Source organism: Marinobacter sp. UBA5687 (assembly GCF_002420325.1).
Taxonomy (GTDB): Bacteria; Pseudomonadota; Gammaproteobacteria; order Pseudomonadales; family Oleiphilaceae; genus Marinobacter; species Marinobacter nauticus.
The window spans coordinates 19609-71400 of record NZ_DIHV01000125.1; the positions used below are offsets into that span (position 1 = coordinate 19609).

Sequence of the window (51792 nt, forward strand, 5' to 3'; positions counted from 1 at the left end):
AGCTTGATGTCGAAATTTCGAAAGCTGGAATGGGCGGGGATAAAATCCAGGTTGGGATAAACGTCTTCGTGAATAAAGCGGGCAATGGGCGATTTCCCCTCCAGCAGTTTGGAGAGTTTCCGGCCCTTCACGGGCTCTGCTCCGGCAAGGTAGAAACTGGATGCCCCCTGTGGGTCCAGATCCCAGAGCAAGGTCCTCAGATTGTCCCGGCTGGCCAGATAAGCGGTGTTGACCGCAGCGGCGGTCTTTCCAACCCCGCCCTTGGGGCTGTAAAAGGCGATGATTCTCATCCTGTGCGGCTCCTGCCGTGTTCCATGTCAGTAAACACTACAGGATAACAGCGACCCAGCGGCCATTCATGAAGCTTTTATGACAACCGGCCAGCGACGATTGGCAAGAACTGTCCGGGATAGGAGGGCACGAAAGGCTTTCGTAAAACCACTTTCACGCGGCTTTGCGAAAGCCCTCCGACCGAACCGTCTTGTCCCGGCTGCGCTTGTATTTGGTTTTGTCCTCAACCACACGCATCTGGTATTTTGGTGTTCTCAATTCCCGTTGCACAGCACTATGCTGCGTGGCTTTCGCCCGTTTTCTGGCCATCTCCCAGTCTCCTCTTCTGGCCGGTGTTTTGTGGCGGTTAGTATAACATCTTCGGATTCAGCAAGAGCGTAAGCAATGACACTCACTGTCTGGCTGACCTTTCTGGTCGCAGCTGTTTTTATCAGTATTTCGCCTGGTGCCGGCGCGGTGAATTCCATGAGCAGCGGGCTTCGCTACGGGGTGCGTAAATCTCTGCCCACCATTGCCGGTCAGCAATTCGGTTACGGCGCACAGATCGTGCTGGTAGGCGCCGGGCTGGGCGCAATCGTCGCCTCCTCCAATACTGCTTTGGCAGTGATCAAATGGATTGGCGTGGTTTACCTTATCTGGCTCGGCATCCAGAAATGGAGGGAGCCACCTATTGAAGCATCCCGGGCGGACCTCTCCGGATTCAGTCCAAGACAGCAGTTCTGGAACGGAGCTCTGGTAAACCTCACCAACCCGAAGGCCACCATCTTCCTGATTGCCCTGTTCCCCCAGTTTCTGGTGGCGGGCGCGCCCCATGGTCCTCAGTTGGCAACCATGGGGGCTACGCTGATCTTTGTCGATATCCTGGTGATGGTAGGCTATGCCATTCTCGCCAGCCAGCTGTTCCGGTTCATGACCACCCCTGCGCGCCAGCGGCAAATGAACCGGGTTTTTGGTGGCCTGTTCGTGACCGCAGCGGTGGCCCTGGCCAGTTTCAAGAGAGCCTGAATTGCCACTGGCTGATAGGTAGTTCTGTGTAATTGTGCGGCCATTGCGATTGCCGTCAAATACTCCGACATCAACCTGGGAGCCAACAACGTGCTGATTGCATCTCTCGCCATTCTTGCCGGCCTTGCCCTTCTGGTCTGGAGTGCCGACCGGTTTGTTGAAGGATCGGCCGCTACGGCTGGCCATTTCGGAATGCCACCTTTACTGATTGGCATGGTGGTGGTTGGCTTTGGTACCTCGGCACCGGAGATGGTGGTTTCCGCGCTGGCGGCCTCTCAGGGCAACCCCGGCCTGGCGCTGGGTAATGCCTATGGTTCCAACATCACCAACATCGGCCTGATTCTCGGTATCACCGCCGTGATTGCCCCCATTGCCGTACACTCTCAGGTGATGCGCAAGGAATTGCCGATTCTGGCCCAGGTTACCCTGGCGGCGGCCTGGCTGCTGTTTGACGGCGAACTCAGCCGGCTGGATGCGACCGGCCTGCTGGTGCTGTTTGCGCTGGTGCTGGGCTGGAGTATCTGGTCTGGCATGAGAAAAACTGATGATGTCTTCGCCACCGAAATGGATGCCGAGCTTGCCACTCATCCCATGCCCATTCGCAACGCGATGCTCTGGCTGGTCGTGGGGCTGGTTCTGCTGATTATCAGCTCCCGTATTCTGGTCTGGGGCGCAGTCGATCTTGCCACCCGCTTTGGCGTCAGTGACCTCGTGATCGGCCTGACCATTGTGGCTATTGGCACATCTCTGCCGGAACTGGCCTCTTCTATCATTGCGGCCCGCAAGGGCGAGCATGATCTGGCTTTGGGTAATATTCTGGGCTCCAACCTGTTCAACACCCTGGCCGTGGTCGGTATTGCCGGCTCCATTGCCCCCATGGCGGTGGCCAATGAAGTCTTGATCAGGGATATTCCAGTGATGGTGGGCCTGACCCTCGCCCTGTTTGTGCTAGGCTATGGATTTCGCGGGCCCGGGCGTATCAATCGTGTGGAAGGTGTTGGGCTGCTGGCCATCTTCGTGGGCTATACGGCCTACCTGCTAAGCACCACCTTTTAAGAGAGCAGTCCCGGGGTCAGCAACCATTCACTGACTCCCGGATACTGCTCCAGATCCAGGACAAACTCCTGACCACGTGCCGCGCACTTTAAGCGGCAGTATTCCCCGGAATCCTCCAGGCGCCAGCGTTCCGGATTGTGATGATAACTGAGGGGTGACTTACCAGGTTGGGGCATGAAGCCAGCCGGTAAGCGCCAGTCCGTGACCATTGAGGCTCCGGGTGCGGTCAGCCGGTGCTGATCTGACAAAGCCTCCACGGCTCCGGCGGCTGGCAAATCCTCACGCAAGCCTGGAATCTGAAGCCTGTCGCCGCTGACATAGAGACTGTTCTGTGCTGATCGCTCGCCATGCAGGTGCGGATGATAGCGCGCCCAATCCGGTACCGGCGACGCGTCGCCCAGAGGCCAGACGTCGGCCACCTGCAACCAGCCCCAGACAGCATGAAACGGTCGGCTATCGGGCACAAAGCGCCATCGTCTCCGATAACGTTCCACCGGCCGGAACAGCGCAAAAAAGAGAAAAAGATCACCAGGCCCAATGTCATGATTGGCCAGGTGCGCCTGGGCCGAACTGTGCTGGCCAAGCACCGGGCGCCAGCCTGGCAGCCGGGGATAGGCACTTTCGATAACATCGGGATCCAGATGCGCACCACGTCTGGAAAACGCCTGCTGCCCGGTAAGCTGCGACACCAGCGAACCAATGCTTTCTCCGTGGCGCCGGACCTGGCTATAGCGAATGGGCGACTGGTCATCCGGAATGGGCAGTGCCAGGCAACTGCCGTCCGGGAAGACCGGATTGGGACAGCCACCAGCGGAACTGTCGAAGCCTTTTCTGCTGAGGATCAGTTTCATAGCCGAGCATTATTGACCAAAGCGGCGCAAACAAAAAAGGCCCGTCGGCGTTTGCCGGCAGGCCTTAAGGTTCTGCTGCGCGAGAGTTACCGCACCGCGTTCACCACTTCATCCACTTGCAGCCGTACGCTCTGCAAGCCGCCACCGGACAGGTACCAGAGGCCTGGGTTAAGCACCACAACTTCGGTAGACACACCAGCCTCGGCCAACGAAGCTTTCAACGTCTCCGGCGCCAGCGGTTCATCTCCGATCGCGGCACTGCGATCAACCACCAGCAGGTTATCCGGCGCCATTTGCGCCAGAACATCGGCTGTTACCGGATAGAAGGTACGCTCGCCACGCACGACGGGCTGCACACTGTCTGGCACAGCCGCAGGTGTCAACGCCAGTAGCTCGTAGACCAATGCTTCCTGCCGAAGTGAAAAGTTCCCGTTATTATGGGTCACCACGGTAACGGTACCTGCGTCGGCCAAGGTCGCCTTTTGCGCCTCAACGTGCTGCCAGAGCGCGTCCAGCTCTACCCCAGCCACCTCTTCAAGGCCGTAGTAGCCAGCCAGGCTGAGCACCCGGTCATTCACCGCGACCTGAAGATCATTCCCCTCCAGCGTGACATCACGTACTGGAGCCTCCTTCGCAAAGGACGTAAGGGCTTCCGCGCCCTGGCGCCCGGTCATCAGTACCAATCCTGGTTTCAGGTCAGTGGCCAATGCCAAATCGGGGGTCTTCAGACCGCCTGCGTCCGGCAGCCTTGCACCCAGGTCCGCCAGATAATCCGGCAGGCTCTGGTGTGGAATGGCCACAACCTTTTCTTCCAGACCCAGCTCCAGCAAGGTGTCCAGTGCACCGTGATCGTAGCTGATCACCGTGGGGCCGGTTACTTCCGTCGTGGTCGCGCACCCGGTCAGGGTTATGCCGGCCAGAGCAAAAGCCATAATTCGTTTCATTGAAGTCATGGTTACTATCCTCAGAAGTCGACCGCCAGGCCAAGGTTCAGGCGACGGCCATCCAGCACCACGCCATAGTCATCATTGGTGATTTCTTTATCAGCCAGGTTGTACAGACCCGCGGTCACCCGGGCAGAATCGGTCAGTTGGTAAAGCAGGCCAGCATCCATCAGCGTGTAACCCGGCGTGCCATCTGACATGCTACGGCGGCCAAGGTAATCGCTGGTTTCGCCACGGTAGTTGGCCTGGAACCAAAGATTCAGGCGGTTATTCGCTTGCCAGTCCAGGTTGGCGTTAGCCATGTGCTCAGGAATTTTGTTCAGCGGTTCGCCTTTGTACTCCCCGGTCTTCTGTTCAGAGTCGGTGTAGGTGTAGCTGGAATTCAGAGTGACCGCGTCGGTGAGCCGGTAATCCAGCGTCAGTTCGACGCCTCGCATTTCGGCTTCGTCGATGTTGGCCCGGGTACTCAGGAACAGGTAGTCGTTGCCCTGAAAGCTGCAGGTCCAGGTGGCCGGGTCATCGCGATCCCCATTGGGAGACTCACAAAGCCGGTCTTCGGCAATCTTGTCTTTGAAATCGGTCTGGAACAGCATCACGCTGGCGTTCAGCCCCATGGCCCGGCTATCAAACACCATTCCCGCCTCGTAGCTGATACTGGATTCCGGATCCAGTTCCGGGTTGCCGATGATCAATGCCCGTGGATGCGGCGCAGGTGAGCCACCGCCGCCAGTGCCACGGCCGAAGCCTTCGGTCACATCGGCCAGACCCGGCTGACGATATCCCGTAGACACCCCACCCTTGAGGGTCAGCTCTGGCGTCAGATCGTAAAGTGCGTAAACCCTTGGTGAAAACTCACCGCCAAACAGCTCGTCGTCGTTGTAACGCAGCCCTGTGGTCACCGACAACTGCTCGGTCAGCCCCCACTCCACTTCCGAGTACACCGCAGCGATCCAGCGATCAACACTGCGGACGGCGCCTGGAATATTGGATGTCAGCAAACCGTTGGTTTCGTCGGTCAGCTTTTCCTTTTTGTACTGGCCACCCACCGTCAGCACATGGTCGCCCCAGAACCGTGTAGCCTGGGTATCCAGCATCGATACTTTCTCTTTCTTGGTCTGATCCTGTACCCGCTCGGACAGGTCATGCTGGATAAAGCTCCGGGTCAACCAATCGCCATAGTTGCCGGCGTGAGACAGCACGTATACATCTTTGTCATAGATGTAGTTTGAGCCGGTTTCATCCTCTGCCACACTCTTGCCGGGTGTGCTGGTCTCTTCCAGACGGGAGCTGTCGTAACTCAGGGCAAATTCGTTGCGACTATCCGGAGTCAGAATCAGCTTGGCACCACCCTGCTTGCGCTTGCTTTCCGGGGTACTGCGTGCGGAGTCATCGGCACCGGCAAAATCGCTCTCATCATCCCCTCCCCAGGCAGCATTCACTTCCGCACTGAGCAGGTCCTCCACCAATGCGCCGCCGGCAAACAGGCTGGTCTGCCGGCTGTCGTTGCTGACATCGTTCAGAGATTTGGTGTACTCGGATGAGATAGTGCCCGCCCACTCACCACGGTTTTTGCGGGTGATGATGTTGATGACGCCGCCCATGGCTTCAGAACCGTACAGCGACGACATCGGGCCACGGATGACTTCAACCCGCTCGATCATGGAGATGGGCGGCAGAGCAATCTGCTTGCCACCGTCCTGGCCGTTGGTGTTTACCGAACGCCCCGCTGAGACCGGCCGGCCGTCGACCAGATAAAGCGTGTAACTGTCATCCATCCCCCGAATGCTTATATCCTGCGCACCACCGCCACCGGTTACGTACACTCCCGGGATGTTATTCACCGCATCGACAATACTCTTGTAGGACTTCTTCGCCAGCTCCTCGCCAGAGATCACCGAAATACTGGCCGGCGCATCCGAGATGCTCTGCTCAAAGCCAGCGGCAGTCACCACAATTTCACCCAGCTCAACGGGCTCGGCCTGGGCCAGACTTGCGGTGGTGGCACTGGCCAGGGCAATCGCTGACGCCAGCAAAGGAAAACGACGGCGCATGAATAACTCCTTGTGTTGTGCAACGTTCACGATGTATCAGTTTTCGCATTTGCGAATCATTATCAGTGGCGTGAACATTAACACAACGCAAGGGTTCAGGTGTTGGAATGATGCGTTCCGCTTTTCGGAACAGCCTGTGTGGCAGTTCCAGCACCCCCCGTCCATTCCTCCGGGATACAGCTTCGTAAATGAGCAATAAAGGCCCGCACCCGACGGGGAAGAACACCATGAGGATAAAGCAAGGTTACTGGTAGGTCGGGTCCATACCAGTCCGGTAAACAGGACTGAAAGCTACCGGGGTGAGCCGTCAGCCGGCGCTCTACCAGCCAGGCCGGCATCAACCCCAGGCCGCGGCCCGCTGCAATGGCGTCACCCTGTACATTGAACTGATCCACGGTAAACCGGCGATCCGGTAGCGACAGCGGAAAATTGCCCTGGCGGGAGTGATGCAGTATCACCCCGGTGTCTGCCATACCCAGCAGATCCACCCAGGGATGATGGGCAAGCTCTCCCGGTGAAGCCGGCTTGCCGTGCTGCCGGAAATAGGCCGGGCTACCGAAAATACCCTGTTTGAGCACACCGAGCACCTCGTGGCGCAGCGCTGTCTCACCGGCCTCGCCCAGCCAGATACACACACCGTCCTCGACCGCTTCCGGCAGGTTCCTCTGGGTGTGAATCGCAACACGAAGGTCGTCATGGTCAGCCATAAAGGACTCAACCACCCCGGAAAACCAGCCACGCACAAAAGATTCGTGACAACGCAATTCCAGCTTGCCGGTTACCTCGGCTTTGAGTTCGTCCAGTGCCTCCCGCCCCTGCACCACCAACTCGAGAATGTCGTTGCAATAGCGGTAGAACACACGCCCGGCATCGTTCGGCACGATCTTCCGGGATTGCCTCAACAGCAGTGGCTGCCCCACATTCTCCTCCAGTTGCCGAATCCGGCGGCTGAGAGTGGACTTGGGTAGTCCCAGATCCAGGGTACTGGCGGTCAGGCTGCCAGTACGCACCACGGACACAAAGGCCTCCAGCTCCTGCAAGTCATACATGATTTGGTTCCATTATTTGCAACTGACCGTTCCAATTTATCACTTTAAAACCTTAACGAGAACCATTATCATTATTTTCCATTAAAATTTGCAAGCTATCTAACACCCCGCTGCCGGAGCGCACTGACCATGACATGCCGCACTCACCCCCCTAAACAGACGCTTCTCCGTTCCATTGCCGTACTGGCTCTCTCCGCCATGGGCGTGGGTGCCAGTCTCGCGGATACCCGGTCTGTGGAAACGGCCTATGGCCCGGTAACGGTCAACGGCCAGCCAGAGCGAGTAGTCACACTGTATGAGGGTGCCCTGGACACGACACTGGCCGTAGATGCCAACCCAGTGGGCGCAGTGATTACCCGTGGCGGCAGCGACGTTGCCGATTACATCAAGTCCCGGGCGGGTGATATCGCTATTGTGGGCGCTCCGGCCGAAACCAATATTGAAGCGGTTATCTCCGTCCGGCCCGATCTGATTCTGGCGGCGCCACGCACCAATGAGCAGCAATACCAGTTGCTGTCGCGGATTGCGCCGGTGATCGTGTCAGATGTTCCCATGTTCCAATCAGACAGCTGGGAACGGGAAACCCGCCTGTTCGCCAAAGCCCTGGGGCGGGAAGAAGCCGCTGAGCAGGTGATTGCCCAAGTCGAATCACGCATTGCCGAAGTTGCCGCCCTTGTGGAGGCCCGCATCCCGGAAGCCCAGCGAGATGCCACCCTGGTTCGCTGGATGCCCCAGGGCCCCCTGGTGATGGCGGAAGGCCTGTTCTCGGCCTCGATTCTTCAGGCAGTAGGCTTCCGGATAGATGACAATGATCTGGTTAAAGAAGGTCGCCCCCATAGCGAACCACTGAGCCTGGAGAACCTGTCCAGCATGGATCAAAGCTGGGTATTCCTGGCGACACTGAATGCAGATGGCGATAAAGCACTGGAGGCAGCCCGCCAATCCCCGGCCTTTGCCCGCCTGGATGCGGTTGAACACGACCGGGTGATCACCGTCAGCGGGCAACTCTGGACCAGCGCTACCGGACCTCTGGCGGTACTGGCCATTCTTGATGACATCGAAGCTGCGGTCACGGCCATTCAGCCCTGAAGCGCCCAATGTTAAACGCTCTATCCCCGACTAGCGTGGTTGCGTCTCGCGCTTTTTTCCCGCCGCTTCTGGCTGCGGGATTTTTATTGTTGCTGGTGGTACTGGCCAGCCTGCTCTATGGCGCCGGCCCGGTGTCTGCCAGCGATGCCATTGCGGCGCTGATGGCCAATGGCACTGAGGAAGCCTGGTTTGTGGTCACCGAACTTCGGCTACCCCGCACCATCATTGCCCTGGTCACCGGCCTCGCACTGGGCCTGGCTGGTGCCCTGCTCCAGTCCATGACCCGCAATCCGCTCGCCGAGCCTGGCTTGCTGGGCGTCAGCGCTGGCAGTGGCTTTGCAGTGGCCCTGGCCATCCTCTTGGGAGCCACCACAGCCACACTCACCACTCTGGTCGCCCAGCTCGGGGCGCTGGCCGGCTGCGCCCTGGTGATCGCCGCCACCCGGGTGCAGGGGCTGGGCAATGATCCTGTGCGCCTGGTATTGGCCGGGGCCACCCTGACCGGACTGCTGCTGGCGCTGACCTCCATGTTGATGTTGATAGACCAGCGAGCCGCCGATGAGATTCGCTTCTGGATTACCGGCAGCGTGGCCGGCAAACCCTTATCCATACTTTGGGCAACGCTTCCTTCCATCACACTCGCGCTGGTTCTGATGGCTACCGTGGCACGACCACTGGCAGCCATGGCCCTGGGCGAAAAGGCGGCCGTTGGGCTGGGACATCACCCGGGGCGAATCCGTTTCCTGATCACCCTCACGGTTGCTCTTCTGGTGGGCTCGGCAACGGCCCTGGCCGGGCCGCTGATCTTTGTGGGGCTGGTGGTGCCGTTTATTGCCCGGGCCTTTTCTGGCCCGGATATCCGCAAGACCCTCTGGCTGTGTGTGCCTGTTGGCCCTGCCGTGGTATTGGGTGCCGACGTGGTTTCCCGGTTGATTGCCGCGCCCGCCGAAATGCCTCTGGGGGTGGTTACCGCTCTGATTGGCGCTCCGGTGCTGCTGGCCATTGTCCGGGCCGGCCGGATGCCTTCGCTATGACCGCAGGATTCGCCATGCCGGACAAACGTAACGCTCTGGTTAATACCGCCCTGCTCGGGCTGTTAGTCCTGGCAACCATCATCTCGCTGGCCACCGGTACCGTGCAGGTTTCCCTGTTCGATACCCTCAGGGCATTAGCCGGTAACGCAGACCCAATAACCGATTTCGTGATCAACGAGCTTCGTCTGAGCCGGGTAATTGCGGGACTACTGAGTGGCGCGGCGCTGGCCATGGCCGGATGCCTGATGCAGACCCTGGCCCGTAACCGTCTGGCGACACCGGGCATTATCGGCATCGATAACGCGGCTACCGCCTTTGCCGTCGCGTCGGTAGTGGGTGTGGGGCTATCGCTGGCGCCATCAGCCATGGCTCTGGCCGGAGCGGCAGCCGCCACGGCGATCGCCTTTGGTCTGGCGGGCGCCAATGGTACCCGCGGCTATCGCTTTATCGTCGCCGGAATTGGCATTGGCGCCATCGCGGGCGCTGTTACCCAGGTAATGCTCAGTCGGGTGGCGATTGATGCCGCCAATGCGGCCTATCCCTGGACCGTGGGCAGTCTGAATGCCCGTTCCGGCCAGAGTGTGCTGGTACTCGGAATGGGCCTTGCGGCCGGCTACCTGGTTCTTATGAGTCTCAGCCGGGCCCTCAATACCTTGCAGTTCACGGATGCGGTGGCCATTGCCCTGGGCACCCGACTGAAAGCCACCCGCATAATCGGCCTGGGTTTGTCGGTGATGCTCACGGGCCTGGCAGTATCGGTCTGCGGGCCGGTTGGCCTGATTGCCCTGCTGGCGCCGGAGCTTGCCCGGGCCCTGTGCCGCCCGGGCAAGGTTCCGCTCACGGCTGCGGCCCTGGCGGGCGCCAGCTTCATGCTGATTGCCGACCTGTTAGGCCGCACGCTGTTTGCGCCGCTGGAAATTCCGGTAGGCATCATTACCGCCATCGTCGGCAGCCCTTACCTGCTCTGGATACTGCTGAGACCTTCGCCACGGAGCCTGACATGAGCCAACCCCAAACCGCGACCCTTGCCGCCGACGACATCACCCTGGCGCACCGTCAGTTTGTGGTAGCGGAGAATCTGAGCCTTCATCTGCCAACGGCCCAGGTCACCGCCATCGTGGGCCCCAACGGCTGCGGAAAATCCACCTTGCTGAATGGTCTGGCCCGGATTCATACGCCCAAGGGCGGCTCGGTGCTTCTTGACGGCAAGGATATCCATCGCCTGCCGTCCAAAGAAGTCGCCCGGAAACTGGCCCTGCTACCCCAGGACAACACCGCCCCGGAAGGTCTCACCGTTGCCGACCTGGTACGCTTTGGCCGCCAGCCTCATCAGGGCTGGATGACACAGTGGTCGAAAGAAGACCAACGGGCCTTCGATCAGGCGATACAGGCCGCCGATGTTGCCGGATTGGCTGACCGTGCACTGGACACCCTCTCTGGCGGGCAACGACAGCGGGCCTGGATTGCCATGGCGGTGGCCCAGCAAACGCCGCTGTTGCTGCTGGATGAGCCCACGTCGGCTCTGGATCTGGGTCACCAGATTGAGGTGTTTGAGTTAATCCGGGCGCTGAGCGGACAAGGCAAGACCATCGCCATGGTGGTGCACGACCTGGCCAGTGCCTGTCGCTATGCGGACCATATGGTGGCCATGAAAAATGGAACCATTATTGAGGAGGGCGCTCCGGCGGAGATTGTCTCACCGGAGCTGGTGCAGGAACTCTACGGCGTCAGCTGCGATCTGATTCACGACCCGGCCACCGGTAGCCCGTTACTGGTCAACGTGCGCCGCAATCCCTGAGCGGTATCAGGCCTGGGCTTCGGCCCTGGCCTTTTCCCGGGCAATAGCGGCTGGCGCTCCGGCCGCCAGCACCACCGCACCAGCCGAGCAGGCCAGCATGCTCAGCACGATGGGCAGCAGCGCATCACCTCCGAAGGCCGATGACAGCGCACTGATCCCTCCGGCCAGGGTGAATTGAGAGGCGCCCAGCATAGCGGCGGCGGTTCCGCCCAGATGCGGAAAGAACTCCAGCGCATTGGCCATGTTGTTAGGCACGATCCCGCCCTGACAGCCAATGGCGCCAATGATGAACAACGCCACCGCCCAGAACGGGCCGTCCAGAATTACCACGGTAACCAGCCCGACCAGCATCAGGAACTGCAGCATGACCTGTACCCGCAACAGGATTACCGATGGGAAACGTCGCAACAGCGGCCGGTTGACCAGATTCAGCACCGCCATCAATCCGATATTGGCCGCGAACAGCATGGAGAAACTGGCGTTCGACAGACCGAACCACTCCTGGTAGATAAACGACGAGTGGGTAATGAACAGCAGCATGGTGCTGAAGCACATCACCTGAATACCGATAAAGCGCATGGTTGTGCTGTGGCGAAGCACCAGCAGGTAGTTGGTCACCAGAGTTTTCACCGGCGTCGTGGCCTGGGGCCTGGGTTTCAACCTGGGAAACAGGGCAATTTGCAGCACGACCGCCAGCAAGAGCGCGTAGCCGGCCAGAAATACGAAGATCCAGTGCCAATCGCCGAGCGCGAGCATCAACGCACCGAGTGAAGGTGCCGCAGCCGGGGCAATAAACATGATCAGGCCAATCAGGCCGAACAGGCGCGCGGCTTCCTGTCCGCCCACCTGGTCCCGGACAATCGCCGGCACCGAGACCGCACAGAAAGCACCGCCGATGCCCTGCACGATCCGCCAGCCCACCAACTCCGCCAGGGTATCAGCACCAGCAATCATCATCGCGGCAATGGCGAAAATGGTCAGTCCAACGAAAAGTATCAGCTTGCGACCATAGCGATCCGACAAAGGCCCGCCCACCAGCTGGGCGAGACCAAGGGTGGCGACATAGGCACTCAGAGTCAGGCCCACATCCGCGTGGGGAATACCAAATCCGTCGGCAATATCGGGGAACGCTGGCAAATACGCATCCAGAGCCAGAGGCCCCAGGGCGACGGTCATACCAAGTAATAACGCGAGCTGAAAATGAGACAAGGGCTACCTCCGCTGACTAGGTAGATAGCTAACAATAATCAAGGAGAAACCACAATGCGCGGTTTCCGAAGCCCGGGCAGAACTCAGCTACTCAGGCCTAATCGAGCACGCACTCCCGGCTATAAAGCTGACTGAGCTTGCGTCGTTTCTGGCGCAGGCCATTGCCTCGATCATTGCTGTAGCCGGCTCGCAACTGGCCCTGAATCCGGTCCAGCTGCTTCCGATATTTCTCGCACTGTGCCGCCTGCTTTTTCGCCTCTCTGGCCTGGGCGTAGCGATCCGTGCTGCCGGGGGCCAGCAGGCGACTCACCTCGGCCCGGCTTTGCCGCACTCGGTCAGCCTGGCGGATGTTTTCGCCCATGGGGACGGTCACCGGTGGTTTCACCGAAACACTGGAATGTCGCAGCTGCCTGGGAGGCGTATCGGAAAAGTGAATGGACCCGTTGGCATCGGTCCAACGGTAGATTTCGGCAGTGACGGGCGCTGCCGCGGCAACGAAAAGCAGGCTCAGGGCCAGTCTCCTTGGCATGGGATCACATCCTGTGAAAGAGTTATCGCAACATTCCCGCTGCCATCACGGCAGCGGGACAGGCGCTGGGGACTATACCGAAAACCAGCGCCACTTTCAGGAACGGGTCAGCGGTCCAGCAACTCGATCCAGTGGTTCACCGGCACGTCTGCTTTGCTCTCCAGGTGCAACTGGCAGCCAATGTTGGCCGTGACAATCCGCACCGGGTTCTCCACCGTCAACGCCTTGAGCTTGTTATCCAGCAGCTTCTGGCTCATCTCCGGCTGGGTAATGGAATAGGTACCCGCCGAGCCACAGCACAGGTGCTTGTCTTTGGTGGCCGCCAGGTCGATTCCCGCTTTGGTGAGCACCTGCTCCACTACTCCATTCTGTTTCATGGCGTGCTGCAGGGTACACGGACAGTGGAACGCCACCTTGCCAGCCTGGGCACTGGCCTTCAGAGGCTCCAGGTCTTCCTTCAACAGGAACGCCCCGAGATCAGTGCACAGCTCGCTGACCTTCCTTGCCTTGTTGGCGTAGACCGGATCATCTTTCAGCAGATGGCCGTAATCCTGGACCATGGCACCACAACCTGACGCGGTCATGATGATGGCCTCGGCTCCGGCTTCAATGGCGGGCCACCAGGCATCGATGTTGCGGCGCATCTGTTCCAGACCGCGCTCATGTTCGGAAAGATGGTAGTTCACCGCGCCACAGCATCCGGCCTCGGGGGCTTCCACCATGGTCACGCCGAGCTTGTCCAGCACCCGGGCGGCGGCAGCGTTGGTATTGGGCGCAGCCGACGGCTGAACACAGCCGGCCAGGGCCAGAACCACACGGCTGTGGCTCGACGAGGGCCAGGGGCTTGCGTGCCGGCGGGGCGGCACCTTGGTGCGCAGTTTTTCCGGCAGGACCGGCCGGAAGGCCTGGCCCAGACGCAGCATCAACCCGAACAGCCGGCGATCCGGCAGGAAGCGGGTCAGCGCCCAGCGCAGCCATTTTTCCTGCGGCTTACGCGGCAGCTCTTTCTCCATCAAACCACGGCTGATATCCACCAGACGGCCATATTTCACGCCGGAGGGACAGGTGGTTTCACAGCTTCGACACGTCAGGCAGCGGTCGAGATGTTCACGGGTTTTCTCGGTCACTTCGCCGCCTTCCAGGAACATCTTCATCAGATAGATGCGGCCACGGGGCCCGTCCCGCTCGTCGTTCAGTTCCTGGTAGGTTGGGCAGGTTGCGGTGCAGAAACCGCAATGCACACAGGCCCTGAGGATCTCCTCCGCTTCCTGACCTTCGGGATCATTGGCAAATTGTTGAACCAGATTCGTTTGCATAATTACAACCAGCTATAGAGACGGCCAGGATTGAAAATGCCGTCGGGATCGAACGAGTGTTTCACGCGGCGCTGGATGGTTTTCAACGCCTCGGGTTGGCTTTGCATCACTTCGGCAGTGCGATCACCACCCCGGAACAGGCTGACCTGACCACCGGCAGCGCGAGCCAGTGGCTCCAGATCGCTGAGTGAGGCCTGGCCGCGATACCATCGCTGGGAGCCAACCCAGTCGATCATCCAGGGGCCGTCCAGCTTCGGCGTTCTGGCGGTGGAATCCAGGGAGAACCGCCAGAGAGGTGCTTCCGGATCGTCAAAGAAGCCGTGCCGCATGTCCTGAACCTCTCGCCAGAACTGGTCACCCTCAGCCATAACCTCGCCACCCCACTTCTCGGCGGTCGCCTCAACCGCTGATTTTGCACCGGCCAGGCGCAGGTACACCTTGCCATCGACCCAGCAGGCACCGGTGATGGGTTTGGGCTCACCGGCACGGCGGTTCATGTATTCCACCACCTCGTCCATGGCCATCTCCCGCACCAGGGTAACGGTGGCCGCCGGCTTCGGCATGACTTTCAGACTGATTTCGGTGATCACCCCGAGCGTTCCCATGGCGCCGGCCTGCAAACGGGAAACGTCATATCCCGCCACGTTTTTCATCACCTGGCCACCAAAACGCAGGTGTTCGCCCTTGCCGTTCAGCAGGCGAATACCCAGCACCTGATCCCTCACCGATCCCGCCCAGGGTCTGGCCGGGCCGGACAGGTTGCAGGCCATTGTGCCGCCGATGGTGGATGCGCGGCCAAAATGCGGCGGCTCAAAGTGCAGACACTGGCCCTGCTCCGCCAGCACCGCTTCAATTTCTTTCAGGGTGGTACCGGCACGTACCGTCAGCACCAGCTCTACCGGATGGTATTCCACCACACCAGTGTGCTCGGCCAGGCTCAGAATGCTGGCATCAGCATCGCTCTGGCGCCCCATAAAGGACTTGCTGCCGCCGCCGACAATGTTGAGTTTCTGCCCGTTACTGCGGGCCTTGAGCACCTGCTCCTGTATCGTTTGGATCTGATCAGCCATGGGCAGTGTCCGCCTCTTCGTGCTTGTGTTGCTTGTGCTCGATGGAGCGGTATTCCTGACAGAATTTCAGGGTGGGCACCCCTTTGCCCGGGTTCAGAATTCCGGTGGGGTCGAAGGCCGCTTTCACATCGTGGAACTGCTGCAGCTCGTCATCATTGAACTGCACCGCCATCTGGCGAATTTTCTCCACGCCCACGCCATGCTCACCGGTGATGCAGCCACCCACCTCCACACAGAGTTCCAGGATCTTGCTGCCGAACGCCTCGGTGCGCTCAAATTCGCCTGGCACGTTGGCATCAAACAGGATCAGCGGGTGCAGGTTGCCATCGCCCGCATGAAACACGTTCGCCACCCGCAGGCCGAACTCTTCTGACATCTTTTCCATTTCCAGCAATACCTTGGCCAGATAGCGACGCGGAATGGTGCCATCCATGCAGTAATAATCCGGCGAGATCCGCCCCACCGCCGGGAAGGCCGACTTGCGCCCTTTCCACAGCAGAGCCCGCTCTTCCTCGCTCTGTGAGGTGCGAATGGAGGTCGCGCCCAGCTTACCGAACAGCGCTTCGGCCTCTGCGATGTGTTCGTGCACTTCCTCTTCGGTGCCGTCCACTTCACACAGCAGCAGGGCCTTGGCATCCCGGGGATACCCGGCACCGCAGAAGTCATCGGCCGCGACAATGGCATGACCATCCATCATTTCCAGGCCACCGGGGATGATGCCGTGGGAAATCACGCCACCCACCGCGTCGCCCGCTTTCTCGATGCTGTCGAAGCCCGCCATGATCACCTGTGCCACTTCCGGCCTGGGCAGCAGTTTCACCTTCACCTCGGTGACCACGCCCAGCAGTCCTTCAGAGCCGGTGAGCAGCGCCAGCAGATCCATACCGTAGCTGTCCAGGCCATCGCTGCCGACCGTTACCCGGTCACCCTCGGCGGTGATCATTTCCACACTGAGGATGTTGTGCACGGTCAGGCCGTACTTCAGGCAGTGCACGCCACCGGAGTTTTCGGCCACGTTGCCGCCAATGGTGCAGGCGATCTGAGAGGAAGGATCCGGCCCGTAATAAAGGCCGTACTGTGCAGCCTCTTCGCTGATCGCCAGGTTACGGACACCCGGCTGCAGGCGTGCGGTGCGACCAATCGGATCAATGTTCAGAATTTGGTTAAACTTGGCCAGCGAGAGCACTACCCCTTCCTTATGCGGCATGGCACCGGCACACAAACCGGTACCGGCACCACGGGCCACCACCGGCACACCGTTTTCGTGGCAAATGCGCATGACCCGCTGCACCTGTTCCACGGTTTCCGGGAGCACCACCAGCATGGGCATTTCCCGGTACATGGCCAGGCCATCGCACTCATAAGGTTTCAGGGTTTCGTCATCGGTGATGACGAAGTCCGGGTCAATAAAGGCCCGGAACTGCTCCGCCAGCCGGGATTTGCTGATACGGGATTGAGTATTCATAAGAGACACCGGTTACTGGCGTTTGCTTTCAAAATGGTCGATGCCAGCCTGGGCACAGTCCATGTCCTGTTGTGGCGTGCCCGAGCTGAGACCGATACCGCCGACCACTTCACCGTCTACCATCACCGGCAGGCCACCGCCTACCGTGCTCAGGCGACCGCCCACTTCAGTATGTATACCGAAGGCGAGGTTGCCCGGCACGTTGGCGGCATTGTAGTCGTGGGTCGCTTTGCGCGCGGCCGCAGCGGTAAATGCCTTGTCCTGTGCGATGGTAACACTGGTCACTTTGCCCCCGTCCATACGCTCAAAGGCGATCAGCGTGCCGGACTCGTCCACCACTGCGATGCACATGGGCACGCCGATTTCACGGGCCTTGGCCGCCGCACCCTCAATCAGGATGCGTGCATCAGACAGGTCGAGACGATGAATGGTCAACATAACGATTTACTCCTCTTGGTTAGCCATAAGCGAGATTGGGCAGCCAGGTAGTGATGGCCGGGAACACAATGCACAGGAATACGCCCAGGGCCTGGATGGCCAGGAACACCAGGGATGACTTGAAGATGGTGCCCATGGAAATTTCCGGCGGGCACACGCCGCGGATATAGAACAGCGCATAGCCGAAGGGCGGGCTCAGGAACGACATCTGCATATTCACCAGATACAACACCCCGAACCACAGCACCACGTCGTCACCAGACACGCCCGGCAGGCCGAACAGACCCGGGAACTCCAGGGCTTCCACAATGGGGATAAAGATAGGCACCGCCAGCAGCAGGATGCCGACCCAGTCCAGGAACATGCCCAGTACCACCAGCAAGACCATCAGCAGGAACAGGATGCCGTAGGCCGGCAGGCCGGTGCCCAGAATGGATTCGGTAATAAAGTCCTGACCACCCTGGAGAATGTAGAAACCTACAAACACCGAGGCACCAAACATGATCCATAGCACCATGGCGGAAGCCTTGGCGGTGGTGACCGAAGCATCCCGCAGAGTCGCGATGGTGAACACCTTGTGTTTCATCGCCACAAGAATGGCGCCAAAGGAGCCGATGCCGGCCGCCTCAACTGGTGTGGCAATGCCGCCAAAGAGCAGGCCAAGCACCAGGAACACCAGAATGAGAGGCGCAATCAGGTCTTTCAGAAGCAGCAGCTTGTCTTTCAGGCCGATGCGTTCCTCCTTGGGAATCGGAGGCCCTAGTTCGGGGTTCAGCTTCGCCCGGATCCAGACATAGAACACATACAGGCTGGATAGCAGAACGCCAGGAATCACCGACCCCAGATACAGTTCACCCACCGATTGCTGGGCAACCACGGCATAGAGGATCGCCAGAATCGAGGGCGGAATGAGAATACCCAGGGTACCGCCCGCCATGATGGAGCCGAGGGCGATCTTGTGGTCGTAACCCCGTTTGAGCATGGCCGGCAGGGCAATGATCCCCATGGTCACGACCGCCGCACCGATAACCCCGACCATCGCTGCTAGAATGGTCGAGGCCACAATGGTGGCAATGGCCAGGCCGCCGCCAACACCACCCATCCACTTGTAGACGACATTGAACATTTCTTCGATGAGGCCGGCCCGTTCCAGCATCGCCGCCATGAAGATGAACAGCGGAATAGCGGCCAGATCGGAGTTGGTCATCATCGGGAAGATGCGGCTGGGGATGATGTTCAGCATCAGCGAGTCGCCCACCAGATAAATGAAGGCAACCCCAAGACCACCGGTAACAAACGCCAGTGGCAGACCCATCATCAAAGCCACCAACAGGGAGCCGAACATCAGGTAGGTGAGCGGTCCGATGTTCACATCGGCCAGGCTTCCGGCCAGCTTGAACAGGAATTTCTCATCGCTGAACGGGTCGTAGAACAGAATGTTGACGAACTCGACAAACATCACAAAGGCCAGCGCAGCGGTGGCCAGAATCATCAGCCAGGTGCCAAGCTTGCCTTTGAGGTTGCCCTGGCCCGGATTGTTCACTGTAGTGGTAGTCATGCGTGTTGCTCCCGGCCAAGCTTGACGAACAGGGCAATGTCCTTGATCAGTTTGGACAGGCCCGCCAAGGTAAGTAGAACAGCCCCCAGCAGCATCATGGCCTTGACCGGCCAGTACTGGATGCCCCAGGTCTCGACGGTACGTTCATCCATCGAGTAGGAGTTCTGGAAAAAGGTCCAGGAGGTAATCACCAGCGCCAACGCAAACATGAAGAAGAACATGGAGGTGAAGATATCCATGCCAATCCGGCCCCGCACAGGCAACAGGTTATAGATCACATCGACCCGCACATGGGCGCCATGCAGCAGGGCAAACGCGCCCGCCAGCAGGTACTGCATACCGAACAGCAGAAAGCTGGCCTCATGCACCCAGATGGTCGGCATATTGAAGATGTAGCGCATAACCACTTCAAAAAAGTAGAAAACAACGGCGTTTACGGTCCAGAAGGAAATAAACACGCCAGATTTTTCGCTGATCCAGTCGATAATCCGGGTAAACCAGTTCGCGTAATCCGACTCGATGGTTTTCGACATTTCGGCTTCGATCTGCTGAAGCTTCTCGTTTGCCAGGGCATTCTTGTCAATCGCCTGCACGCCACGGCTACTGGACCAACGGTCCCACGCCATCATCAGCAGCGGCATTACCGCCAGCCAACCCCAGTAGAACCAGTGCGGCAGCACAAAGCCAAAGTTGCTCAGATCAGACATACTGTCCTCACGTCAGTGACAACGCGGGGAAGGGAGAGAGCGCCCTGAACCAAGGCTTCCCTGCCCTTCCCCGCTTTTTTGATTGTTGTTGGTAGTGCCGGTTTACTTGCCAGCCGCCTTGAGGTCTTCCTCGGTGACGTAGCCCACGGTGTCGTTCATCATGTACTCGAGCTGCATATCGAAGATGGCCTTGGCATCCTCGTTCTTGTTCGCCCAGTTGTACCAGATGGGAATTGCCGCGCGACGGAACTCCTGCAGATCCTGCTGGCTCAGACGCGTGACGGTGTCTCCATCCGCCTTGAACTTCTCCATGGCTTCGATGTTGCGCTTCTGGATGGTCAGGTAGTGCTTCTGGGAGTAATTGCGCACCTCTTCCTCAACCAGCTGCTGCAGCTTGGGATCCAGGGCGTTCCAGGCACGCAGGTTCACCGTCAGGTCCATCAGATCCACCGGCTGGTAAATAGACATCACCCCTGGAGGCCCGAACAGGATGTAATCGGTCACCTGCGAGAAGCCCAGCTCATAGTTCACCGCCGGGCCCACGTAGTCCGCCGCATCGATGGTGCCCTTTTCCAGAGCCGGGAAGATGTCGGAACCCGGCAGGCTGACAGTGGATACCCCGAACTGCTGGAATACCTCAGCCACCATGCCGCCAGGCACCCGGATCTTCATGCCCTTGAGATCCGCCAGGCTGTTCACCGGCTTCTTGGAATGAATGATGTTGGCGTCGTGCTGAATCGGGCCCACGTAGAACAGCCCGTACTTTTTGTAGATCTCCCGGGTTTTCTCCAGCATGCCCAGGGAATAGAACATGGTGTCCCACTGGTGAGGCTGGTCCGGGCCGGCCGGGTAAGAGGACAGGAACACCGAGGCCGGGATCTTGCCTGACCAGTACAGGGTAAACGGGTTCATCCCCTGCAGTACGCCATTACGTACCGCATCAAACAGCGCGTTGTTGTCGGCCGCGACCGCCTTTGCGGGGTACGGCCTGAAAATAAGTTCTCCGCCGGATTTTTCCTTGATGCTGTTGCACCATTCCTCGAACAGGTCATAGCCAACCGTGCCCGCATCCCACACCGACTGAATTTTCCAGGTAGTCGCGGCCTGGGCCTGACCGGCGCCCAGTGTCAGCGCGCCTGCCAGGGCTGCACCAACCGCCATTTTTTTGAGAAAACTCCGGCGTGGTGGGTTTGCGTCTGAATCACAATGCTTGTCGTTGTTATCATTGATGTTCATCGAAACATCTCCGTTCACTTTGTTGTTATGCAGAGGTAATCCAACACCAGCAAATGCCAGCATTAAAAAGATATTCGTAGGCAGGTGCGGTTTAGTCCAGAGAATTGCCAACTGGTCAGACCAGTTTTTAATTGCGGCAAAATGGACGAATTCGGTGCTATAGGCCATAGTTAGCGGTCTGGAGGGCAACACTCGAGAAGGACTTCCTGATCACTTGAACAACAGCAACTGGTCTGACCAGCAAGACCCGTCAGGTAGAAAACATGGGGATATCGCAGGAAATTTCCTTCAGGCTAGAGCGGCTGATTCTCGACGGCGGCCTGGCACCGGGGCAGAAGATACCCTCGGAGCGCCAGCTTTCGACCAGACTGGGGGTTTCCCGGGCCATCATTCGTGAAGCATTGCATGAACTCCAGGGGCGGGGCGTCATCGAAACCCAGCATGGACGGGGATCTTTTGTTGCCAGCATTGTCCCGAACACAGACGATCTGGAAGACAACAGCCCGTTGATGCACCTGTTTGCCGGCCACCCCCGCACCCTTTATGACCTGCTGGAAGTGCGCGAACAGCTGGAAGGCCAGGCGGCCGAACTTGCAGCCCAGCGCGCCACCCGAGGTGATCTACACCGGATTACCAAAGCCTACCGTGCCCTGGAAGACACCGACCCGCTCAGCAACGCCAAACCCGACCACGGTTTTCACCAGGCTATAATTGAAGCATCTCATAACCCGGTACTGGTACATGTGCTCAATGGTCTGAAAAACATGATGCTGCTGACCGTGCATGCCTCCGTTGCCAACCTGAATCCAAGGGCGGAGATGCGCCAGTTAATCATGAAGCAGCACAAGCAGATCTATCAGGCCATTATGGCGGGCAAGGCCACAACCGCCCGCAAGGTGGCCATGGCCCACGTACGTTTTGTTCAGGATTCATTGAGAAGCCTGGAAAACCAGGGGGCAGAGGTCATTCGAGTCTCACTCGAGTCCAACAACTTTCACGAAAACCCAACAAAGCGGTATTGATTTCCACGGCAACAGTCCGTAAAACATGCGCCTTTGTATGACAGTCTCAGGAGCCAGCCATGGCGGAACCAGCGCCTCTTATTTGCAGGGACATCCACAAGACCTTTAACAAGCTGGAAGTTCTCAAGGGCATCTCTCTGGAAACCCGTAAGGGTGATGTGGTTTCCCTGATTGGCAGTTCCGGTTCCGGCAAGAGTACCTTTCTGCGCTGCATCAATCTGCTGGAAACCCCCACCTCCGGTGACATTATTGTGCACGGCGACCCAATCCGGTTCACCGAAAACCGAAAAGGTGAACGGGTACCCGCCGATAACCGCCAGGTGGAACTGATCCGGGCTCGCCTCTCCATGGTCTTCCAGGGCTTCAATCTCTGGTCCCATATGACGGTGCTGGAGAACATTATCGAAGCGCCGGTTCACGTTCTGAAGATTCCGAAAAAAGAAGCGATTGAGCGCGCAGAGGCCTACCTGAACAAGGTCGGCATCTACGAACGCAAGGACTATTACCCGGCCCAGATGTCCGGCGGACAGCAGCAGCGGGCGGCCATTGCCCGGGCGCTGGCCATGGAACCCGAAGTGATGCTGTTTGATGAGCCAACCTCGGCCCTGGACCCGGAGCTGGTGGGCGAGGTCCTGAAAGTTATGCAGAGTCTGGCCGAGGAAGGCCGAACCATGATCGTGGTCACCCACGAGATGGCGTTTGCGAGGGATGTGTCGAGCCAGGTCCTGTTTTTGCATCAGGGCGTGATTGAGGAGCAGGGAACCCCGGACAAGGTTTTTGACAACCCGGATTCCGAGCGTATGAAGCAATTTCTTGCTCCCAAGTTCTGAACACCAGTGCTATCTTGAATCGGTGTTGGACGAGGCGTTGAAGAATAGCTCCCGAAACTTCCATAAAAAATAAAGCCTTTGTGGCGAATTACCGGAGAAGTGACACATGAAAAAACTGATTGTTGCAGCAAGTTGCGCCCTGGCCCTGGTTGCCGGCACGGCCCAGGCTCAGGAAAGAAACCTGCGCATTGCTTTTGATGTGCCCTACGAGCCATTCGAATACAAAGACGAAAACGGTGAGCTGACCGGTTTTGAAGTGGAACTGGCCGACGCCATGTGTGAAGAGATGAACGCCAACTGCGAATTCGTCATCCAGGCATGGGACGGCATGATTCCGGGCCTGCTGGCTCGTAAGTTTGATCTGATCATGTCTTCCATGTCGATTACACCGGAGCGTGCAGAGCGCGTGCTCTTCTCCGAGCCGTACTACAATACCCCGGGCGGCTGGTTCGGCCCGAACGATTTCAGCACCGACGTCACTGATATGGATGCCATGAAAGGCAAGACTGTCGGTGTTCAGCGCGGTACCACCATGGACACCTACGTGACAGAGAACATGGGTGGCATTGTTGAAATCAAGCGCTACACCACCGCTGATGACATGGTGCTGGACCTTGAAGGGCAGCGCCTGGACGTGGTCTTTGTCGACTATCCGGTGGGTGAGCAGACTGTTCTGTCCAAAGACGGCTTCAAGGAAGTGGGCGAGCCTGTGAAACTGGGTGAAGGTGTGGGCGTTGCCATGCGCAAGCGTGATGCCGACCTGGCCGATGAAGTAAACGCCGCCCTGCGCACGTTGAAGGAAGATGGCACCTACGACACCATCATGAAGAAGTACTTTAACTACGATATCAAGATGTAATGACCACGGGGGCGGCGCCACGTCGCCCCCGCTGACCGGATACTCCCATGTTTGATCTGAAAGGCTATGGCCCGGCCCTCGCAGAAGGAGCGGTCATCACCATTGAGCTGGCCTTCCTGTCTCTGGCCCTGGCCCTGGCGCTTGGCCTGGTTGGTGCCAGCGCAAAACTCTCCGGCAGCCGTGTTGCCGCCGGCATCGCAACCGCCTATACCACGCTGATTCGCGGGGTTCCGGACCTGGTAATGATGCTGCTGTTCTATTACGGCGGCCAGGTAGCGGTGAACATGCTTTCGGATTATCTGTGGGAAACCCGCGGTATCGACTTTTTCTTCCAGTTTGATCCTTTCATTTCCGGCGTGGTGACCATCGGTCTGATTTTCGGTGCCTATATGACCGAAACCTTTCGCGGCGCCTTTCTGGCAGTGGATGTCGGTCAGATTGAGGCGGCCAAGGCCTATGGTTTTTCCCGCTGGCATACCTTCCGGCGGGTGATGATCCCGCAGATGTTGCGCCATGCCCTGCCGGGCATCGGCAATAACTGGCAGGTGTTGCTCAAGACCACGGCACTGGTGTCCATCATCGGCCTGACCGATATGGTGCGGGTGGCGGAGGAAGCCGCCAAGGCGGAGCGCATGCCTTTCCACTTCTTCGTACCAGTGGCTGCCGTGTATCTGGCACTGACGGCGGGGTCGGAGCTGTTTATCAAGTGGCTTGATCGTCGAGCCAATGTCGGCGTGGTTCAGGGGAATTAAACGATGCCTGATTTCATTGCCGAGTGGTTGAACAAGAACGAAATTTTCACGGCCATGACGCTGATGGAGTACTGGGACGGTCTGGTGACGACCGTACACCTGGTGTTTCTGTCGCTGGTCATCGGCCTGGTGGTGGCGGTTCCGCTGGCGATTCTGCGTACGGTCCGGAATCCGCTGGTGTCCGGGCCAATCTGGATCTACACCTATCTGTTCCGGGGCACGCCGCTGCTGATCCAGCTGTACATTATCTATTATGGAGTAGCGCAGATTCCGGGGATTCAGGAGACTTTCTGGTGGGAGATCTTCCGGGAACCTCTTTATCCTGCCCTGCTGGCCTTCACGCTGAATACCGCAGCCTACACCACGGAGATTATCCGGGGGGCGATTATGTCTACGCCCCATGGTGAAATCGAGGCGGCGAAAGCCTATGGCATGAACTGGTTTCTGCGGATGCGCCGGATCATTCTGCCAAGCGCGGCGCGTCGCGCGGTTCAGGCTTATTCCAATGAGGTGATTTTCATGCTGCACGCCAGTGCGATTGCCAGTGTGGTCACCATTGTTGATCTGACAGGGGCGGCACGAAACATTTATTCGCGGTTTTACGCGCCGTTTGATGCGTTTATTTTCGTGGCGCTTTGTTATATGGCGCTGACGTTTATTCTGGTGTTTGCTTTCCGCAAGCTGGAAAACCATCTTTTGCGGCATCAGCGGCCGGTGAATGGCTAACTTTTGCTCCCATCGCCGGGAGCATGGCCATCTGGCTGGATAGGCTTTCCGGGAACCGCTACAAGCACATCCCTGTGCGCTTCTCTCCGCGCCATCCATGGCCTCCGAAATTCCCGGAAAGCCTATCCAGCCAGATGCCCCCAAACGCTGCAGGGGAGTCTATGAAGGCTACGAATCAAATCTTTGACTTTCACCCGGACTGGCTTAGCCATACCCTCGCCAACGCTTCCGCTGATCTGCCCGAAACCAAAACCTCCCTGCCCGATGGCACCCAGGTTTCCCGCAAGGCCAACGGGGTTCTGTGGCTGACGCCACCGGCTGACAGGGCTAACCCGAATCAGGAAGCGCTGATCATTTCTGCCGGGGTGCATGGCAATGAAACGGCGCCGATTGAAGTGCTCAACACGCTGGTGTCGGAGTTGTTTTCCGGGGAGTGGTCGCTGGCGTGCCCGCTGCTGCTGATCCTGGGCAACCCTCCTGCCATGGTGGAGGGTGAGCGGTTTCTGGATGTGAACATGAACCGGTTGTTCAATGGTGCCCATGGCAAACCGGAATATTCCGGGCTTGCGGAGGGCCGGCGGGCTCGGTTTCTGGAGGAAATGTGTCGGCAATTTGCGATGGCGCATCAGGGCCTGGCGTTAAACCATTATGATCTGCATACCGCTATTCGCCCGTCGAAACGGGAGCGCTTTGCGCTGTACCCGTACGTGGAAGGGCGGTCGGTTCCGGCCGGCCAGTGTGCGTTCCTGCTGGAGGCCGAGGTGGAGACCCTGTTGCTGCAGCATAAGGAATCGACAGTGTTTTCATCGTTCACTGCCAGCACTCTGAAGGCGGAGAGTTTTACCATTGAACTGGGCAAGGTGGAGCCGTTTGGCCGGAATGATCTGCGACGGTTCCAAGGCATTGAGCGGGCCTTGCGCCGGCGTTTCCGGGGCGAGGCAGCGCCCGCAGTGCAGCCACCATTTGATCATCTGACGGTGTTTGAGGTGGTGCATGAGGTGCTCAATACCGGGCCGTCTTTCCGGTTTCATGTTCCGGACGATGTGGCGAACTTCACGGAGTATCAGCCTGGCACGGTGATCTGGGAGGATGATCAGGATGACTACCGGGTCGGAACCGCGCCGGAGGCGGTGGTGTTTCCAAACCGGGCGGTGCCTGTGGGCCAGCGGGTGGGTTTGATGATCCGAGCCAGGGAAGTGTACAGGGCCGGCTCTGTCTGAGCCGCCCTGTACATGACACCAGGTTCAGGCTGGCGCGTTTTCGGGTTCGCCCACCGGCAGTTTGATCAGTTTGGTGCAGACTGACGGTATCACCAGCAGGGTCAGGACCGTCGAAGCCAGCAAACCACTGATGATGGCCCAGGCCATGGGTGGCCACAGGGTGGAACTTGAGAACGCCAGCGGCAGCAGGCCGGCCACGGTGGTTGCGGTGGTCAGCAGGATGGGCCGGGTACGGCGTTCCACAGCGGTGCGCACCGCATCGGCAATGGCTCGGCCCCGTTCCAGCTCCCGATCCATTACGTCCAGCAGCACGATGGCGTTGTTCACCACGATACCAACCAGAGCAATCACCCCCAGCAGCGACTGAAAACCGAAGGGCGAACCGGACAGAACCAGCCCCGGGAAAATGCCAACGGTTGCCAGCGGTACGGTCAGCAGGATAATGCCCACCCGCCGGAAGGAGTTGAACTGCAACAGCAGGAAGAACAGCAACAGCAGCATGCCGATCGGTGCCGCGGTCAGCAGTGCGGAGTTGGCACGGTCAGAACCTTCGGCATCTCCTCCCATGTCCAGTCGCGTGCCCGCCGGCAACGGGTTCTGTTCCAGGCCCGCATACAGGCCGTCCAGCGCCTGGCTGAAGCTGTAGTCTTCCTCCAGATTGGCACTGATCGTATTCACCCGTACCCCGTTGCGCAGGTAAACCGCCGCCGGTTCCCAGGTAGTTTCAACCGTGGCCACGGCCGATAGCGGAATGGCATCGCCCTGGTCGTTGTAGGTATTCACAGACAGCAGGCGCGACAGTGACAGCGACGTGCCTTCGCGGGAGCGCAGCACGATGGGTATCGGGTCGTCCTCCTGTCGATAACGCTCAGCCACGGCGCCGTAGCTCTGGCCATACAGGCTCTGGGCAACATCGGCTCGGGTGAGGCCATAGCGGGCGGCGGTGGCGTCGTCCACATTGATGGCGATGCTGGGCACACCAATGTCGAGATCGTGACGAACATCCACCGTGCCCTCAACACCCCTGAGAATGGAATAGACCTGCTCGGTGGCTCGGGCGCGGGCGTTGTCGTCCGGATGGAAGACACGGACTTCTACCGGCGCAGGCCGCGGTGGTCCCTGCCCCAGAATCCCGGCGGTGATATCCAGCTCCGGTAGCGACCGGGCGGCCTCGTGGCGGATCCATTTCACCAGGTCGGTGGTATCGGCCAGCGTCGGCGTGCGAACCACCAGCCTTGCCCGGTTAGGCGCCTGTGGCGAGCGCTGCAGATTGTAATAGAACGACGGCCCGGTAAAGCCGACAAAGCGGTGCACTTCCAGTGCCTCGGGCCGGGTCCGAATGGCCTGTTCAAGAACGGCGGCCACTTCAGAGGTTCGGGCCTGATCGGTGCCTTCGGGCATGTACATCTCGACGATGACACGAGGGCGGTCTGCGTTGGGGAAAAACTGCTGGGCCATGAACGGGGTCATGCCCAGGCTGATCACCACCAGCAGGGCGCCGGCGGTAATCAACCGGCCCGGGTGCCGATACACCAGGCCACCGAGGTAGCTGGCCAGGCCGATAAGCCGGTCTTTGTGAATATTTTTCCGGGGCTTCAGAAAACGCGCCGCCAGCAGGGGCACGGCAGAAATTGCCAGCAGATAGCTCACAGAAAGGGTGAGCATGATCATCACCGGCACGCCCCGGGTGAAATCCGCGGCGCCGCCCCTGGCCATCAACAGCGGCGCAAAGGCGGCAAGTGTTGTGCCGGTAGACGCACCCAACGGCCCGGCCAGCTCACCGACCGCCTTGCGCAGGGCATCCAGCCGGCGCATGCCCTCATCCAGATGGCCCTGTATGTTTTCAACAATCACAATGGCGTTGTCGATCAGGATACCCAGGGAAATGACCATCCCGATAACGGCAATCTGATGCAACACCCCACCCCCGAGGTCATAGAGCCCCACGCTGATCAGGGCCACCATGGGCAGGATGGACGCCACCAGCAGGCCCATGCGGATACCCATGCCGGTAAATACCACCGCCACAATGATCAGTACCGACAGCACCAGGCTCCAGGCCAGATCATCCAGCCGGTCAGACACCTTGTCGGGCTGAAAAAACATCTCGCGGAGCTGGTACGGCTCGAAGTCTGGACGCACCTGGTCCAGCCGTTCCCGGATCCGCTCGCCAAAGCGGATGGCGTCGGTGGAACCTTCTTCCATGATAATTGACAGCAACACCACCCGCTCGCCGTCGAACCAGGTCTCTGGCTGCCGGGGCTCGGCCGGCCCACGCCAGACTTCTGCGGCCGCTGCCAGGGGCACCTGGGAGCCATCTGGCAGCTCAATGGGCGTCGCGCGAATCGCGTCTATGTCCGTGAACTCAGTGTTCGGCAATACTGATAGGCGCTTGCCTTCCACCACCACGAAGCCACCGGGGATGGTCTGGTTGCGCCGGGCCAGGGTGTCGAGTATCCGCTTGGGCGGAACTCCCAGCCGATACAGCGCGGCGTCGTCAAGTGCCAGGGTAATCTGTTCGTCGGCATCCCCTTCAAGTTCAATGCGGGAGATGCCAGGGATATCCAGAAGGTTCTGTTTCAGGCGTTCGGCCACCTCCGAAAGCTCAGTCACTGAGGGTGAACCGCCCACGGCCAGCACCACGGCCGGGATGTCGATCAGACGGTCATCCAGCTCCATCAGGCCCACATCATCGGGGAAATCCTGGCGCGCCCGCTCCATGGCCTGACGAACCCGATCCCACGCCGAATCGGTGTCGTAGATGCGGTCCCGGAGTTTCAGCCGGGCCAGTGCCACGCCGGTTCTGGCGGTGCCCTGGCTCCAGTCCAGCTCTTCGACCTGACGCAATTCATCGGTCAGCGGCTGAAGCACCAGGCGCTCAACCGCCTCGGCACTGGCACCGGGATAACTCACCGTGATCATACCGGCCCGGTATGGGAAACTCGGATCTTCCTGACGGGGCATGGTGCTGTAGGCGGCAATACCGAGCAGGCAGAGCATGGTCACCACCATGCCCAGCAAGCGTTGACAGTTAAGCAGTCGGCGGGTCATCAGCGCACCTCCACGGTGTCACCATCCACCAGCCGGGTCATACCGGCATACACCACCTGATCTCCCGGGCTCAATGCACCCGGGTGCACCATGACGCGCTCACCGATGACCCGGTCGACCTGTACCGGAACCCGCTGAGCTACCTGGTCTTGCACCCGGAACACACTGGTGCCGGTACTGTCGCGAACGACCGCCAGCAGGGGCACGGTAATGGCAGATTCCCGCACCGGGGCAATGCCCACTTCCACCGGCTCACCGGAGGACAGGGAATTTGGTGGCAGGCTGACCAGTACCGGATGCAGTTCCCCGCGGATGGAACTGCCCTGGGCAATCTCCACCACAGTGCCGGTGGCAGGTTCACGGTTGCGGTCCTGCACCAGCCAAACCGGTAACTCCTGACCAATCCGGACATGGCCGAGCAAGTGCGCGGGCACCCGCACTTCCACTTCCCGCCCCAGCGGCGAGGACAAGCGCATGACCGGCTGCCCCGCCCCCACGAACTCATCCCGCTCCACCAGCAATGCTTCCACCTGCCCGGCAAAGGGCGCTTTCAGAACACTTTCCTCAAGCAGCCTCGTGGCTTCGGCCAGTGAGGCTTCGGCTGTCGCCATGCTCGCCCTCAGGGAATCCCGGCGGGCGGCAATCTGTTCCAGCGTCTGCTCCGAGACCACGCCTCGCTGATGCAACCGGCTGGAGCGTTCCCACTCCCGCTGGGCCTGTTCAAACTGGGTTCTCAGCTCATCCAGGCGGGCAGCTGCGGAATCCCGCGCCGGTTCCAGCGCCGGATTGTACAGACGCGCCAGCACATCACCGGGCTTTACCGTCTGCCCCAGCTCAACCGGGCGTTCCTTCAGCGTCCCGCTGACCTGAAATGTGAGGGTTGCACGCTGGGCTGCACGGACAATGCCGGAAAACCGCAGAGGAATTTCTTCCATCTGGCCACCGGTGACAGCGGATACCCGCACGGAGACCGGCGTATTTTCAGCGTTTTCGCCGGATTCGGTACCGCCACCGCGGCAGCCGGAGACAGACAGTACGGCCAGCAGCGCACTGGCCAGAACAAACGGAGAGTGACGTAGTGTGAGAGACATAGTGTTCCAGCCCCTTTCCCTGAACAGGTTGATTGTGACCTCCGGTCCATCGGAGGTTGCCCATTGTTTCCGACATCATGTCACTCTTTGACAAATTGTTAATAATCGGCTTTCATCGGTTATCAGTTATCATGCAGCCAAAGCCGGAAAGCTCGGGATCACAATGAATGAACCGCTGAAATCACGACGGGAACGGGAAAAACAGGCAAGGTACGACGCCATTCTGGACGCCGCCGAACTGGTATTCTCAGAAAAGGGCTACGACCGCACCTCCATGGACGACATTGCGCGCACAGCCAGTCTGAGCCGGGCTCTGCTCTATGTCTATTTCAAGGATAAGGCCGCCATCCAGCGAGGCATCATGCTGCGGGCCGGGCAGGATCTGGTGACCCGGTTTGAGCGGGCGATGCAGGCAACCGATACCGGGCTCGGGAAGATCCGGGCCATGGGAGAGGCTTATTACCGTTTCTTTGTGGAAGCTCCGGACTACTTCACCGCTCTGACCAAGGCTTCCACCGCCATCGCCGATGCGGAAGAAGACCAGGCCAGGGAGATGCTGTGTTCAAAGAACGAACTGATGGTGCTGATGGAAGCGGCGATTCATCTTGGCCTGGAAGACGGCACCATCAGCCGCGACCGTATCCAGTCGCCAGCGCAAACCGCGCTTTACCTGCGCGGCGCCCTGCATGGCGTGATCATGCTGTGCCAGGCGGAATCCACCGAGGCCGGGGAGTTTCCTTCCGAAGCACTCATTCGTCACACCATGGATATGCTCACCCGGTCTATCTCCAGCGAGCCGGTACGCTGAGCTGACCAGCCTTACAACTGAAAATCGTAGATGCTGCCGAGGCCAAGAATACCGGTCAGTTCATCCAGCGCCTTGCGCACTTCCTCCAGTAACATCGGGTCGGCCAGGTCCTGCTGGCTGAGCTGGTCGCGGTAGTGGGCTTCAACCCAGGAGGTCAGTCGCTCATAGAGCGCATCGGTCAGGATCACACCCCGGTTGATAGCGTGCAGCTCGTCGTCGTTGAGCGCCACCCGCAAGCGCAGACACGCAGGCCCGCCACCATTGCGCATGGACTGTTTGACATCGAACACTTCCACCGCGGTGATCGGCGTGTCGGCTTTCACCAGTTCATCCAGATACCGGCTGACCGAGGCCACTTCGCGGCACTCACCCGGTACAGCCAGCAGCATACCATCGGCAGTGTTCAACAACTGGCTGTTGAACAGATAGGAGGCCACCGCATCTTCGATGGGCACCTGCGCTGATGAAACACGCACGGCTTCCAGCTCGGCACCGGTCAGGCGTTCCTGGATGTCTGCCAGCACCCGGGCTTCCTCAAGAAAAGCCTGCTCGTGATAGAACAGGCAATTGCCATTACCGACCGCAATCACATCGTTGTGAAACACGCCGGCATCGATAGCCGCCGGATTCTGCTGGGCAAACACGGCATGGCGATCGGTCAGGCCATGCAGGCGAGCAATGGCGCGTGACGCTTCCAGGGTCTGGCGCGCCGGGTACTTGCTTGGCGCCGGAGCGGATTCATTGAACGCGACCTGACCATACACAAACAGCTCAACGCCCGGCTCCCCGTAGCGACTGCACAGGCGGGTGTGGTTGGCCGCCCCCTCATCGCCAAAATGACTGACTGACGGCAGCGCCGGATGATGGGCAAAGTAACTTTCGTCACCAAAAATCGCTTTCAGCGAACGACCCGTGACCTGGTGTTCAATGGAGCGGTGGAACTTGGCACTGAGATTGGCCGGGGTGAAGTGCACCCGGTGATCGGCTGTGTCGGCACTGGGAGAGACGGTAGCCGCGTTCGCGGTCCACATGCAGGACGCCGACGACACCGCCGCCAGAATGGAGGGATCTGCCTTGGCTACGGCTTCCAGAATCTGGCGCTCGTTGCCTTCAAAGCCCAGCGCACGGAGGGTGGGAATGTGCGGGCGCTCGTGGGGTGGCAGAATGCCCTGCACATAGCCCCGGTCCGCCAGCCGCTTCATCTTCGCCAATCCCTGGAGTGCCGCCTCCCTGGGGTTGGCCACCGCATTGACGTTCGATTTTGAGGCCACATTGCCCCAGGACAGCCCGGCGTAGTTATGGGTCGGTCCCACCAGGCCATCGAAGTTTGCTTCTACCGCATGTTTAACCATGGCAGCTGTTCCTGTCAGTCAAAGTTCAGGCCCGGGGCCAGGCTATCCGGCAGCTCACTCTTGCCGGCTTCCAGAGAGGCCATCGGCCAGGCGCAGTAATCGGCCGCGTAATAGGCACTGGCACGATGGTTACCGCTGGCACCGACACCACCGAACGGTGCGGCACTGCTTGCCCCGGTAAGTGGCCGATTCCAGTTCACAATACCGGCGCGCACTTCCTCCACCAGACGGTTATAGAGTTTGCGGTCATCGCTCAGGATGCCGGCAGACAGGCCGTAGCGAGTGTTGTTGGCAAGCTCCAGGGCCTCATCAAAGCCTTTGTAGCGGTACACCGTCAGCAGCGGACCGAAAAACTCCTGGTCTTCCAGCTCTATCCCGGTCGCATCCACAATCCCCGGCGACAACAGGCCGGTATCGGGCTTGAGCTGTTTCATTTCCAGCAGCGAGCTCGCACCCTTTTCCAGCATGCCAGCCTGAGCCTTGAGTAGCTGGTCTGCCGCATCAGCAGAAATCACCGAGCCCATAAACGGCTGCGGGTCAGCATCGAATTCCGCCACGGTGATGCGGGCCGCCACTTCTACCAGCCGTGCCAGAAATTCATCGCCTTTCTTGCCTTTGGGCACCAGTAACCGGCGAGCACAGGTACAGCGCTGGCCGGCCGACAGGAACGCGGACTGCAGTGCGTGGTGCACGGCGCCATCCAGATCTGACACATTTTGAACGATCAGAGGGTTATTACCGCCCATCTCCAGCGCCAGGATTTTTTCCGGCTGGCCGCCGAACTGTTCGTGCAGCAGGTGCCCGACGGTGGAACTGCCGGTAAAGAACAAACCGTCAATCAGCGGGTGGCGGGCCAGGCACTTGCCGGTATCGGAACCGCCCTGAACCAGATTGATCACCCCATCCGGCAGACCGGCTTTTTCCCAGAGCCTGACAGTGAGTTCCGCCACCCCCGGGGTCAGTTCGCTGGGTTTGAACACCACGGTATTGCCGGCCAGCAAGGCCGGCACAATGTGCCCGTTAGGCAGATGGCCCGGGAAGTTATAGGGGCCAAACACGGCGACCACGCCATGGGGGCGGTGGCGCAACACCGCATGTCCGCCGGCCACGTCAGATTCAGTGTGCCCCGTACGCTCGTTGTAGGCTTTCACGGAGATCGGAATTTTGCCCATCATGGCCGCCACTTCGGTGCGGGACTCCCAGAGAGGCTTTCCTGTTTCCAGGCCGATCTGATGGGCCATTTCTTCCTTGTTGGCCTCAAGCAGTTCGCCGAAGGCCTCAATCACCGCCTGGCGTTCTGCGAGACTTTTCCGGCGCCAGGCCAGAAACGCCTTTCGAGCTTCCCGAACCGCTGCGTCAACATCTTCGAGACTGGCGGCATTGCCATCCCAGACCGTTTCACCTGTTACCGGCTGCACCGATTCAAAGGGCGCTCCGTGGCCTTGCAGCCAGAGCCCGTCGATGTACACATTGCCTGTCAGGTTTGCCATTGTTTACCACCTCCCGGTTCGGAATTGTTTGGACGGATGGGCGACAAAGCACCCTCCTTCAAGGGGGCAATACGCACCGGATCACCCGACTCCACTAAAAGAGCCTCCGCCAGCACTCTAGGAATTTTGACAGTGTCGGGCCCGATGCAGTTCATGGGTATGGTGGTTACCCGAAAGTCCCGGAACGACCGGTTCGAGATCATCACCCGTTGCTCTGCCGGCACATCCAGATCCATGCTGTGATTGACCACCATGGCATGCCGGTTGACCGCTTCCCGCACCGTACGAATGTTATGGACAAAGGCTTCAACCACAGGCCCGCCATCGAAAATATCCACCATGCCGTTGAAGTTGAAACCTTCGGCCTGCAGCATCTTCAGCGCCGGCCGGGTATTGTCGTGCACCATGCCAACGACCGCCCGCGCAGCGTCTGGCAACATCGGCAGGTAGATGGGGTATTTCGGCATCAGTTCCGCAATGAAGGATTTATTGCCAAGCCCGGAGAGCATATCGGCCTGGCTGAACTCCATGTCAAAAAACTTGCTGCCCAGGGCATCCCACAGGGGGCTTTTACCGTCTTTGTCCGAGACTCCACGCATTTCCGCGAACACTTTGTCGGAAAAGCGTTTGCGAAAATCGTCCAGGAACATAAAACGACAGCGGGATAACAACAGGCCATTGCCGCCGCCCTGATACTCGTCGGAAAGCAGCAGCGAGCAGATTTCGGTGGTGTCGGTCATGTCGTTGGACAGGTTCAGCGTGGGCGTGCGCACATGCACACCCAGCTCTTTCGATGCATTGACCGTGACACTCAGCCGGTAATTGTAGAACACTTCTTCCAGGCCAACCCGGGCCTCGATGCCACTGATGCCAACGGTCTTCCTGGCCTGAATATCTTCCAGCGCAAACAGGTACAGGGCCGCTTCCGGCGCACAGCGTTGATTGAAGGATTCACGGGCGCGATCAATCTTGCGCTGAAGCAGTTCCCGGTCGGCGGGCAATGTGGTCAGGCCTTTGCCGGCCTTCTGCGCCATGGCATAGAGGTCTTCCAGATCGTCAGACTGAAGCGGGCGGATCACCAGCATCTTACGCCCTCCCCTGTATTTGCATGCTCATAACGGTGAAATCCTTACCGGGTCGCCGGCGCTGCTTTGCAGGCCATGCCAGGTGCTCACCGGCACTTTTACATCATCCGCCAACGTTTCTGCCACCGGGGTCAACAGGCAGCGGAAGTGCTCACCTTCGCCGGCGCTGATCAGGCAGGTTTCACCATCGTTCTGGTGGCTGCCGTGCAGTGTTTTGGGCTGACTGGTCACCAGGGTTTTCAGGCTGTCGGTGCGCACTTCCATCACTGGTCCGCCGTCAAAGATATCGACGTAGCATCCGGGCTGAAAACCTTCGCGCTGGAGTAGCTGATAGTTGGGTTCGGTCAGCGGGTGTGGTTGGCCGAGGGCTTCCTGAGCCTCGGTACTGAGCAGGGTGACGTACACCGGGTTCGGCGGCATGAGTTCGGCAATAAAGGTTTTGCTGAGCTGGCCGGAATATTGATCGGCGGTTTCAAAGTCCATATTGAAGAAATGTCGCCCCAGGCTGTCCCAGAAGGGCACGCTGCCGTTTTCGTGCTGTACGCCCTGGATTTCAACCACCGTTCGGTTGGTGAACCATTCCCGGTGGCTGGCAATGAACATCATTCTGGCCCGGGATAGCAGCTCGAATACCGGGGTGTTGCGGTGTTGTTCTTTCAGGGTGAAGGAGCACAGCAGTGTCAGGTCGGTCAGGGCGTGGCTCGGGTACAGGACTTCGACGCGGCGCGAGACGTTGAGTTCGTGGGAGGCGTGGATGAGGTAGTCACGCCGGTAATTGTAAAACGGGTGGCCGTTGCCGGCGCGGCTGTCGATACCTGCGGTGCCGGCGATTTCGCCGGTTTCGGTGTTTTCGAGTACGAACAGAAAGCGGCGCGGAGTGCCTTCGGGGGCGTTGTCGGCCAGGGAGTCCCGGGAGTGTTGAATTTTCCGGGCCAGGGTTTCTTCGGTTTTGGGCAGGGTGGACGAGAGCCTGGCGGTTTGGGCGCCGGCTATGTCCAGGATTTGTTGCAGGTCATCCAGTTTGGCTGGTCTGACTCGCCACATGGTGCGCTCCTCTATCGAACCATCAGGATTTTTGGAGCAGGCTCGCCCGCCCCTGGAACTGGGTTCCCCTTCCGGAAACCGCTACAAGCACATCCCTGTGCGCTTCTCTCCGGCCATCCATGGCCTCCGAAATTTCCGGAAGGGGAACCCAGCCCCAGGGGCTACATTTTACTTAGCCGTGATCTTCTTCACTGCAGCTTCAAACCTTTCCAGCGCTTCTTCAATATCCGTTTCCGGAATGATCAGCGAAGGCGCCAGCCGCACCACATTGGCTCCGGCTACCAGGACCATCACGCCCTCATCCAGACCGGCGTTCAGGAAGTCTTTGGCCTTGCCCTGCCATTGTTCGGTCAGTACACAACCCAAGAGTAGACCAGCACCGCGAACTTCGGAGAACACGCCGTAGCGTTCGCCGATGTCCATCATGCCTTTGCGCAGTTTTTCGGAGCGGGCTTTGACGCCCTTGAGGATTTCCGGCTGGCTGACGGTGTCGATGACTTTCTGGGCCACGGCGCAAGCCAACGCGTTGCCGCCGTAGGTGCTGCCGTGGGTGCCTACGCCCAGGCTGGCCGCGACTTTGGCGGTGGTCAGCATGGCGGCAACCGGGAAGCCGCCGCCCAGGCCTTTGGCGCTGGAGAGGATGTCCGGTGTTACGCCGTACATTTCGTAGGCGTACAGGTAGCCGGTGCGGCCTACGCCGCTTTGGACTTCGTCGAAGACCAGCAGGGCGTTGTGTTCGTCGCAGAGCTCTCGCAGCCCTTGCAGGAATTCGGGATCTGCCGGCATGACGCCGCCTTCACCCTGGACGGGCTCGACCACGACAGCGCAGGTCTTCTCTTTGGAGATCAGCGCTTTCACTGAGTCCAGGTTATTGAATTCGGCGTGATGGATGCCGCCGGGGGCCGGTTCAAAGCCTTCCAGGTATTTGGGCTGGCCACCCACACTGACGGTGAACAGGGTGCGGCCGTGGAAGGAATTCTTGAACGAAATGATCTCGTGTTTTTCCGGACCGTAGTGTTCCCAGGCGTAGCGACGGGCCAGTTTGAAGGCAGCTTCGTTGGCTTCAGCGCCGGAGTTTGCAAAGAACACCCGCTCGGCGAAGGTGAGGTCACACAGGGTTTTGGCCAGCCGCAGGGCAGGCTCGTTGGTCATGACGTTCGACAGGTGCCAGATTTTTTCTGACTGTTCCTGTAACGCACCCAATAGCCCCGGATGGGCGTGGCCCAGGCTGGTGACGGCAATACCACCCTGCAAATCCACGAACTCTCGGCCTTCCTGATCCCACACGCGGGAGCCTTCGCCTCGCACCGGGATAATGGTTCCGGGGGCGTAGTTGGGCACCATGACTTCATCAAAAAGTTCGCGGGAGACAGGTTCTCTGTTCATGGATCTCTCTCTGAGTGGATGAATTCCTCCCCATAATACGCCACTCAGGGCATAAGAACAGCCGGTTGTGTTATAGCATGTAACTCGATGATGCGATGGTGGTTTCGATCTTTCCCCAGGAGCGCTTTAATGAGCAGCTTGTAGGAATCCAGATCAAAGGTGACCGGGTCTTCGCCGGGCTGATAGTCGTGCAGATCGGCCTCGGTGTGCTGGTCGCTGCGCAGCGTTTCTATATGAATCCAGTTCCAGATGATCAGCCAGTCCGTGCGTCCGTTTTCCGGGTTTTCTTCGGCCAGGGCAACTGGGCCGGGCCAGGGCCAGGTTTTCAGACGCAGATTATGAAAGGCGATCTGCATGCGCAGGTTGAACCGGGTGACGTCTTCCGCGCCTTCACAGGCACCTTTGCACCGCCCCAGGGATCGTTGAAAGCATGGTCCCGGGGTTGCCGGCTCCAGTCCCAGGAGTTTTCCGCACAGGTCGTTTTTGCTGGCGATGCCCCGTAACGCACTTAACGCGTCCCGCTTGCTGCGAAACAGGCCGAAGTAATCTCCCAGTTGATCCGGCGTGATGGTTCTGGCCAACTCGGCATTCAGGTAGCCGGAGTTGTCCGGGTGCAGGGCGATGCTGACCAGGCTTTTCGCCGCCCGTGAGCGACGGTTGAACAGCGGGCTCAGGGTCTTTATCTGTTTGAGTTCCAGCAACAGGGCACCTAGCTCTCCGGCAGTTTCGGTGTATTCCACCCGGCGCAGGCTTTCGGACAGCCGGATTCCACGGCTGCTCTGATGATCACCGGAAAAATGCGAGGCCACCCGCTGGCGAATATTGGTGCTTTTGCCCACGTACAGCAGCACATCGTTATCTCCATAAAACCGGTACACACCGGGCCCCGCCGGCAAATCAGCGAGCATTTCCGCGGGTACGTTGGAGGGTGTGCTGGGGCGCTGGAGCAGGCGGTTGATGGTGGCACCAACGGTGTCTTCGCCCTGCTCAAGCAAGGTGTGTTCAAAGAACGCCAGCATGGCAGTGACATCGCCCATGGCCCGGTGGCGCTCAACAGCGGGTAATCCGTGCCGGGCGATCAGCGCATCCATGTTGTGGCGTTCGGCCTCCGGATAGAGCGCCCGGGAAAGTCGAACGGTGCAAAGCACCCGGGCACTGAACAGTCGCCCCAATCTGCGGAATTCACTCTTGATAAAACCGTAATCAAAGCGTGCGTTGTGGGCGACAAAAATGCACCCGTCCAGGTGCCGCTCCAGCTCGTCGGCAACGGTCTCAAAACGAGGGGCACTCGCCACCATGGCATTGGAGATACCCGTCAGTCGTTCGATGAACCCGGAGATCCGGGCTTCCGGGTTCAGGAGCGTTTGCCATTCCCCCACAACGGCCCCGTTGCGCCAGAAGCGGATACCAATTTCGGTGATCCGATCCCGCTGGGCATTGCCGCCGGTGGTTTCAATATCGACGAAGGCAAACGTAGGTTCAGATAGCATCTCGTGTTTGAAAGTCATCTTGCCCATTACGACCAAAGTACTCCTCCGGATGCCACCATGACTGAATCGAAGGCCTATAGACATTCGTCTAAATAATCACCGATTCTGTTTGAATTGTCATAGATTCGTAACTATTTTGTCTGTGGGTCCAACAACAATAAACGTGTGGAGACAACAACAATGCAAAGCAACAAATTAAGAATGGCAATTCGTGCGACGGCTACGCGCGACTGACTGCCACTTACGATATCAACGAAAAGATCACCGGTGACAACAGTACTCTGGCTGGTGATTTCTCAATGGTTGACGGCTCTGACAATGAAGGTCATTTTGACGCTTCTGCCACACAAAGCCGTATTGGCGTGAAGGCAACTCTGCCGCAAGACTTCAGGATTACCGTTGAAGGTGACTTCGCCAGCGGAGGCAATTTCCGCCTGCGCCACGCTTTCGGTGAGTATAACGGCATCCTCGCCGGTCAAACCTGGTCAAACTACAACAGCTTCACCGGCAATACGCCGACCCTGGACTTCAACGGCAGCGCCGGCTGGGCAGGCTACCAGCTTCGCACAGCTCAGCTTCGCTACACCACGGGCGGACTGTCCGTTGCCCTGGAGGATCCAAAAGGATCTATCGATGACACTACGGAAGAAAAAGACAGCATGCCCGCTGTCACTGCCCGCTATGAGGGCTCCGCGGACGCTCTGTCATTTGCTGTAGCAGGCCTGGTCAAGCAAAACGCCTATGAGGATGAAACCGCGGATGCAGACGACTCCGCCATGGGTTACGGCATGTTTGGCGCTGCCAAATTCAAGGCTTCAGACATGGTGTCTATCCAAGGCGCCCTGAACTACACAGACGGCGCCAATGCCTATCTGTACCAGTCCGGTTCAGCTGATGCCTACCTCGACGGTGAAGACCTCGAAACCATCTCAGGCTACGGCGCTTCAATCGGCACCAGCTTGTCCCTGGGCAACGGCCGCAGCGTCAACCTGACCTACGGTATGGTGGAACTGGATGTTGAAAATGATGGAGACGAAGAAACCCGCTCCAACATCATTGCCAACTACATGTGGACGCCGGTCAAGAGCGTGATGATGGGCGTTGAATACCAGTACTGGAAAACCGAAACCAAAGGTGGTGACAGCGAAGACGCTAACCGCCTGATGTTCGCAGCACAGTACAACTTCTGATCCTTCCTATCAGAAGTTAACTCAGAATTACCCCGGCTTCGGCCGGGGTTTTTCGTTCCAGGATGGTGCGCCAGCACCATTCCTGCTCAGCTCTTATCTTCCAGCCTCAAAGCCAATTATTCCTTACTTAACATTTTCATAGACTTACCTTCTGCCAGAAGATTTGGCACGGCCAATGCAAAAGCCTGGATACGCTGGCGACAGCGAACTCGCACTCCTATCGCAACGACGTGAGGTAACGCCATGAAACTCGCCAAAGACCAAAACCTGTTGTTTGAACTGACCCAACCTGCGGAAGCCTGGGCCATGCAGGATCTGCACGATTATTTTGACTGGATGTTCTTTGCCAACTGATCAGAAAGGCGGCCGGCTGGCCCCTGGGGACAGCCGGCTCTCCGATTAGCTGCCCGCCCGTAGCCGTGTTCGAACGCCTCGGGTGGCCATAACAACCAGCACCTCCATCAGGGATAACAGGCCCCGGTCGTGCTGTTTTGGAGCCCTGCCACGGGCAATTCTTCCGATCTGACGGGTGTACCAACTGACCTCCATCAGAGCCATATCGTCGATCATTCGAAGGCCGGTTTTAATAGGCTTGACCGCACTGGTAACCGGATCGCCCGCCATAATACGAGTCGGCAGATCAGGTTCCACAACCAAGGGCCTTGCCAGCCCCACCAGGTCCGTGGCACCAGAATCGATGGCCTGTGCCATCCCCCGCTCTGTGCGGAACCCGCCCGTGACCATCAAGGGTACGTCCGTCAATTCACGGACTTTTTCAGCAAACTCCAGGAAGTAGGCTTCCCGTGCCAGGGTGCTGGCTTTCACCTCCTCGCTTCCGGCACCTTTCGCCATGGCGGGGTTTTCATAATTTCCTCCTGAGATTTCCACCAGATCAATGCCCTCTGCCACCAGCGCCTTGATCACAGCCAGAGACTCATCCTCAGTGAAGCCCCCGCGCTGAAAATCAGCCGAATTCAGTTTGATACCAACATTAAATTCCCTGCCACAAGCCTTGCGGATTTCTCGATACACAGACAGTACAAAGCGCCGCCGGTTCGCCGCAGAACCACCCCACTCGTCGGTGCGTTGATTGTGATGGGGAGACAAAAACTGGCTAACCAGATACCCATGGGCTCCGTGAATCTGTACACCATCAAATCCCGCCTTTTTGGCGACGGCTGCGGCCTGCGCAAAGCGACGAATAATGTCATCAATCTCCGGCCCCGTGAGCGCACGCGGAGTTGCGAACATCCCCCGCAGGTCCTTCTTGAACGGAATCGCGCTTGGAGACACCGGGTCTCTATTAAGCATCTTCGGGCTTTGCTTGCCTGGATGATTGAGCTGCATCCAGATCTGTTTCCCGCCACCCCGCCCGGCCCTGGCCCAGGATTTGAGAAGATCCAGATCGGCCTCATCCTCGACCACGACGTTTTGCGGCTCCCCGATGTGCCTCCGGTCAATCATCACGTTGCCAGTGATCGACAGCCCGGCACCCCCGTCTGCCCAGGCTCTGTAAAGGGTGATCAATTCTTTAGTCGGATGATTATCAATGCTTCCCAGCGTTTCGCTCATTGCGGACTTGGCAAAGCGATTGGGGATAACCGATCCATTCGGCAGCGTGAATGGCCTGGACAGCAGTTCTGAGGGAGTCATGGGAGCCTCGTATCACAGTCGTTTGTTGTGACACTGATGGTGGGTGGCTCATAACGTGCAGACATTGGCCGAGCTGACCAGGCCTGAGCGGAAGAGTGGTCGCACTGCAACGACACCGTCGCAGTGCGACCAACAAGGCTACATCACAGCAGCAGGGTCCGAATATCCCCAAGCAGCTGCGTCAGCAAGTTGGTAAACCGGGCAGCATCCGCCCCGTTCACCGCACGGTGGTCGTAAGACAGTGACAGCGGCAGCATCAGCCGAGGCTGGAACTCCTTGCCGTCCCATACCGGTTTCATGGAGGCTTTGGACACACCCAGGATCGCCACTTCCGGCGTATTCACGATCGGCGTGAACGCTGTGCCGCCAATGCCGCCCAGGCTGGTGATGGTAAAGCAGGCACCCTGCATTTCTGCCGGCTTCAGCTGCTTGTCCCTCGCCTTCTGGGCCAACTCGGCGCTTTCGGCCGCCAGTTCCCACAGGCCCTTCTGGTCTACATCCCGGATCACCGGCACCATAAGGCCGTGGGGTGTATCCACCGCAATGCCGATGTGGATGTACTTCTTGCGCACCACCTCTTTGCGCTCCATGTCCAGAGACACGTTGAACTGAGGCAGTTCCGCCAAGGCGGCAGCGCAGGCCTTGAGCAGGAACGGCAGCGGGGTCATCTTCACACCACGCTTTTCACCGGCAGCTTTCTGGGCCTTGCGGAAGTCTTCCATTTCGGTGATATCGGCATCGTCGAACTGGGTCACGTGAGGCACGTTCAGCCAGCTGCGCTGCATGTTGGTGGCGGTGGCCGCCATCATGCGGGACATACCTTCACGCTCGATCTCACCGAACTGGCTGAAGTCCGGCAGCTTCACGCCCGGAATGCCAGAGCCAGTGGCTACGCCACTGCCCTGCTGGGCCTGCTGCAACTGGCTCTTCACGTAGGCGTGCACATCGTCTTTCACGATCCGGCCTTTTGGGCCTGAACCTTTCACGCGCGTGAGGTCTGCCCCCAGTTCCCGGGCCAGCTTACGCACGGCCGGACCGGCGTGCACCTTGGTGCCAGGTGACGGCGGCTCGTAGGTAGAGCCCTGCGGCTGAGGCTCGGACTCCTGTTTGCCCTGGGGTTTCTCCGGTTTGCCTTCCTGGCTGTCTGCCCGGGCGCTGTCACCGGAATCTTCCGATTCGCCCTCGTCGTCACCATCGTCTTCGATGGTCATTTCCAGGAGGTCTGAACCTTCGGAGAGCTTGTCGCCTTCCTTCACCAGAATCTTGCCGATCTTGCCCGCGTAGGGTGACGGGATTTCCATGGTGGCCTTGTCGGACTCCACTGTTACCAGCGGGTCTTCCTCACCAACCGTATCGCCTTCAGCCACGTTGATTTCAATCACCGGCACATCTTCAAAGCCATCCAGCGACGGCACTTTCACCACTTCGGTGCGAGAGCCACCAGACTTCTTCTTTTTCGGAGCCGGCTTGGCGTCTTCCGATCTGGCCTCAGATGGCGCCTCGGATTTTTCCTCGGTCTGTTCAGACTTATCATCCCCGGCATCGTCCGAGCCCCCAGCATCACCGCTGGCGGCCAGCATGCCGATCACGTCGCCCTCTTTCACCTTGTCACCCACCTTGACGGTGATTTTGGTGATCTTGCCGGCGGCGGGGGCCGGCAGTTCTACCGAGGCTTTGTCGGATTCCACGGTCAGAATCGGATCTTCTTCCTCTACCGAATCCCCTTCACTGACGATGATTTCGATGATCTCGACTTCATCAGCACCGCCGAGATCGGGAACCTTGATTTCCTGTTCACTCATGGCGGTCTCCTTAGCTCAGCACCGGGTTCGGTTTGTTGCGATCGATTCCGTACTTGCGCATGGCTTCGAGAACCTGCTCCTGTTTGATCTCACCATCTTTAGCCAGGGCGGCCAGTGCAGTCACCGCCACATAGTAACGATCCACCTCGAAGAAGTTACGGAGCTTCTCACGGGTATCGCTGCGGCCGAAACCGTCGGTGCCCAGGGTCATGTAGGTTTTCGGGATGAATGCCCGCAACTGCTCGGAGTGCAGTTTGATGTAGTCGGTAGACGACACCACAGGGCCCTGAGCCTTTTCCAGGCACTGCGTGACGTAGGCCTTGCGCGGCTTGTCATCCGGGTGCAAGTGGTTCCAGCGCTCCACATGCTGGCCATCACGGGCCAGTTCGTTGAAGCTGGTGACACTCCAGACATCCGAGGCCACACCCCAGTCGTCCTTCAGCATCTGCGCCGCGGCACGGACCTCGTTCATGATCGCGCCGGAGCCCAGCAGCTGAACCCGCGGGCTCTTCTTGCGACCCTTGGTTTCCACCGATTCGAACTTGTACATGCCCTTGATGATGCCGTCTTCAGAGTCTTTCGGCATCGCCGGCTGTTCGTAGTTCTCGTTTTCGATGGTCAGGTAGTAGAAGACGTTCTGGTTGTCTTCAAACATCTCTTTCATACCATGACGGATTACCACGGCCATCTCGTAGCCGTAAGCCGGGTCGTAGGCCTTACAGTTGGGAATGGTGTTGGCCAGAATGTGGCTGTGACCGTCCTGGTGCTGCAAGCCCTCACCGTTCAGAGTAGTCCGGCCGGCAGTGCCGCCAATCAGGAAGCCGCGGGCCTGCATGTCGCCCGAGGCCCAGGCCAGGTCTCCTACGCGCTGGAAGCCGAACATGGAGTAGAACACGTAGAACGGAATCAGCGGGAAACTGTTAGTGCTGTATGACGTAGCCGCCGCCATCCAGGTGGACATGGCACCGTCTTCATTGATGCCTTCCTGCAGGATCTGACCCTTTTTGTCTTCCCGGTAGTACATGATCTGGTCACGATCCTGAGGCACGTACTTCTGGCCTTCCGCCGTGTAGATACCCAACTGACGGAACATGCCTTCCATACCGAAAGTACGGGCTTCGTCCGGCACGATAGGCACGACGCGCTTGCCGATGCGCTTGTCTTTGACCAGAGCACTCAGAATCCGGACAAAGGCCATGGTAGTGGAAATCTCACGGCCGTCAGACCCTTCCAGCACCTGCTTGAAGATATCCAGTTCCGGAATCTGCAGCGGCTGGCAATCCTTGTTGCGCTTGGGATAGAAACCACCCAGCTCCTGCCGGCGCTTCTTCATATAGACCAGCTCCGGGCTGTCCGGCGCCGGACGGTAATAAGGTACGTCTTCCAGTTCTTCGTCTTTCAGCGGCACACCGAAACGATCCCGGAACGCTTTCAGGGTATCGATGTCCAGCTTCTTCAAAGAGTGCGCGGTGTTCTGGGCTTCGCCCGCCGCACCAAAACCATAGCCCTTGATAGTGTGAGCCAGAATGACCGTCGGCTTGCCGTTGGCCTGGTTCACGGCCTTGTGATAAGCCGCGTAGACCTTGTAAGGGTCGTGGCCGCCGCGGTTCAGTTTGCTGATATCCTCGTCCGACAGATTTTCCGCCAGCTTGGCCAGCTCCGGATGCTTGCCGAAGAATTCCTTGCGGGTATAGGCCGGGCCTTTGAACGTCAGGTTCTGAAGTTCGCCATCGCACAGCTCGTCCATGGCCCGTTGCATCACGCCATCCTCGTCTTTCTCGAACAGCGGATCCCACATTCGGCCCCAGACCACCTTGATGACGTTCCAGCCAGCGCCACGGAACACACCTTCCAGCTCCTGTACGATCTTGCCGTTACCCCGAACCGGGCCATCCAGGCGCTGCAGGTTGCAGTTGACCACCCAGATCAGGTTATCCAGTTTCTCGCGGCCCGCCTTGGAGATGGAGCCCAGAGTTTCCGGTTCGTCGCACTCGCCGTCACCGACAAACGCCCACACTTTGCGGCCGTCCATGTCGATCAGCTCGCGACTGTGCAGGTACTTCATTACGTGGGCCTGGTAGATGGACTGAATTGGCCCAAGCCCCATGGATACCGTCGGGAACTGCCAGTAATCCGGCATCAGCCAGGGGTGAGGATAAGAAGACAGGCCTTCGCCATCGACTTCCTCGCGATACTTGTCCAGCTGCTCTTCGCTGAAACGACCTTCCAGGAAGGAGCGGGCATAAATGCCCGGCGACGCGTGGCCCTGGAAATACACCAGGTCTGAAGCACGGTCCTCACCACCGCCATGAAAGAAATAGTTGAAGCCCACATCGTACAGAGTGGCTGCTGAGGAGAAAGTGGAAATGTGGCCACCGAGGTCACCCGGGCGCTTGTTGGCGCGCACCACCATGGCCATGGCGTTCCATCGAATCAGCGAGCGAATGCGGCGCTCCATGAACAGATCGCCCGGCATGCGAGATTCCTGGGTCACAGGGATGCTGTTACGGAATGGCGTGGTTATGGAATAAGGCAGTTCGGTGCCATCGCGGCTGGCTCGCTCGGAAAGCCGTTCAAGAATGTATTTGGCCCTGTCTACGCCTTCGTTCTCAATCAGAGATTCCAGCGCATCCAGCCATTCACTGGTTTCAATGGGATCATCATCCTGGTACATCAAACCCTCCCCTTGGCATCAAAAGGTGCAACGCCGGCCACGATCAGCGGCCAAAGACGGTGCGAAGTCGATAAGCTGCGATGGTATGCAGTATTTTTTTGTGGAAACGTCAGCTTGTAAGAAAGGCTGAGCTGCGTGATTGACCTCTCTCAAGCATAGAACAGCTTTCTCATTTTTCCTGCCGCGCGAACGGTTATCGGTATGGCTTTTGGCACGGACCGATTGCGCGGAGAATGGTTCTGCCAGCCCTGACTATCCAGCAGAAGCAAAACTTTCGTTCTTTTACTACAAAATGACACTAAGAAACAAACAAACACCTGTTTGAATGGCAGATACCCATCATTTATTTAGATTACTTACGCAATAATGGCGATATTCCGATCACGAAACAACCGATCTCCGACCAAGGTCGAACCCCCTCCCAGCGCTCATTTACATCAACACACTAAGCATAATCTGAAACTGTCATTCACGACTTTTCGCAGCCTTTAGCGACAAATAGGCGCTAATACCGACCGAACGACCGAAACCCCTCGCCCGGACCTCCGTTTTATTAATTAGACCTGAAAATAAATTATGATTTATGTATACTTGCCTGCCCGTTTTTTAACCAGTGAAGGAGGCACACCTCCTTTTGTCTTTGGCTCACAACAGAGGGCGATCCATGAACTCCATCGTCACCTTTCCGAACCGAATTCCGGTTCAGGAATTCGAGGAGCGCCGGTTCAAGGTTTTTACCGACCGCCAGCTCGACAAGATTGAGGCGATCCAGAATCTCCCCGAGGAAACCCTGTTTGAAATGAAAGTGGTGGCCAGCGTGCTGCCCTTCCGGGTTAACGAATATGTGATCAACGAACTGATCAACTGGGACAAGGTGCCCAACGACCCGATCTATCAACTGGTCTTTCCACAGAAAGGCATGCTCAAGGACGAACACTACGAGCGCATGGCGCAACTGCACCGGGAAGGCGCCGACAAGAAAGACATTCAGGCCGCTGCCAAGGAAATCCGCGACGCACTGAACCCGCACCCGGCCGGGCAGATGGAAATGAATATGCCGGAACTGGACGGTGAGGTGCTTGACGGCGTGCAGCACAAGTACCGCGAAACCGTGCTGTTCTTCCCGTCCCAGGGCCAGACCTGCCACAGCTACTGTACCTTCTGTTTCCGCTGGGCGCAGTTTGTCGGTGACAAGGACCTGAAGATGGCCAGCACCGACGCCGAGAAACTGCACGGCTATCTGCAGAAGCACACCGAAGTGAGCGACCTGCTGGTCACCGGCGGCGACCCGATGGTAATGAAGACCAAAAACCTGGTGCAGTACCTGGAGCCGCTGCTGCAGCCGGAGTTCGATCACATCCAGACCATCCGCATCGGCACCAAGGCCCTGACCTTCTGGCCCTATCGCTTCGTGACCGACAAGGACGCCGACGAACTGATCGAGCTGTTCGCCAAACTGGTGGATGGCGGCAAACACGTGGCCATCATGGCTCACTACAACCACTGGCAGGAAATCACCACCGACATCGCGGAAGAGGCCATCCGCCGCATCCGCGCCACCGGTGCCGAAATCCGCGCCCAGGGCCCGCTGATCAAGCACGTGAACGACGATGCTGATGCCTGGGCCAAGCTTTGGAAAAAGGAAGTGAAGCTGGGCATTATCCCCTACTACATGTTTGTAGAACGGGACACCGGTGCCAAGAACTACTTCGAGGTTCCTCTGGCCGAGGCTTACCACATCTATCGTGAGGCCATGAAGCAGGTCAGCGGCCTGGCCCGCACCGCCCGCGGCCCCAGCATGAGCGCCGGCCCTGGCAAGGTGGAGATCCAGGGCATCACCGAAATCAATGGCGAGAAGGTCTTCGTACTGCGCTTCCTGCAAGGCCGCAACCCGGATTGGGTGCAGCGACCGTTCTTCGCCAAATACAGCGAAACGGCCACCTGGCTGCATGAGCTCGAGCCCGCCTTCGGAGAGGAAAAATTCTTCTTTGAAGATGAATTTGAAGCCATGAAGAACGGTAACACCTGAGGCGTTGACTTAAGATCAGGCCCGTCCCCGTGACGGGCCTGCTTACCGCCCCTTCTTAGGCACAAACCCCGCTGGCTTTTCCCGAATCCATTCAACAAACACCCTCACCTCTTCGAGCTCCAGCAGCTTCTCCCTAGAGTTGTAATTCAGCCCCAGCTCATACTCCGAACACGCCCTGTGAATCGCGTTATGGCACGGGCGACAGACCCAAAGCGTACGGGTGATCAACTCTTCCCTGGAAAACAGTTTCTGAAAGCGCTTCTTGCGATGCAGATGCCTGGGTATCAGGTGATGTCTTGTGAGCTTTGCCACCGGGCGTTCGCAAAGCTCACAATGGTCGGGCTGGGGAGGGAGTTTCAGCATCGTGGAGAGATAATTGAGCCAGTCAGCGATGCTACCGACCGGCTCACCGTCTAACCGGTTCAGTGCATCAGGGTATACAGCTTCCTACGATACGTGCGCACATCCGGATTGTTGTTGCCCAGTTTTTCAAACAGCTCCACCAATGTGGTTTTGGCGACGCCGTCCTTGTAGGTGCTATCGGCCTGCATCAGCCGGATCAGCAAATCCATGGCTTCCGCGTTTTTATCCTGCAAAACCATGTGCAGGGACAACTGATGCAGAGCCTCAGGATCTTTCGGATTGACCTCCAGTTTTGCCTCCAACTCCGCCTGCGCGGGCAGTTCACCCGACTGCTTGAGGAACTTCACCCTCGCCGCCAGCTGTTTGGCTTTATGCTGCATTTTTTCTTCCGGCGGCAGGCTGTTGAGCACCTGCTCCGCGGTATCCAGATCGCCCTGCTCGGCCTTCAACTGGGCCAGATCAATCAGCACATCCAGGTTTTCCGGGTCTTTCCGGTTCAGCTCCGTGAGGATGGCCAGAGCTCCGTCCACATCACCGGCTTCCCAAAGAGCATGGGCTTTCTCGTAAGGATCTTCCGCCGGGGCTTCGATGTGCTTTTCCAGAATCTTGCGGATTTCGCTCTCGGGCAAGGCGCCATTAAAACCGTCCACAGCCTGACCATTCTTCACCAGAATGATGGTCGGCAGACTGCGCACTCCCAGGGAGGCCGTCAGTTCCTGCTGTTCGTCGGCATTCACCTTGGCCAACTGGAAGTTACCCTGATATTCCTCCGCCAGCTTTTGCAGAATCGGCATCAGCTGTTTGCAGGGCGCGCACCACTCCGCCCATACATCCACCAGAATCGGCGTGGTGGCAGAGGCTTCCATCACTTTCTGCTGAAAGTTGTCGGCGGTGGCATCAAAGATATGCGGCGAATTGCTCATATGTCGGGAACCTGAACCAGAATGAATGAAATTGTCTGAAGATATGGAGCCAGCGGCGGAAAAATCAAGCCAGCTTGAAAACCCGGCTTTTGTCGTTACATAGGTCTTTAACCACTCACGCCTTGAGAGCAATCCGGTATGAATGACGAGAACCGCAAAGACTCCCTGGAAGAATTTGAAGAAGACGTGACCGAATACATCGGCAAAGACGAAAACAGCAAGAGCCTGGCGCTGCCACAGCAGGTTATGCCGCAGCGCATGTATATTCTGCCGGTCTCCAACCGGCCGTTCTTTCCTGCTCAGGTACAGCCGGTCATGGTCAACCAGGACCCCTGGCAGGAAACCCTGAAGCGGGTTGGTGAAACCGATCACCGGGTTCTGGGCATCTGCTTTGTCGAGAATCCAGAAGCCGAAAACGGCATTCCGGAGAGTGAAGACCTTGAGACCATGGGCTGCGCCGTGCGCGTGCATCAAGCCCAGAATGAGAGTGGCAAGGTTCAGTTCATTGCCCAGGGTCTGCAACGGTTCAGAATTGTCCAGTGGCTTCGCCGTCGCCCACCTTATCTGGTGGAAGTCGAATACCCACAGGAGCCCGAAGAACCGGCCGACGAACTCAAGGCCTACACCCTGGCCATCATCAGCGCCATCAAGGAACTGCTGCGCACCAACCCGCTTTATGGCGAAGAAGTGAAGCAATATCTGTCCCGCTTCGGGCCCGATGACAGCTCACCCCTTGCGGACTTCGGTGCATCCATGACCAGCGCTCCGGGTCGCGAACTGCAGGATGTTCTTGATACCGTGCCCCTGCTCCGGCGCATGGAAAAAGTACTGTTGCTGATGCGTAAGGAGCAGGAGGTCGCCCGCCTGCAATCCGAGATCAACGAGGAAGTAAACGAGAAGGTGCAGAAGCACCAGCGGGAGTTTTTCCTGCGCGAGCAGTTGAAAGTGATCCAGCGGGAGCTTGGCATTGCCAAGGATGACAAGACGGCGGACGTGGAACGCTTCGAAGAGCGAATGGCGAAACTGAACCCACCGGAAGCCGTGCAGGAGCGATTCAAGGATGAAATCCAGAAACTGCAGGTGCTGGAGCAGGGCTCACCGGAATACGGGGTAACCCGCAACTATCTGGACTGGATAACGCAGGTACCCTGGGGCGTGCATTCACAGGATCATTTTGATCTGGCCGAGGCCCGCAAGATTCTGGACCGGGACCATGACGGCCTGGACGATGTAAAGGACCGGATCATTGAATTTCTGGCTGAAGGCACGTTCAAGGGCGAAGTGAGCGGCTCCATACTGCTGCTGGTCGGCCCGCCCGGGGTCGGTAAAACCTCTATCGGCCATTCGGTGGCGGATGCCCTGGGCCGGGAGTTCTACCGTTTCAGCGTGGGCGGCATGCGGGATGAAGCCGAAATCAAGGGACACCGTCGCACCTACATCGGCGCCATGCCCGGAAAGTTCGTGCAGGCCCTGAAAGACAGTAAAGTGGCCAACCCGGTGATTATGCTGGATGAGATCGACAAGATCGGCAGCTCTTACCAGGGCGACCCGGCCTCGGCCCTGCTGGAGACCCTGGACCCGGAACAGAACAAGGAGTTCCTGGATCACTACCTGGATGTGCGCATGGACCTCTCGAAAGTGCTGTTCATCTGCACCGCCAACCAGTTGGATACCATCCCCCGGCCATTGCTGGACCGGATGGACGTGATCCGCCTGTCCGGCTACATCGGCGAAGAGAAACTGGCCATCGCCAAACATTACCTGGTACCTCGTTTGCTCAAACGGGCGGGTCTGTTGAAGAAGCAGTTGAACATCACCGACGCTGCCATTCGCCAGGTGATTGAGGGCTACGCCCGGGAAGCCGGCGTGCGGAATCTGGAGAAGCTGCTGCACAAGATTGTCCGCAAGGGCATCGTGCGCCTGCTAGAAAACCCGGATGACCCGGTTCGAGTGGGTGTTGGCGATCTGACCGACTATCTCGGCCAGCCGGCATTCAAGAAGGAGAAGTCCCTGAAAGGCACCGGCGTGGTGACGGGCCTGGCCTGGACCGCCATGGGCGGCGCCACTCTCAGCATTGAGGCCTCACGCATTCACAGCAGCCAGCGGGGCTTCAAGCTCACCGGACAACTGGGAGATGTGATGAAGGAATCGGCCGAAATCGCCTACAGCTTCGTGTCCTCCAACCTCAAGCGGTTCAAGGGTGACCCGACTTTCTTCGACAAATCCTTTGTCCACCTGCACGTGCCCGAGGGTGCA

44 protein-coding genes are annotated in these 51792 nt (G+C 58.7%); 16 read left to right on the forward strand and 28 right to left on the reverse strand.

Translation table 11 applies throughout. The features are described from left to right. A partial coding sequence (locus B3Y70_RS13870; RefSeq protein WP_288589965.1) for a ParA family protein occupies positions 1-290 on the reverse strand: 290 nt, incomplete at its 3' end. A gap of 154 nt (positions 291-444) precedes the next feature. Further along, the gene (locus tag B3Y70_RS13875; protein WP_022990772.1) at positions 445-600 is read right to left on the reverse strand and encodes a hypothetical protein; all 156 of its coding nucleotides are present in this window, start codon (positions 598-600) and stop codon (positions 445-447) included. A gap of 75 nt (positions 601-675) precedes the next feature. On the opposite strand from B3Y70_RS13875, the gene rhtB reads away from it, so the two are divergent. After that, positions 676-1296: a homoserine/homoserine lactone efflux protein gene (rhtB, locus tag B3Y70_RS13880; protein ID WP_011786702.1), complete on the forward strand. Its 621-nt coding sequence runs from the start codon at positions 676-678 to the stop codon at positions 1294-1296. A gap of 90 nt (positions 1297-1386) precedes the next feature. Next, entirely contained in the window at positions 1387-2352 is a 966-nt protein-coding gene (locus tag B3Y70_RS13885) for a calcium/sodium antiporter (protein WP_014422541.1), read from the forward strand. Here the strand turns inward: B3Y70_RS13885 and B3Y70_RS13890 are convergent. The 4 genes from B3Y70_RS13890 to B3Y70_RS13905 form a co-directional block, all read right to left on the reverse strand. Further along, a complete protein-coding gene (locus B3Y70_RS13890) occupies positions 2349-3203 on the reverse strand; it encodes a hypothetical protein (RefSeq protein ID WP_014422542.1) in 855 nt (284 codons plus the stop codon). The genes B3Y70_RS13885 and B3Y70_RS13890 overlap by 4 nt on opposite strands. Positions 3204-3289: 86 nt before the next feature. Then, positions 3290-4156 carry an ABC transporter substrate-binding protein gene (locus tag B3Y70_RS13895; protein ID WP_114433928.1) on the reverse strand — a complete coding sequence of 289 codons (867 nt, stop codon included), beginning with the start codon at positions 4154-4156 and terminating at the stop codon, positions 3290-3292. Between the two features lie 11 nt (positions 4157-4167). Continuing rightward, entirely contained in the window at positions 4168-6198 is a 2031-nt protein-coding gene (locus B3Y70_RS13900) for a TonB-dependent receptor domain-containing protein (protein ID WP_288589968.1), read from the reverse strand. Between the two features lie 95 nt (positions 6199-6293). Next, positions 6294-7247: a LysR family transcriptional regulator gene (locus B3Y70_RS13905; protein ID WP_278350547.1), complete on the reverse strand. Its 954-nt coding sequence runs from the start codon at positions 7245-7247 to the stop codon at positions 6294-6296. A 129-nt stretch (positions 7248-7376) separates the two neighbouring features. On the opposite strand from B3Y70_RS13905, the gene B3Y70_RS13910 reads away from it, so the two are divergent. The 4 genes from B3Y70_RS13910 to B3Y70_RS13925 all read left to right on the forward strand — a co-directional run bounded on the left by B3Y70_RS13910 (position 7377) and on the right by B3Y70_RS13925 (position 11168). Next, positions 7377-8336, forward strand: coding sequence for an iron-siderophore ABC transporter substrate-binding protein (locus tag B3Y70_RS13910; protein ID WP_227548872.1), 960 nt, complete (start codon positions 7377-7379; stop codon positions 8334-8336). A 95-nt stretch (positions 8337-8431) separates the two neighbouring features. After that, the gene (locus B3Y70_RS13915) at positions 8432-9370 is read left to right on the forward strand and encodes a FecCD family ABC transporter permease (protein WP_286715577.1); all 939 of its coding nucleotides are present in this window, start codon (positions 8432-8434) and stop codon (positions 9368-9370) included. Further along, positions 9367-10374: a FecCD family ABC transporter permease gene (locus B3Y70_RS13920; protein WP_286715572.1), complete on the forward strand. Its 1008-nt coding sequence runs from the start codon at positions 9367-9369 to the stop codon at positions 10372-10374. Before B3Y70_RS13915 ends, B3Y70_RS13920 begins: the two co-directional genes overlap by 4 nt. Continuing rightward, on the forward strand, positions 10371-11168 hold the full coding sequence (locus B3Y70_RS13925) for an ABC transporter ATP-binding protein (RefSeq protein ID WP_153740591.1): 798 nt from the start codon (positions 10371-10373) through the stop codon (positions 11166-11168). The genes B3Y70_RS13920 and B3Y70_RS13925 overlap by 4 nt, the downstream gene beginning before the upstream one ends. Positions 11169-11174: 6 nt before the next feature. On the opposite strand, the gene B3Y70_RS13930 is transcribed toward B3Y70_RS13925, so the two are convergent. The 9 genes from B3Y70_RS13930 to dctP all read right to left on the reverse strand — a co-directional run bounded on the left by B3Y70_RS13930 (position 11175) and on the right by dctP (position 20621). Further along, positions 11175-12377 carry a multidrug effflux MFS transporter gene (locus tag B3Y70_RS13930; protein WP_278350544.1) on the reverse strand — a complete coding sequence of 401 codons (1203 nt, stop codon included), beginning with the start codon at positions 12375-12377 and terminating at the stop codon, positions 11175-11177. Positions 12378-12474: 97 nt separating this feature from the next. Beyond that, positions 12475-12906 (reverse strand): DUF4124 domain-containing protein, encoded by a 432-nt coding sequence (locus B3Y70_RS13935; RefSeq protein WP_153740590.1) that lies wholly within the window; start codon positions 12904-12906, stop codon positions 12475-12477. Positions 12907-13013: 107 nt separating this feature from the next. Next, the gene (glcF, locus tag B3Y70_RS13940; protein WP_228224037.1) at positions 13014-14222 is read right to left on the reverse strand and encodes a glycolate oxidase subunit GlcF; all 1209 of its coding nucleotides are present in this window, start codon (positions 14220-14222) and stop codon (positions 13014-13016) included. 2 nt (positions 14223-14224) lie between these two features. Next, positions 14225-15292 carry a glycolate oxidase subunit GlcE gene (glcE, locus tag B3Y70_RS13945; protein WP_153740588.1) on the reverse strand — a complete coding sequence of 356 codons (1068 nt, stop codon included), beginning with the start codon at positions 15290-15292 and terminating at the stop codon, positions 14225-14227. Continuing rightward, positions 15285-16757: an FAD-linked oxidase C-terminal domain-containing protein gene (locus tag B3Y70_RS13950; RefSeq protein WP_153740587.1), complete on the reverse strand. Its 1473-nt coding sequence runs from the start codon at positions 16755-16757 to the stop codon at positions 15285-15287. The genes glcE and B3Y70_RS13950 overlap by 8 nt, the downstream gene beginning before the upstream one ends. A gap of 12 nt (positions 16758-16769) precedes the next feature. Next, positions 16770-17195, reverse strand: a complete 426-nt coding sequence (locus B3Y70_RS13955) for a GlcG/HbpS family heme-binding protein (protein ID WP_014422553.1) — start codon at positions 17193-17195, stop codon at positions 16770-16772. Positions 17196-17214: 19 nt separating this feature from the next. Then, positions 17215-18753 (reverse strand): TRAP transporter large permease, encoded by a 1539-nt coding sequence (locus tag B3Y70_RS13960; protein ID WP_014422554.1) that lies wholly within the window; start codon positions 18751-18753, stop codon positions 17215-17217. After that, positions 18750-19460 carry a TRAP transporter small permease subunit gene (locus B3Y70_RS13965; RefSeq protein WP_014422555.1) on the reverse strand — a complete coding sequence of 237 codons (711 nt, stop codon included), beginning with the start codon at positions 19458-19460 and terminating at the stop codon, positions 18750-18752. Before B3Y70_RS13965 ends, B3Y70_RS13960 begins: the two co-directional genes overlap by 4 nt. A 102-nt stretch (positions 19461-19562) precedes the next feature. After that, entirely contained in the window at positions 19563-20621 is a 1059-nt protein-coding gene (gene dctP, locus B3Y70_RS13970; protein WP_014422556.1) for a TRAP transporter substrate-binding protein DctP, read from the reverse strand. Between the two features lie 338 nt (positions 20622-20959). Between dctP and B3Y70_RS13975 the strand changes: the two genes are divergently transcribed. From B3Y70_RS13975 to astE, 6 genes are all read left to right on the forward strand, one after another. Next, on the forward strand, positions 20960-21718 hold the full coding sequence (locus tag B3Y70_RS13975) for an FCD domain-containing protein (protein WP_153740586.1): 759 nt from the start codon (positions 20960-20962) through the stop codon (positions 21716-21718). Positions 21719-21777: 59 nt separating this feature from the next. Further along, on the forward strand, positions 21778-22548 hold the full coding sequence (locus tag B3Y70_RS13980; RefSeq protein ID WP_153740585.1) for an ABC transporter ATP-binding protein: 771 nt from the start codon (positions 21778-21780) through the stop codon (positions 22546-22548). A 106-nt stretch (positions 22549-22654) separates the two neighbouring features. Then, positions 22655-23407: a transporter substrate-binding domain-containing protein gene (locus B3Y70_RS13985; RefSeq protein ID WP_023008671.1), complete on the forward strand. Its 753-nt coding sequence runs from the start codon at positions 22655-22657 to the stop codon at positions 23405-23407. A gap of 47 nt (positions 23408-23454) precedes the next feature. Then, positions 23455-24159 carry an ABC transporter permease gene (locus tag B3Y70_RS13990; RefSeq protein ID WP_014422560.1) on the forward strand — a complete coding sequence of 235 codons (705 nt, stop codon included), beginning with the start codon at positions 23455-23457 and terminating at the stop codon, positions 24157-24159. A 3-nt stretch (positions 24160-24162) separates the two neighbouring features. Continuing rightward, a complete protein-coding gene (locus B3Y70_RS13995; RefSeq protein WP_022990753.1) occupies positions 24163-24885 on the forward strand; it encodes an ABC transporter permease in 723 nt (240 codons plus the stop codon). A 161-nt stretch (positions 24886-25046) separates the two neighbouring features. Further along, positions 25047-26105, forward strand: a complete 1059-nt coding sequence (astE, locus tag B3Y70_RS14000) for a succinylglutamate desuccinylase (RefSeq protein ID WP_199451839.1) — start codon at positions 25047-25049, stop codon at positions 26103-26105. Positions 26106-26129: 24 nt separating this feature from the next. On the opposite strand, the gene B3Y70_RS14005 is transcribed toward astE, so the two are convergent. Together B3Y70_RS14005 and B3Y70_RS14010 are read right to left on the reverse strand one after the other, a co-directional pair. Beyond that, positions 26130-29156 carry an efflux RND transporter permease subunit gene (locus B3Y70_RS14005; protein WP_199451840.1) on the reverse strand — a complete coding sequence of 1009 codons (3027 nt, stop codon included), beginning with the start codon at positions 29154-29156 and terminating at the stop codon, positions 26130-26132. Beyond that, positions 29156-30247, reverse strand: coding sequence for an efflux RND transporter periplasmic adaptor subunit (locus B3Y70_RS14010; RefSeq protein WP_199451841.1), 1092 nt, complete (start codon positions 30245-30247; stop codon positions 29156-29158). Before B3Y70_RS14010 ends, B3Y70_RS14005 begins: the two co-directional genes overlap by 1 nt. A 163-nt stretch (positions 30248-30410) precedes the next feature. Here B3Y70_RS14010 and B3Y70_RS14015 point away from each other — a divergent pair, with 163 nt between their 5' ends. Then, on the forward strand, positions 30411-31055 hold the full coding sequence (locus B3Y70_RS14015; RefSeq protein ID WP_014422565.1) for a TetR/AcrR family transcriptional regulator: 645 nt from the start codon (positions 30411-30413) through the stop codon (positions 31053-31055). Between the two features lie 11 nt (positions 31056-31066). Here B3Y70_RS14015 and astB read toward each other — a convergent pair whose 3' ends face one another. The 6 genes from astB to B3Y70_RS14045 form a co-directional block, all read right to left on the reverse strand. Then, positions 31067-32407: an N-succinylarginine dihydrolase gene (astB, locus tag B3Y70_RS14020; protein WP_199451842.1), complete on the reverse strand. Its 1341-nt coding sequence runs from the start codon at positions 32405-32407 to the stop codon at positions 31067-31069. Positions 32408-32421: 14 nt separating this feature from the next. Further along, entirely contained in the window at positions 32422-33897 is a 1476-nt protein-coding gene (gene astD, locus B3Y70_RS14025) for a succinylglutamate-semialdehyde dehydrogenase (RefSeq protein ID WP_121207586.1), read from the reverse strand. Next, positions 33885-34982 carry an arginine N-succinyltransferase gene (gene astA, locus B3Y70_RS14030; protein ID WP_014422568.1) on the reverse strand — a complete coding sequence of 366 codons (1098 nt, stop codon included), beginning with the start codon at positions 34980-34982 and terminating at the stop codon, positions 33885-33887. Before astA ends, astD begins: the two co-directional genes overlap by 13 nt. A gap of 27 nt (positions 34983-35009) precedes the next feature. Next, a complete protein-coding gene (locus tag B3Y70_RS14035) occupies positions 35010-36026 on the reverse strand; it encodes an arginine N-succinyltransferase (RefSeq protein ID WP_153740576.1) in 1017 nt (338 codons plus the stop codon). A 168-nt stretch (positions 36027-36194) separates the two neighbouring features. Beyond that, positions 36195-37412 (reverse strand): aspartate aminotransferase family protein, encoded by a 1218-nt coding sequence (locus B3Y70_RS14040; RefSeq protein ID WP_153740575.1) that lies wholly within the window; start codon positions 37410-37412, stop codon positions 36195-36197. A 44-nt stretch (positions 37413-37456) separates the two neighbouring features. Next, a complete protein-coding gene (locus B3Y70_RS14045) occupies positions 37457-38920 on the reverse strand; it encodes an exonuclease domain-containing protein (protein ID WP_414674122.1) in 1464 nt (487 codons plus the stop codon). 230 nt (positions 38921-39150) lie between these two features. On the opposite strand from B3Y70_RS14045, the gene B3Y70_RS14050 reads away from it, so the two are divergent. Further along, positions 39151-40092: a DcaP family trimeric outer membrane transporter gene (locus B3Y70_RS14050; RefSeq protein ID WP_264673085.1), complete on the forward strand. Its 942-nt coding sequence runs from the start codon at positions 39151-39153 to the stop codon at positions 40090-40092. Between the two features lie 399 nt (positions 40093-40491). Here the strand turns inward: B3Y70_RS14050 and B3Y70_RS14055 are convergent, their stop codons facing one another. The 3 genes from B3Y70_RS14055 to aceE form a co-directional block, all read right to left on the reverse strand. After that, the gene (locus tag B3Y70_RS14055) at positions 40492-41745 is read right to left on the reverse strand and encodes an NADH:flavin oxidoreductase/NADH oxidase family protein (protein WP_286896288.1); all 1254 of its coding nucleotides are present in this window, start codon (positions 41743-41745) and stop codon (positions 40492-40494) included. Positions 41746-41888: 143 nt separating this feature from the next. Continuing rightward, complete coding sequence (aceF, locus tag B3Y70_RS14060; protein ID WP_288589969.1) at positions 41889-43547, reverse strand: dihydrolipoyllysine-residue acetyltransferase; 1659 nt, start codon at positions 43545-43547, stop codon at positions 41889-41891. Between the two features lie 10 nt (positions 43548-43557). Next, complete coding sequence (gene aceE, locus B3Y70_RS14065; RefSeq protein ID WP_141067970.1) at positions 43558-46221, reverse strand: pyruvate dehydrogenase (acetyl-transferring), homodimeric type; 2664 nt, start codon at positions 46219-46221, stop codon at positions 43558-43560. A 664-nt stretch (positions 46222-46885) separates the two neighbouring features. Between aceE and B3Y70_RS14070 the strand changes: the two genes are divergently transcribed. Next, positions 46886-48250, forward strand: a complete 1365-nt coding sequence (locus B3Y70_RS14070; RefSeq protein ID WP_288589971.1) for a KamA family radical SAM protein — start codon at positions 46886-46888, stop codon at positions 48248-48250. A 42-nt stretch (positions 48251-48292) separates the two neighbouring features. Here the strand turns inward: B3Y70_RS14070 and B3Y70_RS14075 are convergent, their stop codons facing one another. Together B3Y70_RS14075 and trxA are read right to left on the reverse strand one after the other, a co-directional pair. Then, on the reverse strand, positions 48293-48613 hold the full coding sequence (locus B3Y70_RS14075; RefSeq protein WP_041657046.1) for a hypothetical protein: 321 nt from the start codon (positions 48611-48613) through the stop codon (positions 48293-48295). Positions 48614-48672: 59 nt separating this feature from the next. Further along, positions 48673-49536 (reverse strand): thioredoxin, encoded by an 864-nt coding sequence (gene trxA / locus B3Y70_RS14080; protein WP_023009687.1) that lies wholly within the window; start codon positions 49534-49536, stop codon positions 48673-48675. A 138-nt stretch (positions 49537-49674) separates the two neighbouring features. Between trxA and lon the strand changes: the two genes are divergently transcribed. Beyond that, on the forward strand, positions 49675-51792 hold a 2118-nt coding region (lon, locus tag B3Y70_RS14085; protein ID WP_288589972.1), incomplete at its 3' end, for an endopeptidase La.

Coding starts and splice junctions, on each gene's coding strand:
- B3Y70_RS13990 (WP_014422560.1), top strand. CDS start 23,455: ATGTTTGATCTGAAAGGCTATGGCCCGGCCCTCGCAGAAGGAGCGGTC.
- B3Y70_RS13925 (WP_153740591.1), top strand. CDS start 10,371: ATGAGCCAACCCCAAACCGCGACCCTTGCCGCCGACGACATCACCCTG.
- astD (WP_121207586.1), bottom strand. CDS start 33,897: ATGGCAAACCTGACAGGCAATGTGTACATCGACGGGCTCTGGCTGCAA.
- B3Y70_RS14010 (WP_199451841.1), bottom strand. CDS start 30,247: ATGTCTCTCACACTACGTCACTCTCCGTTTGTTCTGGCCAGTGCGCTG.
- B3Y70_RS13905 (WP_278350547.1), bottom strand. CDS start 7,247: ATGTATGACTTGCAGGAGCTGGAGGCCTTTGTGTCCGTGGTGCGTACT.
- glcF (WP_228224037.1), bottom strand. CDS start 14,222: ATGCAAACGAATCTGGTTCAACAATTTGCCAATGATCCCGAAGGTCAG.
- aceF (WP_288589969.1), bottom strand. CDS start 43,547: ATGAGTGAACAGGAAATCAAGGTTCCCGATCTCGGCGGTGCTGATGAA.
- rhtB (WP_011786702.1), top strand. CDS start 676: ATGACACTCACTGTCTGGCTGACCTTTCTGGTCGCAGCTGTTTTTATC.
- B3Y70_RS14015 (WP_014422565.1), top strand. CDS start 30,411: ATGAATGAACCGCTGAAATCACGACGGGAACGGGAAAAACAGGCAAGG.
- dctP (WP_014422556.1), bottom strand. CDS start 20,621: ATGGCGGTTGGTGCAGCCCTGGCAGGCGCGCTGACACTGGGCGCCGGT.
- B3Y70_RS13985 (WP_023008671.1), top strand. CDS start 22,655: ATGAAAAAACTGATTGTTGCAGCAAGTTGCGCCCTGGCCCTGGTTGCC.
- B3Y70_RS13995 (WP_022990753.1), top strand. CDS start 24,163: ATGCCTGATTTCATTGCCGAGTGGTTGAACAAGAACGAAATTTTCACG.
- B3Y70_RS13910 (WP_227548872.1), top strand. CDS start 7,377: ATGACATGCCGCACTCACCCCCCTAAACAGACGCTTCTCCGTTCCATT.
- astA (WP_014422568.1), bottom strand. CDS start 34,982: ATGCTGGTGATCCGCCCGCTTCAGTCTGACGATCTGGAAGACCTCTAT.
- astB (WP_199451842.1), bottom strand. CDS start 32,407: ATGGTTAAACATGCGGTAGAAGCAAACTTCGATGGCCTGGTGGGACCG.
- B3Y70_RS13980 (WP_153740585.1), top strand. CDS start 21,778: ATGGCGGAACCAGCGCCTCTTATTTGCAGGGACATCCACAAGACCTTT.
- B3Y70_RS13890 (WP_014422542.1), bottom strand. CDS start 3,203: ATGAAACTGATCCTCAGCAGAAAAGGCTTCGACAGTTCCGCTGGTGGC.
- B3Y70_RS13965 (WP_014422555.1), bottom strand. CDS start 19,460: ATGTCTGATCTGAGCAACTTTGGCTTTGTGCTGCCGCACTGGTTCTAC.
- aceE (WP_141067970.1), bottom strand. CDS start 46,221: ATGTACCAGGATGATGATCCCATTGAAACCAGTGAATGGCTGGATGCG.
- B3Y70_RS14045 (WP_414674122.1), bottom strand. CDS start 38,920: ATGACTTTCAAACACGAGATGCTATCTGAACCTACGTTTGCCTTCGTC.
- B3Y70_RS14070 (WP_288589971.1), top strand. CDS start 46,886: ATGAACTCCATCGTCACCTTTCCGAACCGAATTCCGGTTCAGGAATTC.
- B3Y70_RS13875 (WP_022990772.1), bottom strand. CDS start 600: ATGGCCAGAAAACGGGCGAAAGCCACGCAGCATAGTGCTGTGCAACGG.
- trxA (WP_023009687.1), bottom strand. CDS start 49,536: ATGAGCAATTCGCCGCATATCTTTGATGCCACCGCCGACAACTTTCAG.
- B3Y70_RS14035 (WP_153740576.1), bottom strand. CDS start 36,026: ATGTGGCGAGTCAGACCAGCCAAACTGGATGACCTGCAACAAATCCTG.
- glcE (WP_153740588.1), bottom strand. CDS start 15,292: ATGGCTGATCAGATCCAAACGATACAGGAGCAGGTGCTCAAGGCCCGC.
- B3Y70_RS13955 (WP_014422553.1), bottom strand. CDS start 17,195: ATGTTGACCATTCATCGTCTCGACCTGTCTGATGCACGCATCCTGATT.
- B3Y70_RS14040 (WP_153740575.1), bottom strand. CDS start 37,412: ATGAACAGAGAACCTGTCTCCCGCGAACTTTTTGATGAAGTCATGGTG.
- B3Y70_RS13920 (WP_286715572.1), top strand. CDS start 9,367: ATGACCGCAGGATTCGCCATGCCGGACAAACGTAACGCTCTGGTTAAT.
- B3Y70_RS14055 (WP_286896288.1), bottom strand. CDS start 41,745: ATGACTCCCTCAGAACTGCTGTCCAGGCCATTCACGCTGCCGAATGGA.
- B3Y70_RS13895 (WP_114433928.1), bottom strand. CDS start 4,156: ATGACTTCAATGAAACGAATTATGGCTTTTGCTCTGGCCGGCATAACC.
- B3Y70_RS13960 (WP_014422554.1), bottom strand. CDS start 18,753: ATGACTACCACTACAGTGAACAATCCGGGCCAGGGCAACCTCAAAGGC.
- B3Y70_RS13975 (WP_153740586.1), top strand. CDS start 20,960: ATGGGGATATCGCAGGAAATTTCCTTCAGGCTAGAGCGGCTGATTCTC.
- astE (WP_199451839.1), top strand. CDS start 25,047: ATGAAGGCTACGAATCAAATCTTTGACTTTCACCCGGACTGGCTTAGC.
- B3Y70_RS13935 (WP_153740590.1), bottom strand. CDS start 12,906: ATGCCAAGGAGACTGGCCCTGAGCCTGCTTTTCGTTGCCGCGGCAGCG.
- B3Y70_RS14075 (WP_041657046.1), bottom strand. CDS start 48,613: ATGCTGAAACTCCCTCCCCAGCCCGACCATTGTGAGCTTTGCGAACGC.
- B3Y70_RS13900 (WP_288589968.1), bottom strand. CDS start 6,198: ATGCGCCGTCGTTTTCCTTTGCTGGCGTCAGCGATTGCCCTGGCCAGT.
- B3Y70_RS13950 (WP_153740587.1), bottom strand. CDS start 16,757: ATGAATACTCAATCCCGTATCAGCAAATCCCGGCTGGCGGAGCAGTTC.
- B3Y70_RS14005 (WP_199451840.1), bottom strand. CDS start 29,156: ATGACCCGCCGACTGCTTAACTGTCAACGCTTGCTGGGCATGGTGGTG.